Annotated in this window: 57 protein-coding genes and 3 tRNA genes (1 of these 60 running past the window's edge); 26 read left to right on the top strand and 34 right to left on the bottom strand. The window is 44.0% G+C overall.

Features of this window, described 5'->3' with window-relative positions:
* The 11 genes from PENNN9_RS01540 to PENNN9_RS01490 all read right to left on the bottom strand — a co-directional run.
* A protein-coding gene (locus tag PENNN9_RS01540) for a protein-disulfide reductase DsbD domain-containing protein (protein ID WP_058368005.1) crosses the window boundary here: on the bottom strand, positions 1-59 show its 5' end (the start). 2143 nt of this gene lie to the left of the window's left edge; 59 of the gene's 2202 nt are visible here — the first part of the coding sequence; it begins with the start codon at positions 57-59; the stop codon falls past the left edge of the window.
* Between the two features lie 48 nt (positions 60-107).
* Positions 108-677, bottom strand: coding sequence for a protein-disulfide reductase DsbD domain-containing protein (locus PENNN9_RS01535; RefSeq protein ID WP_058368004.1), 570 nt, complete (start codon positions 675-677; stop codon positions 108-110).
* Positions 678-828: 151 nt separating this feature from the next.
* Positions 829-1353 carry a type II secretion system major pseudopilin GspG gene (gene gspG, locus PENNN9_RS01530; RefSeq protein ID WP_227511682.1) on the bottom strand — a complete coding sequence of 175 codons (525 nt, stop codon included), beginning with the start codon at positions 1351-1353 and terminating at the stop codon, positions 829-831.
* A gap of 317 nt (positions 1354-1670) precedes the next feature.
* On the bottom strand, positions 1671-2873 hold the full coding sequence (gene gspF, locus PENNN9_RS01525) for a type II secretion system inner membrane protein GspF (RefSeq protein ID WP_058368003.1): 1203 nt from the start codon (positions 2871-2873) through the stop codon (positions 1671-1673).
* A gap of 53 nt (positions 2874-2926) precedes the next feature.
* Positions 2927-3916 (bottom strand): hypothetical protein, encoded by a 990-nt coding sequence (locus tag PENNN9_RS01520; protein WP_058368002.1) that lies wholly within the window; start codon positions 3914-3916, stop codon positions 2927-2929.
* Between the two features lie 220 nt (positions 3917-4136).
* Positions 4137-5057 (bottom strand): AraC family transcriptional regulator, encoded by a 921-nt coding sequence (locus tag PENNN9_RS01515; protein WP_227511681.1) that lies wholly within the window; start codon positions 5055-5057, stop codon positions 4137-4139.
* A gap of 482 nt (positions 5058-5539) precedes the next feature.
* A tRNA-His gene (locus tag PENNN9_RS01510) sits at positions 5540-5615 on the bottom strand.
* Between the two features lie 39 nt (positions 5616-5654).
* Positions 5655-5731, bottom strand: a tRNA-Arg gene (locus tag PENNN9_RS01505).
* Between the two features lie 92 nt (positions 5732-5823).
* Positions 5824-5900: transfer RNA gene (locus PENNN9_RS01500), tRNA-Pro, on the bottom strand.
* A gap of 220 nt (positions 5901-6120) precedes the next feature.
* On the bottom strand, positions 6121-7539 hold the full coding sequence (locus tag PENNN9_RS01495) for an McrC family protein (protein WP_058368000.1): 1419 nt from the start codon (positions 7537-7539) through the stop codon (positions 6121-6123).
* Positions 7540-7637: 98 nt separating this feature from the next.
* On the bottom strand, positions 7638-9107 hold the full coding sequence (locus PENNN9_RS01490; protein ID WP_058367999.1) for an McrB family protein: 1470 nt from the start codon (positions 9105-9107) through the stop codon (positions 7638-7640).
* A gap of 236 nt (positions 9108-9343) precedes the next feature.
* Between PENNN9_RS01490 and PENNN9_RS13525 the strand changes: the two genes are divergently transcribed.
* The 3 genes from PENNN9_RS13525 to PENNN9_RS01480 are packed head-to-tail and all read left to right on the top strand — an operon-like array spanning position 9344 to position 10630.
* Positions 9344-9724, top strand: coding sequence for a DUF4442 domain-containing protein (locus tag PENNN9_RS13525; protein ID WP_319822880.1), 381 nt, complete (start codon positions 9344-9346; stop codon positions 9722-9724).
* Between the two features lie 29 nt (positions 9725-9753).
* Entirely contained in the window at positions 9754-10092 is a 339-nt protein-coding gene (locus PENNN9_RS13520) for a hypothetical protein (RefSeq protein ID WP_319822879.1), read from the top strand.
* 43 nt (positions 10093-10135) lie between these two features.
* Entirely contained in the window at positions 10136-10630 is a 495-nt protein-coding gene (locus PENNN9_RS01480) for a RidA family protein (protein ID WP_058367998.1), read from the top strand.
* Positions 10631-10639: 9 nt separating this feature from the next.
* Here PENNN9_RS01480 and gspE read toward each other — a convergent pair whose 3' ends face one another.
* The gene (gene gspE / locus PENNN9_RS01475; RefSeq protein WP_058367997.1) at positions 10640-12181 is read right to left on the bottom strand and encodes a type II secretion system ATPase GspE; all 1542 of its coding nucleotides are present in this window, start codon (positions 12179-12181) and stop codon (positions 10640-10642) included.
* 331 nt (positions 12182-12512) lie between these two features.
* Here gspE and PENNN9_RS01470 point away from each other — a divergent pair, with 331 nt between their 5' ends.
* Both PENNN9_RS01470 and PENNN9_RS01465 read left to right on the top strand, forming a co-directional pair.
* Positions 12513-13340, top strand: coding sequence for a thiazole synthase (locus PENNN9_RS01470; RefSeq protein WP_058367996.1), 828 nt, complete (start codon positions 12513-12515; stop codon positions 13338-13340).
* Between the two features lie 121 nt (positions 13341-13461).
* The gene (locus PENNN9_RS01465; protein ID WP_058367995.1) at positions 13462-14856 is read left to right on the top strand and encodes a WS/DGAT/MGAT family O-acyltransferase; all 1395 of its coding nucleotides are present in this window, start codon (positions 13462-13464) and stop codon (positions 14854-14856) included.
* 122 nt (positions 14857-14978) lie between these two features.
* Here the strand turns inward: PENNN9_RS01465 and PENNN9_RS01460 are convergent, their stop codons facing one another.
* A complete protein-coding gene (locus PENNN9_RS01460) occupies positions 14979-15806 on the bottom strand; it encodes an inositol monophosphatase family protein (RefSeq protein WP_058367994.1) in 828 nt (275 codons plus the stop codon).
* Positions 15807-16084: 278 nt separating this feature from the next.
* The gene (gene dxs, locus PENNN9_RS01455) at positions 16085-18184 is read right to left on the bottom strand and encodes a 1-deoxy-D-xylulose-5-phosphate synthase (RefSeq protein WP_082637945.1); all 2100 of its coding nucleotides are present in this window, start codon (positions 18182-18184) and stop codon (positions 16085-16087) included.
* 597 nt (positions 18185-18781) lie between these two features.
* Between dxs and ribA the strand changes: the two genes are divergently transcribed.
* From ribA to PENNN9_RS01440, 3 genes are all read left to right on the top strand, one after another.
* Positions 18782-19465 (top strand): GTP cyclohydrolase II, encoded by a 684-nt coding sequence (ribA, locus tag PENNN9_RS01450; protein WP_058367993.1) that lies wholly within the window; start codon positions 18782-18784, stop codon positions 19463-19465.
* Positions 19466-19513: 48 nt separating this feature from the next.
* A complete protein-coding gene (gene hemF / locus PENNN9_RS01445; protein ID WP_058367992.1) occupies positions 19514-20527 on the top strand; it encodes an oxygen-dependent coproporphyrinogen oxidase in 1014 nt (337 codons plus the stop codon).
* Positions 20528-20818: 291 nt separating this feature from the next.
* Positions 20819-21292: a c-type cytochrome gene (locus tag PENNN9_RS01440; RefSeq protein WP_058367991.1), complete on the top strand. Its 474-nt coding sequence runs from the start codon at positions 20819-20821 to the stop codon at positions 21290-21292.
* 80 nt (positions 21293-21372) lie between these two features.
* Here PENNN9_RS01440 and PENNN9_RS01435 read toward each other — a convergent pair whose 3' ends face one another.
* From PENNN9_RS01435 to PENNN9_RS01420, 4 genes are all read right to left on the bottom strand, one after another.
* Positions 21373-22545, bottom strand: coding sequence for a hypothetical protein (locus PENNN9_RS01435; protein WP_143505708.1), 1173 nt, complete (start codon positions 22543-22545; stop codon positions 21373-21375).
* A 63-nt stretch (positions 22546-22608) separates the two neighbouring features.
* The gene (locus PENNN9_RS01430) at positions 22609-23568 is read right to left on the bottom strand and encodes a mechanosensitive ion channel family protein (RefSeq protein WP_058367989.1); all 960 of its coding nucleotides are present in this window, start codon (positions 23566-23568) and stop codon (positions 22609-22611) included.
* A 64-nt stretch (positions 23569-23632) separates the two neighbouring features.
* Entirely contained in the window at positions 23633-24211 is a 579-nt protein-coding gene (gene gloA, locus PENNN9_RS01425) for a lactoylglutathione lyase (protein WP_058367988.1), read from the bottom strand.
* 153 nt (positions 24212-24364) lie between these two features.
* Entirely contained in the window at positions 24365-25003 is a 639-nt protein-coding gene (locus PENNN9_RS01420; RefSeq protein ID WP_058367987.1) for a carbonic anhydrase, read from the bottom strand.
* Positions 25004-25501: 498 nt separating this feature from the next.
* Here PENNN9_RS01420 and potA point away from each other — a divergent pair, with 498 nt between their 5' ends.
* The 4 genes from potA (at position 25502) to PENNN9_RS01400 (ending at position 29452) form a co-directional block, all read left to right on the top strand.
* Positions 25502-26767: a spermidine/putrescine ABC transporter ATP-binding protein PotA gene (potA, locus tag PENNN9_RS01415; protein WP_058367986.1), complete on the top strand. Its 1266-nt coding sequence runs from the start codon at positions 25502-25504 to the stop codon at positions 26765-26767.
* Positions 26767-27654, top strand: a complete 888-nt coding sequence (gene potB / locus PENNN9_RS01410) for a spermidine/putrescine ABC transporter permease PotB (protein WP_058367985.1) — start codon at positions 26767-26769, stop codon at positions 27652-27654. Before potA ends, potB begins: the two co-directional genes overlap by 1 nt.
* Positions 27654-28454 carry a spermidine/putrescine ABC transporter permease PotC gene (gene potC / locus PENNN9_RS01405; protein WP_058367984.1) on the top strand — a complete coding sequence of 267 codons (801 nt, stop codon included), beginning with the start codon at positions 27654-27656 and terminating at the stop codon, positions 28452-28454. Before potB ends, potC begins: the two co-directional genes overlap by 1 nt.
* Positions 28455-28561: 107 nt before the next feature.
* Positions 28562-29452: a LysR family transcriptional regulator gene (locus tag PENNN9_RS01400; protein ID WP_058367983.1), complete on the top strand. Its 891-nt coding sequence runs from the start codon at positions 28562-28564 to the stop codon at positions 29450-29452.
* Between the two features lie 303 nt (positions 29453-29755).
* On the opposite strand, the gene PENNN9_RS01395 is transcribed toward PENNN9_RS01400, so the two are convergent.
* From PENNN9_RS01395 to PENNN9_RS01375, 5 genes are all read right to left on the bottom strand, one after another.
* On the bottom strand, positions 29756-31309 hold the full coding sequence (locus PENNN9_RS01395; RefSeq protein WP_058367982.1) for a hypothetical protein: 1554 nt from the start codon (positions 31307-31309) through the stop codon (positions 29756-29758).
* Between the two features lie 328 nt (positions 31310-31637).
* Complete coding sequence (locus tag PENNN9_RS01390; RefSeq protein ID WP_058367981.1) at positions 31638-32060, bottom strand: hypothetical protein; 423 nt, start codon at positions 32058-32060, stop codon at positions 31638-31640.
* A gap of 28 nt (positions 32061-32088) precedes the next feature.
* Positions 32089-32565 carry a hypothetical protein gene (locus tag PENNN9_RS01385; protein WP_058367980.1) on the bottom strand — a complete coding sequence of 159 codons (477 nt, stop codon included), beginning with the start codon at positions 32563-32565 and terminating at the stop codon, positions 32089-32091.
* Between the two features lie 67 nt (positions 32566-32632).
* Entirely contained in the window at positions 32633-32818 is a 186-nt protein-coding gene (locus PENNN9_RS01380; protein WP_058367979.1) for a hypothetical protein, read from the bottom strand.
* 59 nt (positions 32819-32877) lie between these two features.
* The gene (locus PENNN9_RS01375; protein WP_058367978.1) at positions 32878-33132 is read right to left on the bottom strand and encodes a hypothetical protein; all 255 of its coding nucleotides are present in this window, start codon (positions 33130-33132) and stop codon (positions 32878-32880) included.
* Positions 33133-33586: 454 nt separating this feature from the next.
* Here PENNN9_RS01375 and PENNN9_RS12645 point away from each other — a divergent pair, with 454 nt between their 5' ends.
* Positions 33587-33727: a hypothetical protein gene (locus PENNN9_RS12645; RefSeq protein WP_156410052.1), complete on the top strand. Its 141-nt coding sequence runs from the start codon at positions 33587-33589 to the stop codon at positions 33725-33727.
* Positions 33728-33954: 227 nt separating this feature from the next.
* On the opposite strand, the gene crcB is transcribed toward PENNN9_RS12645, so the two are convergent.
* From crcB to PENNN9_RS01350, 4 genes are all read right to left on the bottom strand, one after another.
* Entirely contained in the window at positions 33955-34326 is a 372-nt protein-coding gene (gene crcB / locus PENNN9_RS01365) for a fluoride efflux transporter CrcB (RefSeq protein ID WP_058367976.1), read from the bottom strand.
* Positions 34327-34376: 50 nt separating this feature from the next.
* Complete coding sequence (tsaD, locus tag PENNN9_RS01360) at positions 34377-35414, bottom strand: tRNA (adenosine(37)-N6)-threonylcarbamoyltransferase complex transferase subunit TsaD (RefSeq protein ID WP_058367975.1); 1038 nt, start codon at positions 35412-35414, stop codon at positions 34377-34379.
* 151 nt (positions 35415-35565) lie between these two features.
* Entirely contained in the window at positions 35566-36084 is a 519-nt protein-coding gene (locus PENNN9_RS01355; protein ID WP_058367974.1) for a c-type cytochrome, read from the bottom strand.
* Positions 36085-36117: 33 nt separating this feature from the next.
* Positions 36118-36519, bottom strand: coding sequence for a hypothetical protein (locus tag PENNN9_RS01350; protein WP_058367973.1), 402 nt, complete (start codon positions 36517-36519; stop codon positions 36118-36120).
* Positions 36520-36915: 396 nt separating this feature from the next.
* Here PENNN9_RS01350 and rpsU point away from each other — a divergent pair, with 396 nt between their 5' ends.
* Both rpsU and PENNN9_RS01340 read left to right on the top strand, forming a co-directional pair.
* Positions 36916-37131, top strand: a complete 216-nt coding sequence (gene rpsU / locus PENNN9_RS01345) for a 30S ribosomal protein S21 (protein ID WP_010195908.1) — start codon at positions 36916-36918, stop codon at positions 37129-37131.
* 189 nt (positions 37132-37320) lie between these two features.
* Positions 37321-37770, top strand: a complete 450-nt coding sequence (locus PENNN9_RS01340) for a GatB/YqeY domain-containing protein (RefSeq protein ID WP_058367972.1) — start codon at positions 37321-37323, stop codon at positions 37768-37770.
* Between the two features lie 39 nt (positions 37771-37809).
* Here the strand turns inward: PENNN9_RS01340 and PENNN9_RS01335 are convergent, their stop codons facing one another.
* Positions 37810-39507: a M48 family metalloprotease gene (locus tag PENNN9_RS01335; protein WP_227511680.1), complete on the bottom strand. Its 1698-nt coding sequence runs from the start codon at positions 39505-39507 to the stop codon at positions 37810-37812.
* Between the two features lie 283 nt (positions 39508-39790).
* On the opposite strand from PENNN9_RS01335, the gene PENNN9_RS01330 reads away from it, so the two are divergent.
* From PENNN9_RS01330 to thiS, 4 genes are all read left to right on the top strand, one after another.
* The gene (locus PENNN9_RS01330) at positions 39791-40261 is read left to right on the top strand and encodes a sulfurtransferase TusA family protein (protein ID WP_058367971.1); all 471 of its coding nucleotides are present in this window, start codon (positions 39791-39793) and stop codon (positions 40259-40261) included.
* A gap of 259 nt (positions 40262-40520) precedes the next feature.
* Positions 40521-41384 carry an RNA polymerase sigma factor RpoH gene (gene rpoH / locus PENNN9_RS01325; RefSeq protein ID WP_197409062.1) on the top strand — a complete coding sequence of 288 codons (864 nt, stop codon included), beginning with the start codon at positions 40521-40523 and terminating at the stop codon, positions 41382-41384.
* A gap of 48 nt (positions 41385-41432) precedes the next feature.
* The gene (locus tag PENNN9_RS01320) at positions 41433-41798 is read left to right on the top strand and encodes a DUF423 domain-containing protein (RefSeq protein ID WP_058367969.1); all 366 of its coding nucleotides are present in this window, start codon (positions 41433-41435) and stop codon (positions 41796-41798) included.
* An 84-nt stretch (positions 41799-41882) separates the two neighbouring features.
* The gene (gene thiS, locus PENNN9_RS01315) at positions 41883-42083 is read left to right on the top strand and encodes a sulfur carrier protein ThiS (RefSeq protein ID WP_058367968.1); all 201 of its coding nucleotides are present in this window, start codon (positions 41883-41885) and stop codon (positions 42081-42083) included.
* Positions 42084-42224: 141 nt separating this feature from the next.
* On the opposite strand, the gene hpf is transcribed toward thiS, so the two are convergent.
* Both hpf and rpoN read right to left on the bottom strand, forming a co-directional pair.
* Positions 42225-42605: a ribosome hibernation-promoting factor, HPF/YfiA family gene (gene hpf, locus PENNN9_RS01310; protein ID WP_058367967.1), complete on the bottom strand. Its 381-nt coding sequence runs from the start codon at positions 42603-42605 to the stop codon at positions 42225-42227.
* Positions 42606-43015: 410 nt separating this feature from the next.
* A complete protein-coding gene (gene rpoN / locus PENNN9_RS01305) occupies positions 43016-44710 on the bottom strand; it encodes an RNA polymerase factor sigma-54 (RefSeq protein ID WP_058367966.1) in 1695 nt (564 codons plus the stop codon).
* Positions 44711-45027: 317 nt separating this feature from the next.
* Between rpoN and PENNN9_RS01300 the strand changes: the two genes are divergently transcribed.
* Complete coding sequence (locus PENNN9_RS01300) at positions 45028-45918, top strand: carbon-nitrogen hydrolase family protein (protein ID WP_058367965.1); 891 nt, start codon at positions 45028-45030, stop codon at positions 45916-45918.
* A 59-nt stretch (positions 45919-45977) separates the two neighbouring features.
* Here PENNN9_RS01300 and PENNN9_RS01295 read toward each other — a convergent pair whose 3' ends face one another.
* The 4 genes from PENNN9_RS01295 to lptM form a co-directional block, all read right to left on the bottom strand.
* The gene (locus PENNN9_RS01295) at positions 45978-46964 is read right to left on the bottom strand and encodes a tyrosine recombinase XerC (protein WP_058367964.1); all 987 of its coding nucleotides are present in this window, start codon (positions 46962-46964) and stop codon (positions 45978-45980) included.
* Positions 46965-47001: 37 nt separating this feature from the next.
* Positions 47002-47898: a diaminopimelate epimerase gene (dapF, locus tag PENNN9_RS01290; protein WP_058367963.1), complete on the bottom strand. Its 897-nt coding sequence runs from the start codon at positions 47896-47898 to the stop codon at positions 47002-47004.
* Between the two features lie 251 nt (positions 47899-48149).
* Complete coding sequence (gene lysA, locus PENNN9_RS01285) at positions 48150-49505, bottom strand: diaminopimelate decarboxylase (protein WP_058367962.1); 1356 nt, start codon at positions 49503-49505, stop codon at positions 48150-48152.
* A 40-nt stretch (positions 49506-49545) separates the two neighbouring features.
* Positions 49546-49860: an LPS translocon maturation chaperone LptM gene (gene lptM, locus PENNN9_RS01280; RefSeq protein WP_058367961.1), complete on the bottom strand. Its 315-nt coding sequence runs from the start codon at positions 49858-49860 to the stop codon at positions 49546-49548.
* 462 nt (positions 49861-50322) lie between these two features.
* On the opposite strand from lptM, the gene PENNN9_RS01275 reads away from it, so the two are divergent.
* The 6 genes from PENNN9_RS01275 to PENNN9_RS01250 all read left to right on the top strand — a co-directional run.
* Positions 50323-51555 (top strand): acetate/propionate family kinase, encoded by a 1233-nt coding sequence (locus PENNN9_RS01275; protein WP_058367960.1) that lies wholly within the window; start codon positions 50323-50325, stop codon positions 51553-51555.
* Between the two features lie 97 nt (positions 51556-51652).
* A complete protein-coding gene (gene pta / locus PENNN9_RS01270) occupies positions 51653-53797 on the top strand; it encodes a phosphate acetyltransferase (protein ID WP_058367959.1) in 2145 nt (714 codons plus the stop codon).
* 132 nt (positions 53798-53929) lie between these two features.
* Positions 53930-54778, top strand: a complete 849-nt coding sequence (locus tag PENNN9_RS01265) for a nicotinate-nicotinamide nucleotide adenylyltransferase (RefSeq protein WP_058368020.1) — start codon at positions 53930-53932, stop codon at positions 54776-54778.
* Positions 54779-54931: 153 nt separating this feature from the next.
* A complete protein-coding gene (rsfS, locus tag PENNN9_RS01260) occupies positions 54932-55333 on the top strand; it encodes a ribosome silencing factor (RefSeq protein WP_058367958.1) in 402 nt (133 codons plus the stop codon).
* 217 nt (positions 55334-55550) lie between these two features.
* Positions 55551-56297, top strand: a complete 747-nt coding sequence (locus PENNN9_RS01255; RefSeq protein ID WP_058367957.1) for an MOSC domain-containing protein — start codon at positions 55551-55553, stop codon at positions 56295-56297.
* Positions 56298-56492: 195 nt separating this feature from the next.
* A partial coding sequence (locus tag PENNN9_RS01250) for an APC family permease (RefSeq protein WP_058367956.1) occupies positions 56493-57671 on the top strand: 1179 nt, incomplete at its 3' end.

The following is a 57671-nucleotide window of genomic DNA, read 5'->3' as shown; positions in this document are numbered from 1 at the left end:
TTTTTGGTAGGATGACTTGTAGAGGTGGATGGAGGTTTTTCTAGTGTCTTAATGGACATAAAGGACTGCCTATTGATTACTAATACTGACATCGACTCAATCGATATTTACTTGCGTTGTGCTGCGATATCAACCGTGGTTTTGATTTTCTCTGGCGGATAGCATAGTCCAGCTTTGGCGCAGCCCTGCCAACCGATCACGAGCGGTGCATTCTTTGCCCCTTTACCATTATTGGTCGTCAGTGTCGTCGTCGCTATCATATGCTTTTGGGTAAATACAGGAACCCTACCAAAAGTTGGATCATCGATTGAGACTGGAGATTGATTAAACGTAAACGGCGTTGCGCTTATTCCTTTAGGAAAGTTTAAAGTAAGCTGGTTTTTGTAAACGTAATGACCTGGCGTGATATCAAAGGTGATGGATAAACGCGTGCCCTTGGATGTTGCATTGGTAATGCTATCAACTTGGAAAGCTTTATCCACTGGTAAAAACTTCGACTTTGTAGCACTGTTATTACCAAACAGCTCACCTAAACTTGCCGCCTGAGCAGTCATAGCAATCATTGAAGAACCCATCATCACTGAGGTGCTCATGATAGCAAGTGCAAGCGCATTAGACTTTTTAGAATGATGTTTGTGTAACGCAACTGATTTTATTATTGGCATTTTAATTGTCATGAATAACTACCTTTATTGCTTTTAATCACTGATGGCATAAGTTTCACGTATTGATAAAAAATATCAACCAATAATGACTTATTGGTTGATAATAGTTACGATCCAGTTATCCATTGCTGGTCGTTAATACTGAGTACGCTGATACCTCTACTTATAGTTTTGCATAGATATCAGCATCTTGACCTTCGCCGCCTTGTTGTCCATCTGCACCCAACGAAAACAAATCGTAAGGACGACCTTCACTGCCAGGAGAGACATACTGTAACTCGTTTTCCCAACCATCGGTCGGATAGCCGCCTTTAATATAGCCGCCTTCAGGATAATTCTTTGCTTCGGCAGGTGGCGTGCTTAAAGCTTCTAGGCCCTGCGCGGTCGTTGGATAGCGCGAGTTATCTACTTTATACATATCAAGCGTATTGGATACAGTCGCTAGTGCGGTCTCTGTCGTTTTGACACGCGCTTTATCGCTTTGCCCTACGACTTTTGGCACGACTAATCCTGCCAAAATGGCTAGAATGACAATCACGACCATAATTTCGATAAGCGTAAAGCCTGATTGACTACGGCTCAATGCTGTCCGACTATTGACGATGTTTGTATCTCTTATATCTAAATGAGATTGTCTGCTTTTCATAAAAAACTGCTTTGTCGCATTGGTTGAGGTTTTATCAATCATAATCATCGCTTTTATCATTACCGTTATACATAAATATCAAGACGATTGTCACTATAGACTATGATTGTACATTTATCTACTAGCGCACTTTGATTTTAAATTTTGATTTTAAGTTTTGGATTATCGCTGTCCCTACTTATAAGTACATAAACCTCTATATATGTATAAACGTCACTGTTTATAAAAGTCACTATAGCCCAAAGAATCAATGAACGACAGTGTATTTGCCTATCATTGATTAATATACAACAGTAAGCAAAACTTAAGAAACCTGCTGTAAGGTTAAAGTGATACGGTCAAATAGTAAACCGCCCGAACTAACCTGCCAAGTCGTTCATATTCACAATCGGTAGCATGACTGCCATCACAATAATCATCACTACAACTCCCATCAATACTAGCATTAGCGGCTCTAATAACGATAGCAAAGTGCTAATAAAGTTAGTCGCTTCCGCCTCTTGCATATTGGCTGCGCGACTAAGCATACTTTCAAGCTCGCCCGAGTTTTCACCGCTCTTGATCATCTGTACCATCATCGGTGGAAAATAAGAGGTTTTTTCAAGCTGGCTGGACAAACTTGCGCCTTCTGTTACTCGATCGGCAGCAGTGATAATAGTTTGTTTAATGTGTAGGTTGGTTGTGACCGCAGCACCGATATGCAAAGCTTCAATCAATGGCACACCTGAGCGCACCAATATCGACAGTGTGCTTGCAAAGCGTGCAGCATTGAGTCCTTTAGAGAGACGCGCCAATATCGGCAACCGAAGGACGATGCTATCGATAGCAAGCTTGCCTGCCTGCGTTTGCGCAAACCGATAAAACAAAAAAGCGCTACTTATTAATATTAGTAGCATCAACCACCACCACTGGGTAATAGCATTGGACAGCGTAAGTACTACCTGAGTTATCAGGGGCAGTGCTTGCTCAGACTGCTCGAACACTTTGACAATCTTGGGTACAACAAAGCTCATCAGCCCCATAATCACACTGATTGCCATGACCATCAGCACAATAGGATATACCATCGCACCTTGGATTTTCTTTTGTAAGGCAAAGCGATTTTCAGTGTAATCGGCCAGCTGATTAAGAATCAGATCAAGATGACCTGACTTTTCACCAGCCGCGATAGTGGCAATATATAGAGGCGGAAAGCTTGCCGCTTGCTGTAACGCACGGGCAAAACTTAAGCCTTCTAAAACGTGCGAGCGTACTGCCAGCATAAGAGATTTGATATGGGTTTTGGGAGATTGCTTGGCGACAGCTGCTAGGGTTTCTTCGAGTGGAATACCAGCTGCTAGCAGGACTGAGAGCTGACGGGTTAATAGCGCTAACTCATAAGCAGACGGCTTTTTATAACGACTTCGCTGTCGACCTTGTTTGTCATTGACGGCATTGACTTCTACCGGTGTCCACTGCTTGTCGCGAATTTGCTGACGTATTTGCCGTGCAGAGTCGCCTTCTAATAATCCTTTTTGGATACCGCCTTGGTCATCAAGCGCTTTATAATGATAAGCAGGCATAGCAGCGAATATCCTAAGGCAGTTGATAAAAAAAGAATTGGGAAGTCATGTATTTAAAAAAGTGGCGTAGAGTCGTTACTCTCAGGCATCATTCCTTGTAATAGCAATACATCTAAATGCTGTTGCTGTAGCTTTTTATCAAAATCATTGACCTCAGCGATAAGCATCTTTTCGATACGTTTATCAGACGCATAAACGCTGAGTCGTGCGCAAATGACCGCCAATTGATAAATACGCTTTTTACAATAGCTGTCTAGGCCTTGTAATAAACGTACCATATAAGGGGTCTCGAGGCTAGCATAGTCATATCCTTCAACCACTTGCTCGCCAAGCGCCGTGACACCGTAGCTAATAGATAAATGGGCACAAAAATAACAGCTAAATAAGTAACCAACCACATGACCGATATAATATCCACGGTCATAAGTAAAACTACTCACCCCAAAATGTCCAAGCACATAGCTATTTAGGCTGGCTTGATCCTCAATAGGCTTGGGGTGTTTTAGCTTACCGACAGTCGCAAGTCTCAGCGGATTGTGACCATCTTGAGCAGTCAGCTGCCACCCTGCCGGTTGCTGTGCTGGCATATGACGTACAATATCAGCGATGATATCATCGACCACGTGCAACTGCTGCCACATGCGCTCAAGCGGAGTGACATCGAGCAGGCCACGTTTATCGAGCTGCTGCGCAAGCTTATACTGCTGGTACTCTGCAAACTGACTCTTCAATGTCTGTACCAGATAAGTTGGACGTATATCTGCAGGCGCCAAGTACAGCAAGCGTGTTCGCTCATGCTGCGTGCGATAAAGTGCTAAGCGCAGCTCAGCCACACTAGACTCTGAGGTCTCAGTCGCGTGAATAGCAGATGTCTGAGAAGATGATGGTGTAAAAAGAGCAAGCAGCGCCGCTTTATCAGTCGCCATCGGTTCTTGTAACGATGACACAGCCTCATGGCTACTTTTACCATCAGGGATGGAGGCGCTACTATCGCTACTTATAGCAGTAGATTGTAGGATGTTGTTAAAAGTCGTTTGGGTCATAATGTACCATCACCAGCAAAAAATAAATGTGGTCTTCAGTATCATAATCATATATCTAAGCTATTTATTTAAATGTCATAACTAAAGGTAATAAATAGCCAAATATCGTAGTGACTGCGTTTGGACTACTGATTATTATATAGTACCTGAACGTACTTTGGTTGTCAGTGTTACGGCCGCTCTTTATCTGACTTTTTAAAGATGGGCGCTTATAAAATACTTACGCTGTCAGTTTACGTTGATACTGCTGACGATAAGCTTTTGGTGATACACCATAAACGCGCTTAAAGGCTTGACTAAAGGTTGAGTCTGACGCATACCCTACTAGCTCACTAATACGGCTGATGCTGTTTTGCTGCAAACGTAGATAACGTGCTGCCAAGCGCAAACGGTAATCAATCAAATATGTCAGAGGCGGCATTCCAACTACATCTTTAAACCGCTGGGCAAAGCTTGAGCGCGACATTCCTGCGACCTCAGCAAGTTTATGAATCGTCCAGTTTCGATCTGGTGCATAATGCATCGCTACCAATGCTTTTGACAAAAATGGATCTTTTAGCGCTTTAAGCCAATTATCTGTCGCCTCAGGTAAACTCTCAATATAGGTACGCAGACACTCAATCATCATAATACTGGCCCAATGGTTGATGACTGCTGTCTTACCCATACGCTCATGCTCAGACTCCAAGGTCAACAGCTTAACCTCTACATCAATAACGCCGAATCGACCATCAGACATCTCAGTAAGCTCAGGCAATATCGTGGGTAGTACTGACAGTAGTGGTTGCGTCATCTCTTTTTCGTATCGACATTCGATCAAGATCAAACATGCATTGATCTCACCTTCTCCATTAAGATCTATAACATGGCTTTCAGAATCATTGAGCATCTCATCTAGAGGTTTGGTGTTATCACCATGATGATTGAGTGCATAGCTGACATGTTTATAGGCGTTTGAGATCATAATGGTATCGCCAGTCTTTGCCTCTCGTATCTCACTGCCGACATCGATACAAAAACTACCCGATAACACAAGATAAAATAAAATCGTATCTTTTCTATCAATAGAATATGACCAATTACCCCTACCATTTAAACGATAGTAATTTGTTTCAAACAAATGCACATTCTGTAATAACATACTAAGTGCGTCCATTAACAATTTCCTCAATAATGTATGGCAACTTACGGCAGCTAAGCCGGGCTCTGCAAAATAAACTACCTAAGAGACAATACACAAGAAAAATCGTTTACTGTGGACTGCTATTAAAGTTATACGCACGCTACACACATTTTATACTGATAGCAGCGAGACAATATTCTTTGTATAGACTATTAATATACATAGTATTAATCAGAAAGATACTGTTTCTTAAGTGTAGATTTAGGATACTGCTTAATAATGGGGGTTATTTCGCTAAAATTAACAATAAATGCGTAGAAGACAGTATGGGCATTTTTTTAGAAACCAGATAAAAGATAGGTACTAAGCCAAATAAAGTTATCAAGCTTACAAAAAATAGCTATAAAATGAATAAAAAGATAGGAAAGAAAAACGCAGACGAAAAAAAATGCCAACGAGGGCAATTTATGTATGTAAAAGCAGATATATCAAATAAAAATTGGGGCGACTGATGGGACTCGAACCCACGACAACCGAGATCACAACCCGGGGCTCTACCAACTGAGCTACAACCGCCATAACTATTGCCAAGGAAGGCAAGATTTGCAGGCTAAATGGCGCGCCTGGCAGGGCTCGAACCTGCGACCACCTACTTAGAAGGCAGGTGCTCTATCCAACTGAGCTACAGGCGCTCTTAAGGGCTTTTACGTATTAAGTATAATTCGTAATGCTACGAACAAAACTATTATACATAAAAAAAAGCCTGTAAGGCTCTTAAAATAGATGGTCGGAGTGATAGGATTCGAACCTACGACCCTCTGGTCCCAAACCAGATGCGCTACCAAACTGCGCCACACTCCGATATTCTCTATTATCTCGCTAGTTTTGTCACTTAACTCGTTATTGGCAGTACCGCTAACTTGTTAATGTTCCTCGCTATCGAGGTGCATATATTAAGACTTATAGTCGGTAGTGTCAACACCTATTTTTAATTATTTTCATCAATTTTGACTAAGTTCTTTATCAACGAATTGTTTGCACAGATATCTGCATAATATTTGCTTTTAATCGCCTAAATTTTTTAGGCGCTCAAAGTAGTTTTATTAAGCGTTCCAGTCGTAACATTAAAAGGCATGACCCATAGTGTCGCGTGGTTCGACTCTATAGAGTCAATAGACTGCTGAAGTGCGACTGGTTGAGTGGTGTCATCCATGACCGGATAGACCAGCCAAACTTGCTTAGCTTGGTAAGCTTGAGCATAACTGATCAGCTGATACGCATCAGTAGCGCTAATATCACGCGCATGAGTCAGTGCCTTCCATTTGATATCAATGACGTGACTACAGTGAGTGGTGTTAGCATTCGCCTTACTGGTGTGCTGCTTTTGGCTATTTGCTTCGGTAGCTGTATTATAAATCAATAAATCTGGCTGTATAGACAGACATGTCTGCCCTGTAGCATCTCGAAGCCATACATCTTTTTGCTGAGTAAATGTTTGGTAAATAGGCTGGTTGATACTGGTAGACTGCTCAAACAGCTGCGTAAGACGCAAGCTTGCCCACTGCTCAAAAGCTTGGTTCATATTAATCAGTAAACATAGGCTTAACTGTTCACCTTTGTAGTTAACACCATTACCTGTAGGCAAAGTTGAGTACTGCATTTGAAGTAGCCAATACGCCAGATCTAATAGTTTATCTACAGAGTGCCGCTGCAACCGAGACAATGGCTGTAAGGTTAGCTGCTGCTTTGCCATCTGATAAAGAGAACTCAGTCTTTGCCGCTCGTAGTGGCTAAGCACAGTAATCTGTCGCCAGCACACCAGCTTAGACAGTAACGCGGCGGACAACGACATAGACTGTGGTTGATAGGCTTGAGACGCGCCTACCAGCTGCTCAAGAAAAACCAAAGCACTTTTTATCAGACGATTGACCAGCATATCGGTGCTTAGTTGGTTTACCTCACAGACAAACTTATGAGGCTGATAGCTATTACGCTTTAGCTGCTCTTTAACGAGTAGCTTACCTTGTAGCATTGACTGGTTTTGGCTTTGTGTTTGATACTGCTTGGTTGGCTGATAATCGGACAATAGCTGCAAAAACTGTCTGATGAGCCATTGTGACAGTGGCGGCGTTTGTGTCGATAGTGGCGTGAGATGCTGACTGAGCTGGCCTAAGGTTTTGGTGTGCGGCAGCTTGTGATGTCTATTAGGTATAGTCATCAAATCAGTCAGCATCATTTGTACCCATTGACGTGTCCGCATGAGTTCATCGCTTTGGGTAAGGGTGTTTTTTTGCGTGACTGCCGCTACTTTGGGCAGTATCTCAAGCGTAATGCCGCTTGGCAGCAAAATAATACCGATATAGTGACCCACTTTGAGCTGCCATTGTCCGCGTTGGCGCTTAATGGTAAATACCGTAAATTCTTGCGCAAGCAGCCAAGTAAAATCATCGACATCAATAAAGTCCTCTGCAACCAAGCGTTGATGTTCAAACACGCTCATAGTAGCGTGACCCGCTGTATTTGAGTCAGAAGATGCCTTTGAAGCTGAGCATCCAGCGCTATAATAATGACTGTTTATTGATATATGTTTCATTAAAATTAATACAGACGTTGATAGACATAAGGTTTGGCAAACTCGCCAGTCTGCGTCAGAAGCTCTGGATTGATAGTATAGCTAGCAGATGCCATCATTGAGCCTACAAACGCATTTTGTTCAGCAAACATAGGGTTTTGATGGTCTCTAGTTGACGATTGAGACAGACTGCGTTGACTGTCATGAATAAACTGCGATGTTACTGGCCGCTGCTCATCATTAAATAGATACTGTAATAAAGACACTTGCCCGCCAACAGCTTGTGCCAGTTGTGGAATAATCTGTTCTACTAATACTGTTCGTAGCTGCGCTAAACTCCTTACCGAGTATAAAAAGGCATGACCAAGTTGCGCCTCTTGTCCCAACGTTTGCGTGATACGCTGGTTCAGCCCTCTTAATAGCTTGGCCAAATCCACCTCTGCTGATGACTCATGCTTATCTGAGCGTTGATGCGCATCTGTAGGATCTAAAACGCGAATAATGGGCAGCAATTCAGGCTGCGGTGGACAGTCGATAAAGCGAAAGCGACGTCGTAGTGCCATATCAAGCGGCGCTAACGAGTGATCCTGCGTATTCATTGTTGCATAAATATCGACATTGGCAGGCACGCTAAAGACTCGCCCAGAATAAGCCAAATTTACTTGCATCGCGTTTGGTTGCCCGCTGCGCTTGTCAGGCTCGATCAGACTAAGCAGCTCGCCAAATACTCGGGAGACATTGGCACGGTTGATTTCGTCGATGAGCATGGCATAACGATGTTCAGGATCATTAGCAGCGCGCTTACAAAGCTTTAAAAAGGCCCCGTCTTGGATGTCGTAGCGCATCTGATTGCTAGTCCCTTGTTCGCTTGTTTGGCGATTGATTTGAGCACCCTGCCCTCTTGGTTCATCACCGCTCATCACCGGGCGAATACCTTCGACAAACTCTTCATAGCCATAGGCTTGATGAAAGCTGACCATACTATAGCGCTGCTTTTGTACAGACTGATTGTCTTGTTGCGCTTGTCGAAACTCGCCTAGCTGCTGCGATAACTGAGTCAATAACGTCATACTCTCTGGCAGTAGGTGCCATGCCCCGCTTTCATCTTTATCAAAGTAAGCTTGGCTTGCGCGGTTTTTATAGGTCACTGTTTTTGAGCTGGCCGAACTGTGCATTTGTAGCACTGACCATGCTGTATTGCTTAGGTTTTTTTCACGTGCATTTTGTGCCGCCTTAGCGATAAAAAACTCATGATTGACGACTTCAGGTACTTTTACTAAATCTTTTTGCTGTGCTTTAAAGTCCAAAAATATCAGACACACCACATCGCGCCAGCTAAGCTCAAAGAGCAACTGCGACAACAGCTCATTGCCATCCGTGATGGGCAAATAATGCGTATACTCTTTGGCGATTTGTAACAAGCGATAAGTCTTGCCTGTACCTGCGACGCCCGTATAAATAATATTGGTAGGCTCGCTAATGGGTCTGTCATTCATAACTTAACTCAATATTAAAAACAATTGATAAAAACAATAGGTTTTTGGTTTGCAACTCTCCACCGGTTACGTTACTACTATTTTGTGTGCGTGGTGGTTTATGGTACTAATATTAATGAGATGCAAGTATTAGGCAGTTGCAAGATAACAGTATGACAACTCATGACGCAGCTTTACTTGTATTGCTTTATTCATTATCCAAAAATGCCCAAACAGATTAATTTGAGGAACTTTGTATGTCAGGATTGTTAAATAAGCTACCCAATAAATTATCGACCAAGATACCAGCTAAGTTGCCCGAAAAAATATCTGACGCGCTAACCTCTCAAACAAACACGCCATCGACTCCTAGTTCGCTTAAGCCAGTAAACAATCAATTTACCAAGCTTTTATCTATTACCAAGTATTTACCTGCTGGTGCACGCTCGACTATTTTATCCAAAGCCTTTGGTAAAGTCGTGCCTTATGTAGGTACCACTGGCGTCTACTACGAAACCGTAGAGCCCAATCAAGTGGTGGTCAGCTTACACAATAATAAACCTGTACAAAACCATATTGGCTCTATTCATGCGGTCGCTGTTACGCTACTTGCTGAGACTGCCAAGGCTTTATCTTAGGGTTAAACCTACCCTCAGATCGTGTGCTGTTGATCAAATCTTATTCTGTAAATTTTTATCGACCGCTTAAAAAAGGTCAAGTAGCAGCGGTCGCTACTTTAAGTGATGAACAGCGTTCAGAAATTTTAGATACACCCAAAGGCGAGATGGTCATCCCATGCGTCATCAACGATCGCGAGTCTGACAGCGTGCGTGATCCCATTACGGTTGAGATGACATGGGCATGGATACCTAAGGCTGAATTAGAAGCACGTCGCCAAGGCAAATTTTTTGATAAAGCAACTGACGCTGACAACAAAACTGAAACTGAAACTGAAACTGAAACTGAAACTGAAACTGAAAACCTATCTTCTATTAATAGTAAATAACCAGTAAACGATAACGTAAATAATCAGTAATAAGGAGTCAATAATGTCCAAACTTACCAATCAATTTGTCAGCTGCCTATCCAAGGCATTTTTTGTGGGTGCTTGCTCATTTGGACTGGCCGTTAGTGCAAATGCTGCTCCGGCAGCAACTACCAACGCAGCTACTATGACCAAGTCTAAACCTGTCTTTTTAGGTGATGGCGGTGACTATCCTTTCTCTAGTGCTGTTCGAGTTGGTGACACCTTATATATGTCAGGACAAATTGGTTTTAAAGATGGCAAACTGGTAGAAGGTGGTATCAAAGCCGAAGCCGCGCAAACGTTAGACAATATCAACGACGTATTGCTACAATATGGCTATCAAAAGTCTGACCTTATCAAATGTATGGCGATGCTGACTGATATGAACGACTTTAACGCGTTCAATGAAGTCTATAAAGCCAAACTTGCCAAACCCTACCCTGTGCGCTCAGCATTTGGTGTCAAAGACTTGGCCGCAGGTGCTAGCGTTGAAGTTGAATGTATGGCAGCAAAATAATAGCCCCAATTACACAATGATAGCGTCCTCAGTTAGGGCGCTTTCTTTGGTTACTCGTAGTACTTCTTCTAATGTCGTCTGTCCTGCTATTACTTTATGCAAACCGTCAGCACGAATCGATGGAGTCTTTTGACGAGCATAAGACTCAAGCTCATACTCCGCAGTATTACTATGAATCATACGTCTTAACGTATCATCAATTGGTACGACTTCATATATCGCTGTTCGTCCTTTAAACCCAGACTGATTGCACTTGTCACAGCCAACGGGCTTTGGTAGCTTGATTGCTGTCGTCACTGAATCTTTAGAATCGGTTTCAATACCAATCTCAGAAAACAGCTTTGCTTGCTCACTATCTGCAGTTTGCCACGTATGACAATGCGAACAAAGGGTACGTACTAAGCGCTGCGCGACTACGCCAATGAGTGAAGACGATAATAAGAACGGCTCTACCCCCATATCTTGCAAGCGAGTCACCGCACCGATAGCAGTATTGGTATGCAATGTTGATAACACCAAATGCCCTGTTAATGACGCTTGTACTGCAATCTCAGCAGTTTCAATATCTCGAATTTCACCAACCATGACCACATCTGGATCTTGACGTAACATCGCGCGCAGACTGGTGGCAAAAGTCATATCTACTTTATTATTCACTTGGGTTTGTCCAATACCATCAAGCTGAAATTCGATAGGATCTTCAGCCGTTAAGATATTACGTGTCTGATCGTTTAAGTCAGTCAATGCAGCATATAGGGTCGTCGTCTTACCTGAACCCGTAGGACCTGTCACCAAAATAATGCCATGCGGACGATGAATTAAGCGTTTAAGCTCAGTATAGTCATTGTCTGCAAGCCCAAGATAAGTCATATTGAGGCGGCCTGCTTGCTTATCTAACAAACGCATGACCACGCGTTCCCCAAAACTTGAAGGCAACGTTGATACCCGCACATCGACCTCACGCCCTGCTAGCCGTAAACTGATACGCCCATCTTGTGGCACACGTTTTTCTGCGATGTCGAGTTTGGCCATGACCTTGATCCGTGAGACCAAAAGCGGAGCCAATTGACGTTTGGGCGTAATGATTTCTTTGAGTTCCCCATCCACCCGAAAACGGACAACCAGACGCTTCTCAAAAGTCTCGATATGGATATCTGAAGCATTAAGACGAATCGCTTCTGATAATAGCGCGTTGATGAGTCGTATAATAGGCGCGTCATCTTGCTGATCCATCAAATCTTCGGTCTCAGGCACACTATCTGCTAAGCTGTCCAGATCTGGATGATCTTCAAGACCGGCGGCGATATGCTGGGATTCACCCGTATTGCCTGCGTAAGCTGCATTCAGACGTTTTTCAAACTCATCCGAGCTGATGCTGTCATAAACAGGCATACCGCGTACGCCTTGCTGCTGCAAAAATCGCACAGCTTCATTGATGGCAGAAAGCGGTGTGGCTTTGGTCAATACCAACGTCGGTGGCAGCTCAGCATCCATCGCTAAAACGATTAAGAGCTGATGGCGTTTTGCAAAACTGTACGGCAGTTGCATCATAAAAACGACCTGATAAAAATAGAGTGGGTAAGAAACAAATAATAAGTGCTTGGCCTCTTTAATAAAGGCGCTAACGTCTTTAAAAAGTAGGCAGTATCTAACATAAATGTCTTAGACTTAAATGATTAAACTAAGTAAAGTTTATCGGTAAGCGCTTATGAGTTTGTTATAATAACATTTTGTTTTATATCATTAACAAAGCTTTTACGTCGTTTTACGTCTCGATAAGCGTTTATTATTATCATCTCTCGATGCTAACTTTGTACTACTTGTATTAGTGTCGCTTACGCCTTTTGTCTTTTATAGTCCGCCCGTTATTAGGATTTCAGATATGTCTCAAGCCACGACTCAAACTACTACTGAAAATACTCCCCTTGTTCAAGATACCTTTACTGTTGGTAGTCGCACATTTTCATCACGCCTACTGGTCGGCACTGGTAAATATAAAGATATGGCTGAGACCGGAACCGCTATTGCAGCCTCAGCGGCCGAAATAGTCACCGTCGCTATTCGTCGTACCAATATTGGTCAAAACAGTGATGAGCCGAACTTGTTAGATGTGATTTCGCCCGATAAATATACCATTTTACCCAATACTGCCGGTTGCTTTGATGCTGAGACAGCGATTCGAACTTGCAAACTTGCACGTGAGCTATTGGGTGGTCATAATCTGGTCAAGCTTGAAGTATTGGGTGACGAAAACAGTTTGTACCCTAATATTATGGAGACTTTAAAAGCGGCAAAAGTGCTGATCGATGATGGTTTTGAGGTAATGGTATATACATCAGACGATCCTATTGTCGCGCAAGAATTAGAGAGTATGGGCTGTGTGGCGATTATGCCGCTTGGCAGCCTTATTGGTTCTGGTCTTGGACTCCTCAACCGTCATACGCTCAGCCTTATCATAGAAAACGCTAAGGTACCAGTATTGGTTGATGCTGGCGTTGGTACCGCTTCTGATGCGGCTATTGCCATGGAGCTTGGTTGTGACGGTGTACTCATGAACTCAGCGATTGCCAATGCTCAAAACCCAGTAATGATGGCTCATGCTATGAAACACGCTATTTGGGCAGGTCGTGAGGCGTTTTTGGCAGGACGGATGCCCATGCGTAAGATGGCACAAGCCAGCTCGCCACAAACTGGTTACTTTTTCCAATAAAATGGTTTTGATACCCAGTCGATTATATACTTAACTTAACCGCTGTTCATATCGATGTGCCGACAGGCTACTTGTCATACGCAGCTCATTGACCTTACTCATTGACCCTAAAGGACACCCCATGCGATTACTGACGGCAGTTGATCAGTTATTTTTACTTCTTGAGTCACGTAAACAGCCTATGCATGTGGGTGGACTGTTTTTGTTTGAACTGCCAGTCGATGCGCAAAATGCAGAGGGTGATTTTGTTTATCAGTTGGTCAGACAAATGCAAACCTCTCAAGTACCTCCAAGCTTTCCGTTCAATCAGGTACTTGAGCGGTTGTTATTTTGGAAGCAAGATGAAGATTTTGATGTTGAGCATCACTTTCGTCATGTCGCCCTGCCAAGACCTTCCCGCGTCCGTGAGCTACTGATGTACGTCTCAAAAGAGCATGGGCGCTTACTTGATCGTGCCATGCCATTATGGGAATGCCACGTCATTGAGGGCATCCAACCAGAAACTGACGATAGTCCTGAGCGCTTCGCTCTATACTTTAAGATTCATCACTCATTGGTCGATGGTATCGCTGCCATGCGTCTGATCCAAAAGTCGCTCTCGCAGTCACCAAACGAACCTATGACGTTGCCAGTATGGTCACTAATGGCACGCCATCGTAATCAAGTAGATGCTCTGTTACCCACTGGGCGCTCTGTGACTCGCATTATAAAAGAGCAATTATCTACCATTAAGCCCGTATTTACCGAACTATTGGATAACTTTAAGCATCATGGCAAAGACGATTATGTTGGCACTTTTGATGCTCCCATGAGCATATTAAATCAGCGTATCTCTGCCTCACGGCGTATCGCAGCGCAATCTTATGACATGCAGCGCTTTGATGACATCGCCGACAAACTCGATGTCAGTATGAACGATGTGATACTTGCCGTCTGCTCTGGAGCCATACGGCGTTATTTACTAAAGCTCGATGCGTTACCCAACAAACCCTTGATTGCTTTTGTACCGATGTCATTACGCAGCGATGATAGTGCCACTGGCAATCAAATCTCATTTGTTTTGGCAAATTTGGGCACCCATTTAGATGACCCCATACGTCGACTACAGCTGATTAATGGCAGTATGAATAGCGGAAAACGTCGGTTTCGGCGCATGAATCAAGCACAGGTAATCAACTATAGTGCCATCGCTTATGCTTGGGAAGGTATCAATTTATTAACAGGGATATTTCCCAAAAAACAAGCTTTTAACCTTATTATCTCTAACGTACCTGGTGCCAAAAAACCTTTGTACTGGAACGGCGCACCGCTCAAAGCCTTGTACCCAGCTTCCATTATATTAGATGGTCAGGCTATGAATATCACTCTTGCCAGCTATTTAGACAAAGTAGAGTTCTGTATTACCGCTTGTAGCAAGCTGTTGCCACATGTACAAGATATGCTGGGCTTGATTGAAGAAGAGCTTGCTGTACTAGAAAACGTGAGCAAAGAAAAACAGCTGGGACTACGTGAATAACAAATAACAGTAACGATTTCATCTTATAAAATTATAACGAAAAAAGCTGACTCCATCACAGAGTCAGCTTTTTCAACTTTTTAAACATAACTTTTTAAGTACAGTCTTATCTGTACAAAATCCTATATAGCGTCACGCCATGTTGGTACCACTATTTGCATCAACGGCTTTAATAGTTTGACGTTGCAAGCAAAGATAGAACCTGACTTCATAGAGTTATGTGCGCCTGTATGATCAACCACAACGCCGCGTGCCTCTGATACGATAAGCTCACCTGCTGCGATATCCCATGGCTTAATAGACATCTCAAAATAACCATCAAAGCGCCCTGCTGCCACATAGCATAAATCAAGTGCTGCCGAACCCAAACGACGCATTTGTCCACCTGCCTCAGATACTTTTTGTAAGCTTTCAAAATGCTCTTTGGCATAAGAGATGACTTCGCCATTACGATGACGCTCAAGCGGATGACCAGTCGTAAACAGCCCACCATCGATGGTCTTACGCTCGCTTACGTTGATACGGCGCTGGTTTAGGCGCGCGCCCTTACCGCGGCTAGCAGAGAACATCTCATCACGAACAGGGTCATAGACCACACCGTGCTGGGTAACGCCTTTGTGCTGCACAGCGATTGACACACAAAACTGCGGCACTCCGTGAACGAAGTTTTTGGTGCCATCTAAAGGATCAATAATCCAGCACCAATCTGCATCTTCACCGCGGCCTTCTTGCATACCAAACTCTTCACCCAAAAACGAATGGTTTGGGTAATTGCTTTTGAGGGTCTCGATAGTGAGTTCTTCACTATAGCGATCGATGCGTGTCACTAAGCCATCGATACCTTTTGACTCAGTATCAAACTCAATTTTGTGACGATTTTGATGCGCGTGTAAAATCTCTGCACCGACTTTTTCGGCAGTACGCGCTGCGATGACGACCATGGGTTCCATAAATAACCTATCTACTTGTTGAATAAATAAAATGAATGAAGACTACAGATATTACTATTACTTGCACAGGGTGGCATATCAATTGTCTGCCATCCTATACCTCTCTTATACGGTCTTAAACAGACTGACCGAAACATACTAAAAAATCAAAATCAAACACAAAAATGATAAATACTCGGCTTACCATGGCTAATGGCTACCATCAAAAATCATGCAAGCTGTAAAAAAAATTAGCACCTACGGCAAGCAGGTGTTACGCCAAACTATCATGCTTTGAGCTAAGTCAATAAACGCTGTAACTGTGTGACCACGCCATGAGCGTCTAAACCACAATCCGCCAATTGTTCTGCTTGTGAGCCATGGGCAATAAAACGATCAGGAATACCAATATTACAAATAGCTGGACGACTAATAGCAAATGCAGCAGACGCATTGAGCAAATACTCGTTGACAGCGCTACCTGCTCCGCCCATGACCATATGCTCTTCTAATGTCGCAATATGAGTCACACCTTGCTCAATCAACGTCTCAAGCAAATTGGTATCTAGTGGCTTTACCCAGCGCATATTGACGACTTGCACTTGGCAATCGCTTGTCGCACCATCAGCTGTCAACATCTTGGCCGCTTGCTTAGCAGTCGCAACCATCGTACCAAAGGCCAATAACGCAAGCTTATTAGTAGCGCTGGTATTTCCTAATACGGTCTCTACCACAGCTTGACCTATCTTATAGTTCTGTGCCGGACGGCTTACCATCGCACCAGTTCCAGTTCCACGGGGATAACGAACTGCTGTACTACCTTGATACTCATAGCATGTATTAAGTAGATGATAACACTCGTTTTCATCTTTTGGCGCCGCGATAAGCATATTGGGCACGCAGCGCAGAAAAGCCAAATCAAATACGCCGGCATGGGTTGCACCATCTTCTCCAACAAGACCGGCTCGATCGATTGCGAACGTCACATCGAGATTTTGTAGTGCAATGTCGTGAATAAGCTGATCATAACCACGCTGCAAAAAGGTGGAGTATATCGCAACAATGGGCTTGACGCCTTGCGTTGCCATGCCTCCTGCAAGTGTCACCGCATGCTGCTCAGCAATCGCCACATCAAAAAATCGCTCTGGGAACTGACGAGCAAAGTCAATCATCCCAGAACCCTCTTCCATCGCTGGAGTGATTGCTAATAACTTATTATCTTGTGCCGCCTTATCACACAAAAACTGCCCAAATACTTGCGAGTACTTTAGTTTAGCAAGCTTATCTTCGGCAGCTTTACTTTCAATAGTCGCTTTTTCTTTGACAAAGTCACAGGCGACTATGTCTTCAGCAGGTAATTTGCTAATGGCGTGATAACCGACAGGATCGGCCTCAGCGGGTGCAAAACCTTTGCCTTTAGTCGTATAAATATGGACCAATACTGGCCCTTTTACCTGTTTGGCAAGTGACAATACCCGCAATAGCTCAGGGATATTGTGGCCATCAAAGGGTCCAAAATACGTAAAACCAATGGCTTTAAATAAATTGTCTTCTAACTGCGGTACATCACGTTGTTCACTATGACGTTTACGTCGATCAAACGCTTGCATGTTTGGGCGGTGACGCAGCACTGGTGCACCTGTAGCTGAGATATCAACTTGATAACCTGACTCCCAGAGCATGGCTAAATGACGTGAAAACCCACCAATAGAGCAAGATATCGACATATCATTATCATTTAAGATGACCAATAGATCAGCATCTTGTTGCACAGCATCATTCATGGCCTCAAAAGCCATACCGCCAGTCATTGCCCCATCACCAATCACACAGGCAACCGTCTGCGGTCGCCCTTGGTAACGTAGTGCTAAGCTCATACCCAAGCCTGCGGAGATAGACGTCGATGAATGTCCCACACCAAAAGTATCGTAGACAGATTCAGCCCGCTCAGGGAACGCAGTCAGACCATCTTTAGCACGTATACTACTAATCTTATCGCGTCGGCCAGTAAGGACTTTGTGCGCATACGCTTGATGACCTACATCCCAGACAATCTGATCTTGGGGCGTATTAAGCAAGTAATGCAGAGCGATAGTCAGCTCAACCACACCCAGATTTGCACCAAAATGTCCGCCACTTTGACCCGCAGAATACAATAAAAACAAGCGCAGCTCATCGACCAACACAATTAACTGCTCAGTGCTGAGGGCTTTGATATCTGCTGGTGCATCTATCGTATCAAGCAGCGGCGTACAAGGACGCGTGCGCGGTATCTGCATAAAAGTCTGTTGCAAGCCTGATGGGTGTGCAGCAGAATCGGTAGCCAATGGCGTAGATAGCGACGTATGAGGTGACGCAGATGCTGACTGAGACTGTAAAAAATAAGGTGACTGCTGCATAAATCGTACGATACCTACCAAGCTGCTGACAAGGCGCCATCTTACTATATCGTCATACACCGCTATCATATTGATACGGTGTTATGAAACCATCTACAATAGCTAGGTAATATATACTGCTATTACTTATAGATTGCGATATGCTTAGCGCATCGTCATTGTTTATTAGTATTTACATGAAATCATTTACATGCTTTGCTTAAATGTACCGTTATCATAGCGATAAAATAACAGTAACTATGACAATAGTAAGCCAATAACCGTATATTGCATACTATGCACAAATGACGATACAGTAATGTAAGGACAAAGACTTGTCACTGTATCCGTTAAAATAGTATGGCATAATAGCATTTTTTTTAAACTGTCGCTTTAATCATCGTGCGTCGTCTGTGAACTTTGTGTGTTTTTCTCACAAACACGTTGAAGATATTGTCATCATGAACATTATACAATGATAACCAGATAGTTATAGTTATCATAAGCATGGGTTTTGCAAACATACAGCTTGCTTATCCTGCTGTTCGACACATAGTCGTTACGACTATGACCATCATACTATCTACCGCCACGATGATCGGCCTATGCAGGACATCAATGTCATATCAATTTATTACCAGCGCAAAATTACCCACTCGTCACGGTGAATTTGATCTTCATGTGTTTGAAAATGAAGACGGTCAAGAGCATGTGATGCTTAGCGTCGGTCTGCCAGTGGTAAACCCATTGTTAGAAAAAAACGCGACGCAGACACACTCTATAGAACCTCATGCAAAGTCAGCAGATCATCCAACGCCCCTAGTTCGCATCCATTCGGAATGCTTGACAGGCGACGCTTTTGGCTCGTTAAAATGCGATTGTGGACCACAGCTTAACGCTGCTATGGAAGCAATACAAGCAACTGGCTACGGTGCTATTTTATACTTGCGTCAAGAAGGTCGCGGTATTGGTTTGACCAACAAAATCCGTGCCTATGCTCTGCAAGATCAAGGCCATGATACCCTAGATGCCAATCTTATGTTAGGACTACCTGCTGACGCACGCATCTACGATATGTGTAGCCCTATGCTCGCTCATGTAGGCGTTGATGAAGTTCGTCTTATTACCAACAACCCTGACAAGGTGTCTTATTTAACGGACAACGGTATCAAGGTCGTCGAGCGGGTGCCGTTATTGGTAGGCGTCAATGAAAGCAACGCTGATTATTTGGCAACCAAACGTGACCGTATGGGTCATCTGCTTGATAAAGAGTTTTATACCAAAGCTCATCTTAATAAATAAACTTGTCATCAAAAATCTTTACCAACGGCTATAGTGATAGAAATTTTTATGAGCATTCCTAATCTAAACAATACCCCCAAACAGACCACTGACGCTAAAGGCGACCAAACCACGCCAACCTCCGATGACATCGCGCGTGTACGTGAGTTCTTGGTTGATTTGCAAGCGCGTATTTGTCAAGCATTAGAAGCGCAAGAGCGCGACGGTGGCGGCGATGCAACCTTTGTTCCTGATGATTGGGAGCGCTCAGAAGGCGGCGGCGGACGTTCGTGCGTTTTAGCAGATGGCAAGGTCATCGAAAAAGCCGGTGTTATGTTTAGTCATATCCACGTTCATAACCTGCCAGCTTCAGCAACTGCTCGTCACCCTGATATTGCTGGTCGCAAAGCGCAAGCAATGGGTGTATCTCTAGTCGTACATCCCAAAAACCCAAACGTCCCTACCAGCCATGCTAACGTGCGCTTGTTCGTTGCAGAAGCTGCAGGCGAAGACCCTATTTGGTGGTTTGGGGGCGGTTTTGATTTGACGCCGTTCTACCCTGTATTGGCCGACTGTGTTCATTGGCATCAAGTTTGTCATGATCTGTGTGCGCCCTTTGGTGACAGCGTCTATCCTGACTTTAAACAGTGGTGTGATGAGTACTTTCATTTGCGTCATCGAGATGAGCAGCGCGGTATTGGCGGTCTATTTTATGATGACGTCAATACTGAGAGTCGTGGCTGGGATTTTGAGACCTGCTTTGACTTTATGAAAGCGGTAGGTAATGGTTACCTTGAAGGTATCATGCCTATTTTTGAGCAACGTAAAGATACCCCTTATACTGATGAACAGCGTGAGTTCCAACTGTATCGTCGCGGTCGCTATGTCGAGTACAACCTTGTCTATGATCGCGGTACTTTGTTTGGACTTCAAAGTAATGGACGTATCGAGTCTATCTTGGTGAGCATGCCGCCTCTTGCCAGCTGGCATTACCGTTTTGAACCTATCGAAGGCACATCAGAGTTTGAGCTAACCAATTTTTATCTAAAACCGCGAGATTGGCTTGCATTATCGGGCACGTAAACCTACTTATAGCTTGTAGTCTTGACGACGACTGTCTCAGCGCTCTTTTTTTGAATGAGTTAGGTAGTCAAAATGTTACGCAAAGTTACAAAATTGTACGTAAGTGACCTACCTCATTCATAGTCATCACGGTTACATTTAAGACAGTAATTATCCTTTAATAATAATTACTCACAACAAATAATAAAATTTAGACAGCAGATTCTGTCAATACAACCCAAAAGCTGGCATACGATTGCAGGCTTATTTATAGTTATACATAGAGGAGTTATACATAGAGGAGTTATACATATGCTAAAAGCTCAAACGAATAAATCATTAAAATCAGTCTTTGGTATCACATTGATGGCAGCAGCCTTAGGTCTAAGCGCCTGTAGCAATTCTGTGGATCCTGATGTCAAAGCTCGTCAAGACAGCATGAAAAGCTGGGGTGATGCAATGGGCGTGATGGGTGATATGGTCAAGGCTCCTGATACCTTTGATACAGAAATATTTAAAGAACAAGCGGCATTCTTGGCAGAAGACGCGGTAAACCCTTGGGATCATTTTGAGAACCAGGAAGCCACAGGTAATGCCACTGAAGCTGTCTGGAGTAACGTCGATGGTTTTCGTGCGGAAGCCGACAACTTTCAACAAGCGACCGCTGAGTTAAGTGCTGCTGCGCAAACTGCCACTAGCGTCGATGACGTTAAGCCTGCTTTTGGACAAGTTGGGGAAAGCTGTAAATCATGTCATACAGACTTTAGAGTCAAAAAAGACGACTAAAATGGTTTCAACCATAAATAATAATGCGCTGTTGGCTATTATGATTCATTAAGTATAAGGGTCAGCAGTGCGGTCATTTCCTAGGTTTCGTCAGCGGCAAACAATACGTTGCGTACCACAGAGCGAGAATCTGCCGACCCACCAAGCGAGCCTGACAGCACTCCCACCGCTGCCAAAAAGGCGGCCAGTCGCATATGGGCGGCAAAGGTAGCGCCGTCTTTATCAGAAGTCCACGTGCTCATTAGCGTATCCGGAAATACAAAGACCACCACACCGTACATCAACACGCCAAACATAAAAAACAGACAAATCAAGGTCAGCACCAGTGCCAAATAGGTGGCTGCCGCTGTGACCACTGAACTCTCTGACGTTTGTCCCCGCCTTGTTGCAATCAGCCGAAAAGAAAAAGCTCGGTAGAGCACAAAGCTGGCTGCCAAAAAACTTGTAATTACAAAGACTGTCAGCTGTCCATAGGAAACTGAGGCTGCAAAATCCCACGTCTCTCCGCCAAATATAAGGACAATAATCACTGAGAGCGCTGTTGCGATCATGGTTGGCAGCTTGGTGGTGATGCGTAACGGTTTGGCTCTGATAGCGCCGCGATAAATTCGAGGAAGGTTGCCTAAGATGTGACGTATGATAAAGGTGAGTTTACTGCCCCTAGAGTAACGATCATTGGCTTCTTGCGGCAAATTTTTGACCATCTGCTGCTGCTGAGTCACTGTGAAATGCCGCATGGCGTCAAGATCGCCTGACATCTCCACGTGCGCCAGATAGTTGGTTGGCTCTTTTGTATAGCTTAGATTGAGCAGTCGCCCAAAGCAATGCAGCATTAGCGTGGTAAGTCGCTCGGTACGAAGCCCTTTTTGTAAAAGCTTTTCCTCTCCATGATCGACCAAGCGGCGCGTGGAGATCACAGCCACGTTCGTGAGCTGGGATGGCAGCGCAAGAAGGTAGGACATCGATGCGGCGGCAATCTCCACATCTGTAATGATAAGCAAAAAGGCCAGTTTGCGTTCAGTCTTTTCGTTGATACCGATCTGTACAAAGTCGAGGGCTTGGTAGCCTTGCTTACTAGGAGTAAGGCTATGCCCTGTAAAGGAAAACGACGACACCTCAATATCCAGCGTATTTTGGACAACTTGATTAAACTCAACCATAGCTGCTTTAGTTAAGGCATCTAAAGCACTGTGGTCTTCTTTTTGAGCCACGCTAAGTTTCATGACTCCAAGGGCAATGGTTCTTTTAGTCATAGGCAAAGACTACTCATCATAGACAAACATTGCGGCCAAAGCAGAGGCCTTGCTGTAATCAAACTATTTCGCTGCTTTATCGGTATCAACAGCTTGATGTTCATTTAATCTATTGACGATGGCTTTGACTGAAGGATCGCTTAAATCTATCGTCCTTATTGGGAAAGGAATATTGATATCTGCTGCATCCAGCGCTGTCTTGATCTCGACGATAACTTGATGAATTGAGGCGACTTTGTTTGCTTGAGTACCATCTTCGATAAACCAGCGTACCATCAGATCTATGGATGAGCCTCCAAAGCCGGTTGCAATGACGCTCGGCTTAGCCTTAGTTGATACGCTCTCTACCTTATCTAGCGCTTGTATAATCTCTGCTTTGGCCGTCTCGATATCGTCTTCATAGCCGATACCGACTGCCACTTGCAGGCGGCGCTGCTTATACGCTGTATTGACAGTCAATGCTGATGTATAAAGATCTGAGTTTGGAATGACCACTTGCCGACCGTCGTAAGTCTTAATGGTCGTTGCACGAATCTTAATATCCTCAACGGTCCCTTCATAATCGCCTGAGACAATCTGATCACCGATACGAAATGGTTCTGAGAGCAGCAGCAAGATACCAGATAGTAAGTTTTGGAAAATATCTTTAAACGCAAAACCAATCGCCACCGAGCCAATACCGAGTGCGCCAATCAGCTTGGCGGGCGTAAACCCTGGCACCGCAATCACCATCGCAATCATAAAGCCGATAAAAATAATCAGTGCCCCGCCTACCCGCTGAAACACCTTGACCAGATTTTGATGTCGACTCCGACTACCCAATAGTTTATGAACGATTTTTTTGAAGATTATCGATAAAAACCAAAAAATTAGGACAACGATAATTGACGCTACAAAATGCGGTATACGCTCAAAAAAACCGACCAGTATCTCATTTGCTGAATTAATAATACTGTGATACGTCAGCTCATCGGGCGTTGTAGATGGATCAACAGCGATAGTGTCTGCCTCAGTGCTAGGCATGTAGGGGGCACTCCTTAAGTTATTTACCTTTTTTGCTCAATCATCGAATTTTTGACGCTGCAATCTAACGCATCAAATCAGCTTGTACGATCTCAATCCAGTAACCATCGACATCTTTGATAAAAGCAATATTTTTCATACTGCCATCTTCGGGACGCTTTTTAAATTCCACATCGTTTTTATCAAACCAAGCTATCGCTTCATCTAAATTGGGTACACTAAAGCAAATATGACCAAAGCCTTGCGGCTCACTATTACCATCGTGATAGCTAAAGTCGGCCTTGCTCTCAGTTCCATAGTTGTGAGTTAGCTCTAAGATACCGCGCTGACGGAACGCGAAAATCTCCAAATCACTACCTGCTGGCAAGTTTTCACGCTCGCTTTCTGTCAGCTTGGCTAAAAAGTATAAATCAAATTCCATATCAGGAAATTTTTTGACTGCCAATAATGTCATGCCAAGTACGCCGGTATAAAACTCAAGTGACTTGGCAGGGTCTTTTACCCGTAGCATGGTGTGATTAAACGTAAAACCTGAGGTTTGAGCTGCGATGGATTGAACACCATTTGCGTTTACGCTAGTCGTAGGTTGGGCTATCGTTGCTTTGTTGTCGTCGGTTGCCGAGTTAGAAGCTAAATGAGACATAATTATCCTAGTATTTGACAGAAAATGATTGGGAAGCCAGCAAACCCCTATAGTAGCGAGCTGCTGAAACACTTCATCATAATAAAAATTTATAAGACCATTGATAGGGTTTTGTAAGAGCGTGTCCTTAATATGCTTAGCTTACAATACTAATTAACTCTCCAAAAACCGTACTTTACCTGTCTTTAAGTCATACTCTGCACCAACGATAAGCAGTTGACCACTATTGGTTAAATCCTCTAGCGCACGTGAGCCATGTTTTAGTTGACTGACCGACATACGCACGTTGGCACTGATAGAGCGCTCAAGCAACTCGTCTGCATCGACGTCTTGACCATTGGCCGTCGCAAGCTCATGCAAGTTATAGACGCTTGGACGAATACGATCGACGATAGATTGTAGGTTTGGCGTATAGTTTTGCTCAGGGTTGATAAGCGCCTCAACACAAGCCGTCACCGCCCCGCAGTGTGAGTGACCGAGCACCACTACCAGCTTGGTACCGAACTTTTCGGCAGCAAACTCAATTGAACCAATTTGCGAAGGAGCAACCACGTTACCTGCCACCCGAATGACAAACAAATCACCTAAGCCTTGATCAAAGACAATCTCAACCGGCACGCGCGCATCTGAGCAGCCCAAGATAATCGCTAAAGGGTCTTGATCACTGATAAGCTCTGGACGTCTTTGCATACAGGGATCGGTATTAGTCAAGCTATCGACGTAGCGTGCATTGCCTTGTTTTAAAAGCTCAAGTGCTTCTTGACCGGTTTTTGGGCGTGTATCGTTAGGCATAAAGTCTCCTTAATTATTAATAACTCTTAGAATGTTAAATGGCTTTAGATCTCGTTTTTAGATATCACTTAGCTCAATGGTTTGTTAGTAATTATTAAGCTATTTGGCTCATTATGTTTGTCAGCCATAAAGTAATTGTATAGGAATAGAGGCTAAAAAATGACAAAAAATTTGTGTTAAAGTCATTTTATTCAAGTAAGAACTATTGACAGTGTCGAATATTTCAGCGGTAAGCAAGCTATCAAACACTTATGTTAAATGTGGAGATCATAATGAAATATTTGAATAAATACAGAGACCTCTACCACCGCAACCTACGCAACAGATAACGAACTTACCTTAATTTATATTATCGGTTTGTTATAATACGCAGCAACTAGACCATGCTTACGCTCATGTTAGCCCTTGTCGTGTCTTATACTAAAAAAGTACTGATATTAAAAAAGGTACTGATATTAAAAAAGGTACGGACAGGCGGGAGGCTTAGGAACCAGATTTATGACCCAATCTTCAGCACACGCGCATACCAACCCTGCGTCACCAGACACTGTACTGCTACAACTGACTGGCCTAAAAAAAACCTATGATCAAACTGAGGTCTTAAAAGACATCAATCTTGATATCCAGCATGGTGAGTTTTTGACCCTGCTTGGACCATCAGGCTGCGGCAAGACCACGCTGCTACGCTTAATCGCGGGGTTTGAGCAGCCGACGGCAGGGGCGATTTATCTAGACGGCGTGCAGATGGCAGGGCTGTCCGCGGATAAGCGTCCGGTCAATACCGTGTTTCAGCAGTATGCGCTGTTTCCGCATATGAGTGTCGCGCAAAACGTCGCCTATGGCCTCAAGCTCAAAAAAGTCCCCAAAGACGAGATTCGGTCGCGGGTGCGTGAGATGCTGGCAATGGTGCAGCTAGAGCACCTTGCCAATCGCAAACCACAAGATTTATCCGGCGGTCAGCAGCAGCGCGTGGCCATTGCGCGCGCGGTCATCAATCGCCCCAAACTACTGTTACTCGATGAGCCTTTATCGGCGCTCGATCACAAGCTGCGTCTGCAGATGCAGTCAGAGCTCAAACGCTTGCAGCGCGAGCTTGGCATTACCTTTGTCTTTGTCACTCATGATCAAGAAGAAGCACTGTCGATGTCCGACCGTATCGCGGTGATGAAAGACGGCAAGTTTCAGCAAATCGGTACGCCGATCGAGATTTATGAAACCCCTGCCAATCTATTTACCGCCAAATTTATCGGTGAGACCAATCTGTTTAAGGCAGAGGTCAAAGGCGTGTACCCCGATCAGCCAGATCGTGATGGCCGCGTGACCAATGGCCGCATCGAGGTTGAAGTCTGTGAAGCGCAGGTGCAAGAAGGTAAAGCCACATTGCGTAATCTACGCCGTCCTGCTTTTGCCAACGATGTACAAGTAGGCGACATCGTCAACCTACTGCTGCGTCCTGAAGACTTACGCATTTATGATCCCAAAGACGACAGCCATGCAGGCTTGCTGGGCCGTGTCATCGAGAGTAACTATAAAGGCAGTACCTTAGACTCGATTATCGAGCTGGCCAATGGTCATATCATCAAAGCTTCTGAGTTTTTTGATGAAGACGATCCTAGCTTTGATTATAAGCTCAATGAAGCGGTCAAGGTGGCGTGGGTCGATGGCTGGGAGTGGGTATTGCCCGAAGACAATTTAACAGAACCACAAGCGCCTGAGCAAAGCGCGGCTATACAAAAAACAGCCATACAAAAGGATGTCAGCTAATGGCGCGTACTAGCCGTTTTAACTTGGGCAATAAAAGCCCGTTTCGTACAGCAACGCTATGGCTCATCTGGGGTTGGCTGCTGATATTTGCTTTGTTGCCAAATATCTTGGTCATCGCGGTCAGTTTTTTGACCCGTGATAGCAGCGCCTTTATCAGTTTGCCCGTCAATATCGACAGCTATATACGTATGGTGGATCCGCTGTATTTTGAGGTATTTGTCCACTCCCTCTGGATGGCTGGTATCACCACGGTGATTTGTTTATTACTCGGCTATCCGTTTGCTTGGCTGGTTTCCAAAGCCCAGACGCGCTGGCAGCCGCTGCTGATGATGCTTTTGATTTTGCCATTTTGGACCAACTCTTTGGTGCGGACTTACGCGCTCAAATTATTGTTTGCCAATAATGGTTTGATCAATAAGTCCCTACTGACGCTGGGTATCATCGACGCGCCTATCGATATTTTGTACACACAAGGCGCGGTGATAGCAGGCCTGACGTATTTGCTGTTTCCGTTTATGGTGCTGCCGCTGTATGCGGTCTTTACCGATCTGCGTCATGATATGCTGCTGGCCTCGCAAGACTTGGGTGCGTCGAAAACTCAGACTTTTTGGCACGTGGTGCTGCCACTGACCACGCCTGGGATTATCTCAGGGGTGCTCTTGGTGCTGCTGCCTGCGATGGGGATGTTTTATGTGGCAGACGTGCTGGGCGGCTCGCGTAACCTGCTGGTGGGTAATATCATCAAAAACCAGTTTTTGGATGCGCGTGACTGGCCCTTTGGAGCAGCGGCAAGCGTGCTGTTGACACTGGCGATGGCCGTGCTATTGCTGGCTTATCGTGCCAGTAGCCGCCGCATTGGTAAGACTGATTTTAATGAGGTGGCCTAATGTCTGATAACCAACGCCACATCAAACCACCAAGCCTCGGCAACATCGCGGCCAAAGGCTATCTGGGCCTGATTTATGCTTTGCTATATCTGCCCATCATTGTCTTGGTGGTGATGTCATTTAATAAATCAAAAATCGGCTACAACTGGGGCGGCTTTAGCCTCAAATGGTACGAATCGCTATTTAATAACCAAGCGATGCTCGATGCATTTTGGCATTCTATCGTCTTGGGTTTGGTTGCGGCCACCGTCTCAACCTTAATCGGCACGCTCACCGCCCTTGCCCTACATCGTTACGACTTTCGCGGCAAAGGCTTGTTGAACGGGCTGTTGTTTGTACTGATGATGTCGCCTGAGATTGTCCTTGCGATTTCACTGTTGGCCTTATTTTTGTTAATTGGTCTGCAGTTAGGCTTTGTCTCGCTGCTGCTTGCCCATATCACCTTTTGCTTGCCCTTTGTGGTCATCACTGTGTTTGCGCGCCTAAGCAGCTTGGATGAGCGCTTGATGGAAGCGGCACGCGACTTGGGCGCTAGTGAATCGACCATGGTACGCACCGTCCTGATTCCTGTCATCTTACCGGCGGTAATGGCAGGTTGGTTACTGGCCTTTACCTTATCACTCGATGATGTGGTGGTATCGACCTTTGTCACGGGGCCTAGCTATGAGATTTTGCCGCTGCGGATTTATTCGATGGTACGCGTCGGCCTCAAACCTGAGGTCAACGCCGTCGGTACGTTGCTACTGGTAGCCTCTTTGGTACTGGTCGTCATCTCACAGCTATTATTACGGCGACGCTAGACGTTGAAGGCTGGCTAATGGCAGGCACTTGATAAAAATATTTGAGTGGAATTCACCGATAGATTGTTTATAATGAATTTTTCTCACTCAAGTGCTTAGGTTATCTTATGTTAGAGCTTCGTCATCTCAATACATTGACGGCACTGCGCGCGCATGGCTCGCTGGCTGCGGCCGCCGATGAGCTGCATGTCACCGCCTCTGCCGTCTCGCATCAGCTAAAAGAGCTGGAAAACTATTATGATGTCAGCCTCGTCAATCGCCGCACGCGCCCGCTGAGCTTTACCCCAGCAGGCAAGATAGTGCTGGCATTGGCCGACAGCATCTTGCCGCAAGTCACCCGCACCAAATCCAATCTCAAACGCCTCGCCCATGGGCAGGCTGGTCGCCTGCGTCTGGCCTCTGAGTGCCATAGCTGCTTTGATTGGCTAATGCCAATACTCAACCAGTATCGCCGCGAGTGGTCGGATGTCGAGCTGGACTTTGCCACAGGGTTTGAGCCTGAGCCGCATCATCTATTGATGGAGGGTGATATTGACCTGCTGATCACCACCAGTGATTTGCCGATAGAGGGTATCAGCTATCAGCCGCTATTTGAGTATGAGAGCCGCTTGGTACTGTCGCCCACGCATGACTTGGCGGCGCAAGACTTTATCGCGCCTCATGACTTAATCGATGAAACCTTGATCGCTTATCCCGTCGAAGCCAAACGCCTCGATATCATCGCAGGCTTTATGACGCCAAGCGATGTGAGCTTCAAAAATGTCCGTACCACAGAGCTGACAGCGATGCTGATACAGCTGGTCGCCAGTGAGCGCGGTGTGGCTGCTCTCCCTGATTGGGTAGTGGCGGAGTATGAGAAAAAAGGCTGGGTGGTATCCCGTCCATTAGGTAGTGGTGTACATTGTCAGCTATATGCCGCGACGCGTACGTCAAGTCAAGATACCGCGTATATGCAAGGGTTTGCGAGCTTATTGGAAGGGATAGTAAAACCTTTGTAGTTTCATTACTAATTACTTTCTTATAGTTATATAATATCGACTACTTTCTTATATCTTAACAGACTTTATATTAAATGATGGTTCCCTAGTGAGGACTTGAATCTTAGGCTGTAGGCTAATGATGCCAGTGTTTTAACTCACTAAGATAGTCACAGTGTACTTCGCTGTGTACATTTAATAAGCTTTTGAATCATTATCTTTATTTACCATAAGCGCTGTTGTGAGAACAGTCAGGGTTTTAGCTTTTTTTTATGCACTACATGACCAGTTGTTAGCGGCAGACTAGGAGTATACAGATCACTATTAGCTCTCTGTTTCGAAACGTTCAATCACCTTTAGATATCGACGTATATCTTTTTCACACCTTTTCAAAATTTCGATATTGTTCTTCACTTCGCTTATCGAATCTAAAATGTTTTTATATGCTTCATCTGATTTAGATGGCTCTATCAGGTTATTCAAATCTATGTGTAACGCAGCCAGTGACTCTTCAAAGTTGATTTTAGCTTCTGGTATGGTTTTTAACTCATTTTTCATCAGTGGTAGAAGCCTTTCATTCAGCTTCTTTATCCGTGTTATATGCTCATCTACTGAGAAGAAACTATTTAATTGCATTATATTAGATATTAGATCTAAAGCGCCCGTAATCTTCTCACCTTTAACACTCATAACCACTACAGAGATAGCACTCGAATTAGATACTGTATTTTTAAGTTCTAATGACTCTAATGTATCATCAAAAAGTCTATGTTCTTTATTAAACTGCTTATCTAGTATGTTGACCTCAAATATTTTATCAAGCTCGTTAACCATACTGTCCAAACTTTTGTATATAAACTCATTAATAAACTCTTTCTCGTTCATTAAGTAAGTTTCACATATTTGTTTCGTATCATCTATAGCTTCAATCCAATTACTATTATTTATAAATCTATTAGAAACCCCTGCGCTTGACTCAAAACCCTCGTATTTTCTTGTGTAAGACTTAATTACTGAAGCACCTTTTACTTTATAGTCAATCCATTCGATAAAATTTATTAATTTTATATTTTTATAAACTATAATTAGCCGAAAATAACTGGACCTACCGTATCCAAAATTAGTAGCAATCTGTAACTCTAAATCTTTAGTGAATCTGTAGCTTGGTTGAGACCATCCCTTGTAGCTATGAGAGAAAAGGATGTACCTTTTATCGCCGCTAGCCTTATTAATTGTCTTCTCCAGTCTATAAGCATGAATCCATAATGCAATATATACACAGAGGTCTTGATTAAGAAAGTTTATAAGATCTTTTCTTAGGCTCTCTGAACTCTCTACCAAACTCTTTTCATAATCAAGGATTGCCTGACTATAGGAGTTTTCTTGTTCAAAATCCTCACGAACAGGCTTATTTACCGCATTTACGCACTGAGCATATACTCGCTTATCTCTACGATCTTGCACTAACCGCTCTATTCGTTTTTTAATATTCTCTATTGCAAATGGTATTGATACTCTAACCTCAGGTTGATTTCGATCTGAGAATTTCACACAATAATTGAAATGAGTATTATTGTAATTAGTAGATAGGTCTTGTGATACGCTCATAATCTCTTGTTTCATTATGGAGTTAATAACCTCAAACGGATTATTGTTAAAATCGTCCTTTTTATGAAAAGCTTGTACCCGACTGAGAATATCCTTAAAAAAGCTATCAATAGTTATTTTCTTAATAGAAATATCATTTTTTTCTGCTGAATAGTTCAAGGCCAACATATAATCAATGTTAATACCTTTCGCATTAAAGGTGTATTCATCCTCAAAACAATCATAGATACGCTTATAGTAGATGTGGTTTTCATTATTTTTATTATTCATAGTAGTTCTGCCTCAATATAGTTTGGTTCATAATTTATTTTGTAGGAGTAATGACAGTCTGTGCCATATTAAATTAGCTATTTTCAAGTATAGCTTGTTCCTCATCAAAAACTCTTAACCTTGATTGTGTAGCATCATTAAGATCAGCGATTTCTTTGAGACTTTAATGCAGCAAAAGTGAACCTATTACTGATATCCCCAAAGATATTATTCTCACGAATTGACATATTGTGTAGTTTACGTGAGTCCATATGAACCTCTATATAGTAAAAAATAAATTATTATGGAGCCTATAAAAACCTAACTTATAAACTATGTATAAAATGTGTTATGTATCCAAATCCGGCTTATCACCTTCTTCAGGTGATTTGGCCTTATATTCTTCAAACAACTTCATGCAAGAATCAAGATTGAAATTGATATAGTTCCCAATTTTTAAGAAATCGTTTTGCTCCAACACTTCAAGACAACTACCCTTAACCATGTCCTCAAGTTCTGCTCCATGCTTCTCAAACTCTTCATGCAGCACTTGTTTAATAAGTTCCATATTTTTAGAGTCTTCAAGCAAGTAATTTGCCAAATTCAAAGATATATCAGTGGTAAACATATTCATAACTGCTTCTTCAGTGACAGTACTGACTGTTTCTACCATTGAGGCTATTTCAATTGGCGTTCTCACTGAAATAGTTGAGTAGTGTTCATTATTACTGGCTTTTTTTACTTCGTTAAACTTCTCATAAAGAGTACTCATCAGTTTTTCCTATTTTAAGCAATAAATTTTATGGTTTTGGATTGGTTTCACTAGGATTGTCTATAGATTTTCTTAGCTTACGAACCAGAGTTACAAACTCCTTAGATATGTTCTTATGATCAACATCGTGTTGAAGATTACTTCGAGCCATCCAAAGATAATCATGATCTTGTCGAAGTGTCGCATGTGCATACCATTCATCCCACGCAAAATCCTTATTTAATTTGGTACTATTTTCACTCAAAGTTTCTGCATGCTCAGAAATATATAGTGCTTCATGTCCGGGACAGCTCAATACAAAATCTTTTAGCATACGCTCAATAAAACTGTTGATGATTTGCGAGCGCGAAGTACCATTGCGCTTAGCAACAGCATCAATGATTATCAAGTCAAGGTTGTTAAACCTCATATTAAACTTTTTGAAATCTGGTTTATCAAAAGTTGTAGTGGATTGATCTTCTGAATGAGCAAAAGCCTTCTCATCGAATGTAATCTCTAAGTGCATAAACTTCACCTGTCTATTAAATACATTGGATAGTAATCTGGATCTAATTTTATGGTTCTCTTATTTATTACGATCTTTCTAATTGCTTGATTAGCTTAAGCAGACTGCTGTATATGTCTTCTACCTCGGTTTTCCTTAAAACAATCTTATCTGAGTTTTTTATATTCACACCACAACTTAACGCTAGGGTAATTACAGGACTAGAAATATTGCGCTGTTTTTGGCGAATTTGACAATGCTGGGTAGCTTTCATAACAATATCCTTTGATGCCTAGTTAATATAACTCATTATTATAAATATTATTTTATTAGTCAATATATAACTTTACTTTTATTCATACTAACCTTTCTGTTCATAGAATTATTATGGTAGGTCGTAATAATACAGTCTCCTACTACTACTAATGTGACACCACCCATCCTTCTTAATAGCTCTACCTCTTTAAGTAGCTGCCTAAGCTTTTTCATAGCTACTTTACTCTCTTTTGAAGTTAATTGACTCAAATCTCGCTTGATACCTCTACTCTCAAGGATTTCTAGAGCATATTTTAGTTGTTTGCTGTTCATGAAAAGACCTCTCTCTAGTAATAAGTAAGAATAGAATGATTAACCGCTTTATGAACAGAGTATAGTTAAAATTTAAATAATAGTCAATATATGAATAATAAATAAATAATTAAATGAATTATTTAATAGTATTTACGTTTGATTTATAGTATATTTAGTCATATGGACAGGCGATTGCACTTTTAAAAGCAAAAAATCGTAAGTATATAAGCTGTTATTTATTACAGAACTGACTAACAATATATTAAAAAAGAGAGTATGTATGTATATACACAAGATAAACGAATGCACACGCTGCAACGGCACTGGTTATATCGGTAAGTGGAAACACATTGCGAAAGGTATGTGTTTCGCATGTGAAGGTGAGGAGAGCTATGTGGGATCTTCATACAGAAGAGCTGATCGAGTGGTTAAAAATGAAGAGAAATATCACAAACAAATCAAGGCTTCAATCATGAGTGATGGAACAGTTCTCTCTGGCCGTGTCGATCTGCTATATAACCCTAAGATGCTTGATAGCATGGCTTCTCTAGCGGAAGAAGGGTTTGATGATGAGATTCTTGCTGATTTTGCACATCAAATGTCAAAGAGATAGGGCTCTTGACTATTAAAAGAACAAAAAGCTACAGGCTACTACTTTTAACTTATATTTTGATTTATTAAATTATTGGTCAAGATGGAATGGTTGATTATTCTAAATAGGGTATACCTCAAGGGAACCAGCTATTTCATCATTCAAACCTATTAATAGACCACTTAAAATAGACTGCTGTAAAGCAACCACTTATATCAGACCATTAAACGAGTAATATATAGCAAAGCTTATAAAACCAACTTAAAAAAATAAAACCCAATCGCGGTTGCCAATAAAGTCAGTCCGACGTGCAACCCTATCAATGCCAAACCTGCCAACAGCCGTCCATCATGGATAAAGCTAAATACCTCAGCACTAAAGGTACTAAAGGTCGTCAATCCGCCCAAAAACCCAGTTATCACAAATACCCGTACATGATCAGGCAGATGGCTCCCCATACGCTCAAACCATACCAGCGCCAGACCAATTAGCAGACCGCCCAACACATTCGCGCCAAGCGTACCAAGTGGTATCCAGCTATGTACGGGATTAAAACGCGACAGCCACGCCCGCAGGCATGCGCCAAGTGCTGCTCCCAAACCGATGGCAAGCCACTGCATAGATTATCCTTCCTTTGTATGGCTTTTAAACTGTATATGGCTGCTAAACATTACACCGCAGGTAGCTCCGTCATCGGCCAACGCGGTACGCAGCTGACGGCTAGATCATCAGACTGCCCTGCTTGCAGACGCTCATAGCCTGCATAAGCAATCATCGCCCCATTATCGGTACATAACGCTGGCGGCGCGTAATGCACGGTGGCATTGATCTTGGCCAGCTCACGCTCCAAGGTCTCCCGCAAGTGCGTATTGGCGCTGACCCCGCCAGCAATCACTAGGCGACTCATCTCTACTTGTTTTAACGCTTTCACGCATTTTTTTACTAGCGTATCGACCATGGCATGTTGGAAGCTGGCGGCAATATCGGCACGCACTTGTGGGTCGCTGTCAGAGCCAGCAGTGTCTTTGATAAGATTATGCACCGCTGTTTTCATACCGCTAAAAGAAAAGTCCAGACCACGATGCAGCATCGGACGCGGCAAATCATAAGCACTGGGATCGCCATTTTCGGCTAATTTAGCAATATTAGGGCCACCAGGATACGGAAGGCCGAGCATTTTGGCCGCTTTATCAAAGCACTCACCTGCGGCATCGTCGATGGACTCACCTAGGATTTCATATTGTCCAATACCGTGTGCGGCGATCAGCTGCGTGTGCCCGCCAGATACCAGTAGCGAGACAAACGGAAACGCTGGCGGATTGGCACCCATCAGCGGCGCCAGCAGATGCCCTTCCATATGATGGACCCCAATCGCAGGGATATCCAAGCCGTATGCCAAACTGCGACCAAACAGCGCGCCCGTCATCAGCGCACCGATTAGGCCTGGGCCTTTGGTATACGCGACGGCATCGAGCTCACTTTTTTTGACATCGCACTGCTCGAGCAGCTCATTGAGCAACGGCACCAGTTTGCGAATATGATCGCGGCTGGCAAGCTCGGGTACCACGCCGCCATAAAGAGCGTGCAGCTCTATTTGTGAATACAGCACCTGCCCGACCAAACCTTGATTGTCGCTACCCATTTGCTCACTGTCAAAGATCGCCAGCCCCGTCTCATCACAAGACGTCTCTAAACCCAATACCTTCATATTTTTGCCTTTATCATACCTTGGTCTGCGTGTTGGTTTTGATCACGCTTTTATCTGCGACTCTCTATCTAAGCACTTGCACAAAAAAACCGCCATTGTCTGTCACAATGACGGCCAGTTTAGCAAATTTCAATGGCTCATATGGCCTAAATCAGCTTACGGCAGCTACCATATAATCGACCGCTGCATAGACCTCCGCTTCGCTTACTTTGTCAGTCGCCTGCGCGGGCATCTTGTTAAAGCCCTGCGCTGAGTGCATATGTAGCGTATCTATACCCTTAGCAAGGCGGGGCGCCCACGCTGCTTTATCACCGTATTTTGGTGCATCGAGCAGACCTGCTTCGTGGCAGACTTTACAGTTGGACTCGTATAGCTTCGCCCCTGCATCAGCTGCCAACACTTCAGGCTCATCTGCTGTTGATGGCTCGACTGCTTCGGCCGGTTCAGCTGTCGTCGTTGCTGGCGCTTCTACTGCGGCTGGCTCAGACGTCTGCAGTTCAGACGTTAACGGCTCAGACGCTTCAGGCGCGGTGGCAGGTGCCTCCTCTACTGCCGTGCTCGTTTCGGCAGGCGCGTCAGCGGGCGGCTCGGCAGTGTTATTATCACTACAAGCGCTCAATAACAACAATGTGCTAATACCAAAAGCATATAAAGTCAGTTTTTTTATCATCAGCACAGCTCCTTTCGTAGTTTAGGTTAGCAGCTATTCAGTCGTCGCTGGCTCAGCGTCGCTCTCTGTTGTTTCGGCATCAGTAGCTGGCATATTTGCATTATCAGCCACCGCTGCGTCTGTATTGGTATCATCAGCAGTAGCTTCTGCCGTAGCAGGCTCAGTCATGCCTTCTTCTATAGTCGTAGTAGCTCCTGCTTCCGTACCGTCTGCGGCAGCTTCGCCCTCTACAGGCATTGGCGCTGTCTCTGGAAACTCCATGTCTTCGGCCTCAGGTGCATTTTGACGAGCCAGTTCAGCGGCTTCCTCCACTCTATCTACTGCTAAGACCTCATGAGACTCGCCTTCTTTATCACCACTACAGGCGGTAACGCCAAGCCCAAGAGTAACAACCATTGTCGCACTTAACACTGTATTTAGTACTGTTTTTTTCATTCCAACACCCTTAATAAAATGGACACATCGTCTTGAATATGCCTACTGCTATATGGGAATTATCATAGCATAAACTCAAACCAAACCGTTATAAGCAGTAAGGGTTTTTTGTTCTTTCACTTATCCTCGCTTATTTAGTTTTAGTCAAGTTTACAAAGATTTATAACCTGGACAAAGACGCATATTTATCGTCCACCTTACATGACAGTACTGATAGTTAGATGTACTAAAAGCATTGACTTTGTTGCCATTTTTTATTAAAATACCTGCCCTTGTGCTATAGCGCAAAAATTATCCTAGTTTGAGCTGATGCCGGTAATCTTGAGATATTACGGCTAAATACTAATACACAGCCAAATTAATGCCTTTATATCTCATCCTAATCAAGGAGTCTTCATGCCTGCAGTTAAGGTTAAAGAAAACGAACCAGTTGATATCGCTATCCGCCGTTTCAAACGTGCTTGTGAAAAAGCTGGTGTATTATCAGACGTACGTAAGCGTGAGTTTTATGAAAAGCCAACGCAAGTACGCAAACGTAAAAAAGCTGCTGCCGTAAAGCGTTATAAGAAAAAACTACAACGCGAAACTATTCGTACCACTCGTATGTACTAATCAATAATACGATTAGTTAAGTACAAGCGCTACACTAACGCCACTGTTATCGATGAATAACAGTGGCGTTTTTTATGCTACAATTTTTTGTTATTGCTGTTGTTTACACAGGCTTTTATTGACGAGCCAAGCAAAAATTGCTTCTTTAAAAGCCTAATGAATAAAATTTAACGAATAAGGATAATAATAGTGAGCCAACTTAAACAGAACTTATCGGACAGTATCAAAGCTTCTATGAAAGCGCGCGAGCTTGAGCGCGTCAAAGTACTACGCAATGTGCAAGCGGTCATCAAACAAATCGAGATTGACCGTCAAAAAGAGCTTGATGATGCAGGCGTCTTAGAAGTGCTACAAAAGCAGCTAAAACAACGCCAAGAGTCATTGGCTATCTTTACTGAAAATAGCCGTGATGACCTAGCGACCAAAGAGCAGTTTGAGATTGATATCATCAACGAGTTTATGCCACAGCAGATGAATGATGCTGAGCTTGCAGCTTTGGTCAATGCAGAAATCAATGAGCAAGGCGCAACATCGATGCGTGATATGGGTAGTGTTATGGGCGTGCTTAAAAATAAAACCGCTGGTCGCGCTGATCCGGCACTAATCTCTAAGCTGGTAAAAGAAGCGTTACAAGGCTAACAATTACTGCCTCATAACAGCTGCTATATAAACAACCGCCTAAGGTTTAAATTCTTTGGCGGTTTTTACGTTTTTAATTTCTTGTTTAATACTTGCTAATAGTGGACGAGCACTGCTGCTCTGTGCGCCAGCGTGTAATTGCTCGGCCAACTGCTTGGCCTGCGTAAGTGAGATAAGTGCCGACTCGTAACGGCCATTCCATAGCTGATCATGACTGCGATAACGCAGCGCATTAATCGTAGCGATACGGGCAACCTGCGGTGATGTAGCGGTTTTGGCCAGTTTTTCATTGGCCAGCTGTAGGCTTTGCCAGGCATAGCGATCACTTGGCTGCTGCTGGGTCAAAGGCTTGAGTAGCGCTTGTGCTTGGGTCGACTGATTACTATTGGTTAACGCTTCTGCCAAATACAGACGCAAATCGCGGCGCTCAGGATACAGGCGCTGTTGCTCTGCCAATACGTCTGCTGCCTTTGACCAATTATTTTGTTCACTCAATACTTGGCTATGGGTGATAGATAATAGTGGCTCTAGCATTTGTTGCTCAGCTGCCGGTAATACCTGTAGCTGCTGTATTATTTTATTCGCTTCCTCAAAGCGCTGCTGCTCGCCATACCAATGCGCTAAAGCCAGCTTTGCCCCGACGCTATTTTTGGCAGCAGTCGTTAAAACTGTCTCTGAGACATGCTGACCCGTCGTCTGTACTCGCCAATAAAGCAGGTCAAATAAAGCTTGATGACGCTGCTGCTGGGTCAATGATAAGGGTGGATAACGCTGAGCTCGGCTTTGTGACTCGCTTAGACGTTCATTACTAAGCGGATGTGAGCGTACAAAGCTTGGCAAAAAGCGGTTGGCAACTTGATTTAACTGGTTTCGCTGGTTCATTGTGGCAAAGAATCTTGGCATTGCTCGTGGATCATAGCCTGCCTGCGTCATAATCTGCATGCCCACGCGGTCAGCCTCGCGCTCATTATTACGGCTAAAAGCCATGCTACTATTCATGGCAGCAGTTTGGCTGCCCATCATGACAGCGGCACCAGCATCACCGTCAGCTGCTGAGGCAGCAATAGCTGCCAACATGCCGCCTATCTGCATCAACATGGCTTTTTTGCGCTCATCTGCACCGCTTTCGTAATGACGCTGGCTAATGTGGGCCACTTCATGAGCCACAACGCTTGCCAGCTCATCCATGCTGCTGGCCGCTAGTATCGTCCCTGTATTGATACCTATAACGCCCCCTGGCGCGGCAAAAGCGTTGATACTTGGGTTATCAATGATGACCACGGCCAAAGGTGCTTGCTGCCGTACTTGGGCGTTGAGACGCCATGTCATGCCTTTTATGGTTTCTTGAACCCAAGGATCATGCTCCATCTTGGCACGACCATTGATATTTTGTAGCGACCATTCACCCAGCAGTTTATTTTGATACTGGTCAGCGAAGCTTAAGCCCTGACCTTGCAAATTTGGTAGCTGTAACTCATCAGGTTTTTCAGTTTGCCAAGTGCCATACGTTGAGCCAGTCATTAATGCTGATGGCGTTAATGGTGTTGTCGGCTGCGGGGTAACAGTAGCAGCGTAGCTCTGATGGCCAACTAGCATTGAGAACATAAGCAGGCCTGCATGTCGCAATGTAGGCTTTTTATATAGCTGGGATAACGCCCACAATCGAGTGAGCGGCTTGTCGGTTACACGTTGGTCTGTTGTAGACTCAAGGCTTAAAAAACGATTTGAATAATTCAAAGATATGTCCTGTTCTATTAGCTGCTGATGGCCATAGCGTTTTTTGGCTATACGAGGTTGACTGCTTATCGTCAATTCTTAGGGTAATTTTAATAGGTCAATCATAACGATGACTATATTCAACTGCTTTTGCTCTATTACAGTTTGTTATAATATAACCATTGTTTTAGCATAACTATGTTTCATAATTATAATGGTTTTACTTTGTAGTAGTTTACAACGACTTTAAACGTTGAGTTTTAAAGCTTAATTAATCAAGACTCAGATGCTAAGGATTTTATCTATGTCTGCAAAAGGCAATTTGAATACTACGATATACGCACCTCATCAGGTCTGCTTACAGCAATCATTATCTGATAGCGAGCAGGATAAGATTGCGTCATTACTACGTTTATTACCAACTTACTGCATCAACTATATTGAGTCAACAGAGGCCCTAGACCATACGCAGCCTGTCATTAAAGTAAAAGGTATGGTGGATGGACGCGGACTTGCTTGTCCCATGCCACTGTTAAAAACTAAAGTCGCACTACGTAGTGTCGTTAGTGGTGAGTCGTTATATGTCGTGGCAACTGATCCCAACTCTCAAGCAGATATTACGGCATTTTGTCATCAATCGCGTCAAACCAATGATGGCGAGCTGCTGCTTTTAACTGTGAATCAAACGACTACTGGGCAAGAGACGGATAGCACCTTAACGAAGACTTCCGATACAATATTTCACTTCATCATTACCAAAACCGATAGCAACTAAGCGTCGCTATCCTTTACAATTAAGACAATAAAGATTTTTATCTGAATATTTGCTCGTTTAATATTTGCTTACCTATTTAATCAAGGTCAAGAATATGACTACTCCATCTACTGAATCTTCCACAACAAAAAAGACGCAAGACAGTGCTGGTACTGAAAAAAATGCTGCACGTGAAGCGGCGCTGAATGCTGCAGCGCAGCGCCCACCCTACGATGCTAGTGCACTAGAAGACACCAGTACACGCGATTTAGTACCTGCCATGCCGACTCATCTGTCTGCACCAGGGGTGAATTTGGGTGCGTATATCAATACTGTCCATCAAATCCCTATCTTGACACCGACTCAAGAGCAAGAGCTTGCCCATCGCTACTACGATGAAGGCGATGTTGAGGCTGCACGCTTACTGGTCATGTCACACCTGCGTTTTGTCATTCATATTGCTCGTAGTTATTCAGGGTACGGTCTACCGCAAGCCGATTTGATTCAAGAAGGTAATTTAGGATTGATGAAAGCGGTCAAACGTTTTGATCCCAATAAGGGTGTACGTTTGGTGTCTTTTGCAGTGCATTGGATCAAAGCTGAAATTCATGAATTTGTGATTCGTAACTGGCGCATTGTGAAAGTTGCCACTACTAAGGCACATCGTAAGTTATTCTTTAATTTACGTAGTCTCAAAAAGACCAATAATCAGCTGACATTAGAAGAAGCAGATGCTATCGCAAAGGATTTGAATGTCACACGTAAGCAAGTGCTAGAGATGGAGTCGCGTCTGACGTCATACGACGCATCGTTTGAGACGCAATCAAGTGACGATGATGATGGACGCTATGCACCGCAGTTGTTTTTAGAAGACGGTATTGATCCTGCTGAGATGATAGAAGAGTCTGATTGGGAAGAGAGTAACTCATCAGCATTGATAGCAGCGATGGATACCTTAGATGATCGCTCGCGTGATATTGTTGAACAGCGTTGGCTGACAGAGCAGAAGTCTACTTTGCATGAGCTGGCTGCCGTCTACTCTATCTCAGCAGAACGGGTACGCCAGATCGAAAAAAATGCCATGGACAAAATTCGTGATGCGATGACTATTGAGAGTGTCATTTTACCTGATGACATTCAATAAATAGTCAGATATCAGTCTAACTGTATTACTTATAATAAGCGTGGTCGTATGTTGAATTGGATAAGTGTTGCAGCGATAAATCTCGCTATCGCTGTTGGTCTAGGCGCGTTTGGAGCACACGCTATCAAAAGTATGGTCGATGCTCAGCAGCTTGAGTGGTGGCATACGGCAACGCTGTATCTATTTATTCATGCACTTGGGTTATTGGTCGTTGGACTCTTGATTCGCCTAGGTTATGCTACTCATGTTAGTGCTTGGCTACTACAGATTGGTATTGTTATATTTGCTGGTAGCTTATTTGCGATGACTCTAGGCGCACCGCGTTGGTTTGGAGCCATAACACCTGTGGGTGGTATCTTATTAATAGCGGGATGGCTGTGGCTTGCTGTCACTGCATTTAAAATGAGTAGATAACGTTAAAATGTAAAACGTCATAGTCCTAATATGACCAATCAAATAGCTATTGAGTTGAATCATTGTTTTGAGGGAACAAATATTATGAGTACTATTCATGTTAATGGAAGAACTTTACAGACCACTCATCAAACTGTCCAGTTAGTTGTTAATGAATTGGGACTTAGCAGTGGTCGCTATGCGGTCGAAGTTGATGGTGAGCTCGTCCCCAAAAGCGAGCTTGCACAGCTACGTATCGTCGAAGGTATGAATATAGAAGTCGTACAAGCAGTCGGTGGTGGTTAGATTTTATCCGTCTTTTGTATTGAACCAATAACATATAAAAAGACCTCAACATAAGATGTGTTGAGGCCCTTTTTTATTAAGTTTTTATTGTATTTATTAGGGCTTTATTGCCTGATTTTTATTAACTGACTAATGCTGTCGTTAAGTCGCTGGAGCCGCTTCAGCTCCCAATACTTCTTCATAGCGCCCTTCACGTCCTGCACCGCGGACCTTTTTACGCTCTTGACGAGTTTTGTATTTGCGCACTTGTCTATCAAGCTTGTCTGCCATCTCGTTAATGGCTTTATACATATCATCTTCACACGCTTGGACGAACATTTCTTGACCTGAGACTCGCATGATCGCTTCAGCTTTATGGCTTTTTTTGCCTCCGTCATTTGCTCCACTATTATCTAATGATAATATCACTTGGATACTTTGAATCTGGTCAAAGTGACGCTCTACTTTTTCAAGCTTTTCACGTACAGCTGTGTTCATTGCCTCGGTTACGCTGATATGGTGACCACTGATAGAAACGTTCATATGCTGATCCTTATATTTATTACTCATAGTCAACAGATGGTTTGGCACTCCGGCCTATACCACCTTGCCTTATCAATAACAGTAGTAGAGTCATCGTATATTCATTCTGTGGTAAATCCTCTAATAACCACCTACTCATAATATAGATCAACTGCTGCAAATTTATTATTGATATGCCTCTAATTTGTCATGAAAGCACATAAGTAGCAATACGCTATATTGTAACTAAACGTAACCAGGTCTTTTGTTATTTTCACAATTCTATATAATCAGGAATTTTTATTTTTTATTTATGACGTTGTATAAAGCAATCTTTCTAATAGATGTCAGCCTCTACCAAAACGCTAAATCTTTTATTTAGTATTATCTAATTTTTATAGTTGAAGTACTTTTTACAAAATAGGCAATTTTTAATACTTTTGTTTGCGCTGCGTAGAAGAGCTGATATTCATTGCTTCTCGGTATTTGGCCACTGTACGTCGTGCGATATCTATACCGTCAGTAAGTAGCTGAGTTTGGATACGGCTATCGGATAAGGGCTTTTTGGGATTTTCATCCCTTATAAGCTGTTTGATCATGGCGCTGATGGCGGTGGACGAGATGTCCCCATCATTACTACTAACGTGGGATGAAAAGAAGTGTTTGAGAGAAAATAGACCTTGAGGGGTTAAAATTGTCTTGCTAGTGGTCAGACGCGAGACGGTAGATTCATGCAGTTCTACTTCTTCTGCTACATCTTTTAGAATCAGCGGCTGCATCGCTGTGGCACCATGTTGCAAAAACTCGTCTTGACGGCGTACGATACTAGTGGCGACCTTTAACAAGTTTTGATTGCGCTCCTCGATACTACGAATAAACAGTCGTGCATCTGTGAGGTTTTCGCGTAAATATTGATTGTCAGGACTGTCATCACCGCGCTTAACCAAACTTGCGTACTCTTGGTTAATCCGTAGTTTCGGTAATGTGGCTGGATTTAGACGCACGTGCCAGCCGCCCTCTTTTGCTTCGCTATTGGACGGTTGACGTAACGGGGTCACCAACACATCCGGAATATCGTAGCTGGCAGGTGGTTGAGTATAGTCGGGCTGCGTGTTTTGAAAGGACAATCCTGGTGCGGGGTTCAATGTACGCAATAAATTAATGGCAGGGGTAATATGCGCAGGTAACAAACCTGTAGTCTCAGTCAGTGCTTTGATATTGTTACTAACCAAATAATCACTAGCAGATAGCAGCGCCTGAGCATGCGCTAAATGTTCCGTATTAGGATCAAGCTTGTTCAATTGAATCGCAAGGCATTCACTTAGATTGCGCGCGCCTACGCCAAGCGGGTCACAAGATTGAATAATATGCAGCACCACTTCTATCTCGTCACGCTCAATCTGCTCATCCCATTGATAAAAGCTTGCCATTGTATCGAAACTTTTGAACAGCTCGTCAATATCCAACTGCACAAAGCCCATATTATCCATCGAATCTACCAGATACTCTGCTATTAGCATATCTGAATCTGAGAGATGTTTAAAATTCAGCTGCCAACGTACATAATCTTGAATACTAGCACTCGTACTTCCTTGATAATCATCAAGCTCGTCGTAATCTGTGCTCGCTGCGGCGCTACTCCCACTAAAGCTTCCGATATCATAGTTACCGTAGCTTTCATCGCTATCCGTGCTCTGATAATCGCTATTTGAGTACGTATTGTCTGCATCAGTGTTGTCCATAGCACTGCCATCAATGTTTGCCTGTTGCAGTTTGTCTAAGCTATCACTAAAAGTGTCGTCATACTCAGTAGCACCATATTCAAAATCATCATTACCATCCGATGAGTCAGACATGTCAGTCGATAGACCTACCTCGCTATTGTCATTCCACATCTCAAGTGTTAGAGAGTCATCTAACGCATCTGCTGCCGTATCACCACTGTCGTCATACTCGTACTCATCTTCCTCGATGCGCTCAAGTAATGGATTGCTATCTAGCTTCGCTTGAACCTCTTGTGCAAGCTCAAGGCTAGAGAGCTGCAACAATTTGATGGCTTGCTGCATTTGCGGGGTTAGCTTTTGGGAGGTAGATAGCGTGGTCGCCAATCCAAACGACATACTCATAGCTTATGTATTACACTCCGATATTATTACTTTAATCATATATATTTACGGCTCATGGATAACGACCAATCATAAATAACGGCTCATATTTTTAAGCGTATGCATTTTTATAAGCTTATACCATTTGCAAAAATAAAAATAGCAGGCAAAACGAGTACCAATACTTAATCGTAGCTTAAATGAGATTAGGCGTGTTAAACCATTTTCAAGCTGTTCATGTTCGGCAGTACAACTGTCCTGAACAATGACGATAGCATTATTTACCCTAATTTTGCTATGATAATTTATATCTTAAAACAATAACTGAGAATAAATACATGAATAACCACTTGCATAATCATAAACTTACGGTCGCTGCGGTACAAATGAATAGCCAACAAGACATCGATACAAACCTAGCGACTATAAAATCTGCTATTGAGGAAGCTTGTGCTCAAGGCGCGCAGCTTGTAGTGCTGCCTGAGAACTGCTGTAGTATGGGACGGCAGTTTGCAACTGCTGAGCGTTTTGAGTCTCTCTCAGCTACCCTAGCGGACTATGCCCGTACCAACCGCGTTTATTTATTGGTAGGGTCGCTACCGTGTTCTTATCGACCAGATGGAGTCGTCGTACCCGATGGGCGTCTACGCCAAGTCAGCCAGCTGTTTGGTCCTGATGGAACGCAGGTCGCACGCTATGACAAGATTCATCTATTTACTGCAACGGTGGCTGATAAACAAGGCAGCTACAACGAAGCGGCAACGTTTGAGCCTGGCATGCAGACAGTCGTGGCGCCAGTTGAAGCAAACGACTCAGTCTATCAACTTGGAATGATGGTATGTTTTGATTTGCGCTTCCCAGCCTTAGCTCAGCGTCTACGTCAAGCTGGAGCCGACTTATTAAGCGCGCCCTCTGCTTTTACTTATTTGACAGGACAAGCGCACTGGTCGCTGCTCTTGCAAGCTCGTGCCTTAGACAGTCAATGTATGGTGATTGGGGCGGCGCAAGGCGGTGATCATGCGTACAAAAATGGTAACATTCGTCAGACGTGGGGACATACCGCCATTACTGATTTTAATGGTACTGTCAAAGACTGTTATGACAACAGCCATCTAGATAATCAAACCGAAGACAAAAACTATGCGTTGGTGTTCGCTGACTTAGACAAACGTGCTCAAGAGCAGGGACGACAAAAGATGCCTATTTTTCAGTGTCATCGCTTAGCATGATTCAGCGCTGTTAAGCTCAGCATGTGTCGTCTCATTATATGGTCTGGTTTTATGTCAATCTAGTCTTTCTCGTTTTGCGTATGCGTCGCACGTGGATGAGCGCGGTCATAGACTTGGGTCAGCTTGGCAAAATCTACATGAGTATAGATCTGCGTGGTACTGATGTCACTATGTCCTAGCATCTCTTGGACAGCCCGCAAGTCGCCACTACCTGAGAGCATGTGTGAAGCAAAACAATGGCGCAGTAGATGCGGATATAGGTTTTGTGCAATACCCGCTCGCGTTGCTGCTACTTTGAGACGCTGCTGCACAGCGCGCGTTGACAATCGGGTGCCAAGCTTTTCACTGATAAATAAAGCGTTGTCCTGCTGCTCTACCCATAAATTACGATGCGGTAAATAGCGATTGATGGCAGCGGCAGCCTTCCTGCCTAATGGTACGAGACGGGTCTTATTGCCTTTACCCGTGACCCGCACCCGCAAATCGGACAAATCTACGTCAGTGACATCAAGCGCCACCAACTCCCCCACCCGCAGACCACTACTATACAGTAGCTCAAACATTGCTTTATCACGTAGCCATAAGCGGGCTTGCTCAGGTGTATCAGGTATCTCTTGATCGAGCAATTGGGTCAACAAATCCACATCAGCGATAGAAGGCAATGGTCTAGCGCTGCGTTTTAGCTGATAGCCAGTAGTGGGATTGATACGTGCCAACCCCTCTTCAATCATCCAGCCATAAAAATGGCGAATAGCTGACAGCTCTTGTTGGACACTTGCCAGTGCCAGCTTATCTTCATCCAAGCGTTGACTGATATGCTGCGCAAGTGTGCGTTTATCACAGCGCGTCCAGCTCAGCTGCTTACCACGTAAAAACAACGCGAGTTGATTGAGTCCAGCAAAATAAGACTTTAAGGTATGCACGGAGTGATTGCGCACCGCCAAAGTGTTTAGCCAGCGATGCACTGGTGACAACAGCTCACGTAGCGTCTTATCTATTTCTATAGATTCAGCAGGCATATAGATATAGTCATCTTTAATAGACATAAAGTGTCCTTAATGCCTCAAATACCAAGTAGTTGACTCAGTTTGATGAGTTGACTGGGTTGGGTTTGATTCCTGCTTGCGCCATTAAACCATCTGGGCTAAATACACCTTCATAAACAAAGGCAGTTGGGCCTGTCATCATGACTGAATAGCCTGGTTGCCACTGGATAATCATACTACCGCCATATAGCTGCGCCCGTATTTCTTCGCCTTCGTCAAGCCAGCCCTCACGCACACCAACGGCTACTGCCGCACAAGCGCCTGTACCGCACGCTTGAGTCTCACCGACGCCGCGTTCATAAACACGCAAACGTATATGACGCTGATTCATAACCTGCATAAAGCCTACATTCACATGCTCTGGGAATGCTGGGTGTGACTCAATGGCTTTACCCAACGTTTCGACTTCAGCATCAAGCACATCGTCGACTTTGATAACCGCATGCGGGTTGCCCATGTTGGCAACATAGAGCTGCACAGGCGTACCATTGACGTCTAGATGATAGGCGTTTTGAATTTTGGTCGTCGCTCTGGGCGTAAATGGTATCTCATCTGGCTCAAACTTGGGTTTGCCCATATCCACCTCAACCCAGCCATAGCGATCAGTGGTCAAAGCAATAATACCGCCTGCGGTCTCGACACGTAAGCGCTGTTTAAATGACAATTTACGCGCTTGCACAAAACGGGCAAAACAGCGGGCACCATTACCGCACTGCTCAACCTCTGTGCCATCGGTATTAAAAATACGATAACTAAAATCAACATCCGGGCGCATTGGTGGCTCGACGACGAGCAATTGATCAAAGCCAATACCTAGATGACGATCTCCTAATAACTGCACCAACTCTCTGGTCAAATCCAAGCGCTGAGTTACCAAATCAATGACCATAAAATCATTGCCCAGACCATGCATTTTGGTAAATTCTATTAGCATATCCCTTTGTCCTATTCTATTTTTATGTGTCTGTTATATTAGCATGCTGTCTGTCACAATGATAACTATCAAAGCTCCAGAGGCTGTATGAATCCATTAAAATAATAAATAACTGTGCTTATCACAATGAAACCTTTAGCGACCATAATCACCGCCATAAAAAACCCATTGTCATGATAACAATGGGTCGTTATTACATCGGCAAGAGTGGCAGTTACTAAGAGTGGCAGTTACTCTATTTATAATGCACTCTACTTTGCGTTTTGCCAAAGTATTTCATCTGCATATAATGCTTCAACAGTTTCACGTTTGCGAACTAGCTGATGATGACTTCCTGCAACCATGACTTCACTTGCACGCGGGCGTGAATTATAGTTGCTACTCATGGTAAAGCCATACGCTCCTGCACCAGTAATCGCTAAAATGTCACCCGTTGCGAGTGATAATAGACGATCTTTTGCTAAGAAATCCCCAGTCTCACAAATCGCCCCAACGATATCCCACGGCTGGGTGTCATCTGTATCGATACCTTCGCTGGGTAATGTCATAGGAATCACTGCCATTTCAGCTTGATAAAGCGCTGGACGAATCAAATCATTCATCGCAGCATCAACAATGGCAAAGTTTTTGTGCGCTGTTGGTTTTAGTACATCGACACGGGTAAGCAAAATACCTGCATTGGCAACCATGCTGCGACCTGGCTCAAAAAACACTGGTAAACCAAGCTCAGTTAGTTTCGGTAGGAGTGCTTGCGCAAAATCATGAATAGAGACGGGCGACTCATCAATATAACGCACCCCCAAGCCGCCGCCCAAATCAATATGACGCAGCTCAATACCTTTTTCACGCAAGCTATGGACCAGCTCAATGACTTTATCCAGAGCAGCAATAAAGGGTTCGACTTCTGTTAATTGTGAGCCAATATGACAGTCAATCCCAACGATATCGATATGCGATAAAGCAGCGGCCTTTTCATAGACAGCGACGGCCTCTTCATGGGCAATGCCAAACTTATTGTCTTTTAGACCGGTTGAAATATAGGGGTGGGTCTTGGCATCGACATCAGGATTGACCCGTAGCGATATCGGTGCATGCTTATCAAGCTGCTTTGCTACCTCATCAATTAGTGTCAACTCGCTAATAGACTCAACGTTAAAGCAGCCAATACCTTGAGTTAGCGCATACTCGATATCGCTTTTGGTTTTGCCCACGCCTGAAAACACGACTTTATCGGCCTGCCCACCTGCTGCCAATACGCGCATAAGCTCACCGCGCGAGACAATATCAAACCCCGCACCTGCTGCTACGAGCACACCCAACACAGCAAGATTTGAGTTGGCTTTTACTGCATAACAAATCTGATGATCAATCGCTGCAAAGCTATCGCTATAGGCTTGATACACATCAAGTATTGCCTGCTGCGAATACACATAGCACGGCGTATCGTAGCGCTCTACCAACTCATGAATACTTACCTGCTCCATCCATAGTTCACCTTGGTTATAGTGAAGTTCAGGTAGATGGTTGGTTAAGGCGGCCGGATCGACATACATTCCTTGCTCAGTATGGATAGTTACACCGTCAGCTTGTAATTTAGTCTCACTCATATCGGGTTCTCTAATCTAATCAGGTTATCAATTATTAAGGTTAGTAATCGTTGGGATCGTCACTGGCGCTAGGAAGTACCTGCTGTTGCTCCAAATAGCGGCTCTTGTCATAGCTGTCATCATCGAGAGTAGCAAAAGCAGCATCTTGGGGATGACTGGTACTATCTATTTGATCTGAGGCAGCAACCGTCTGACTACTCGGCTCTGCTAAGTAAAGATCCCCTTTTTGTCCGCAACCCGACAGTCCAAGCATAACAGCGCTACCAATCATCAATGTCCAGATAGCATGACGACCGGAGTTGGCAGATAAATTTTGAGTGCCTCTGATATCTAAAGAGCGGCGTATAGTAAACATATGACAGATAACCTTGCAACAGTGGAGATGCTATAAGAAGTGTTATAAAAGAGCATTAAAATTTAGCACGAGCCAATCATAGCATTATTCACTAAAGCTGTGCTGGTCTTGAGTTTTATTGAGGGATAATTTGCTGGTTTTTGGCTACATGAAACTAAAACCTCGCCTTGTTATCTCTCATCATCTATCTATTTGACTATTCTTAATTTATGCCATGTGAGTCTGACTGTGCTTAAATGTTTACGGATTATCAAAAAAGGCGTTTAGAATGTTGCTGACAAACTTTCTTACAATTTTGATAACAAGCAAACTTACCTTTATAGCGCTTGCTATAGCCCCTGCAAGCCAATAGCTATGTTCAGTGAACAGATGTTATGATGCCTTGACGAGCGCCAATCTTTAACCTTATAGTTATCGAGGTATAGCAACCACCCCTCATAAAACACAATCTAAGGATAGAGCATGAGCGACAGCGCCGTTAACCCCACTCTCAGCGATCAAGACACGACATCAACACTGACTAATCCTACCTTGGTACTTAACTGTGGTTCATCTTCTATCAAATACGCTCTAATCAGCGAAGATGAATCAACCCGCATCACTGGTCTCGCTGAAAACCTAGGTCTCGATACTGCCCGCATTAAACACAACACCTTAGATGGCAAAAAACTAGAGATTGCCATTGCAGGTGGCCGACATGAGCTGGCCTTAAAAAGAATCCTTGAGCTACTCGAGCAGTATCATTTCGTTGCAGTCGGTCATCGCGTGGTACATGGCGGCCGTGAATACTCAGAAGCCGTTCGCGTAAATGAACATGTGCTATCAGAAGTAAAACGCCTAAAGGTATTGGCTCCGCTACACAACCCTGCCAATGCGCTTGGTATCGAAGCTGTACAAGCTATCTATCCTGAAATCCCGCAAGTCGTCGTCTTTGATACCGCCTTTCACCAAACCATGCCACCAGTTGCCTATCGTTATCCGCTTCCAAAATCATTATATGAAGACCACAAAATCCGTCGCTATGGTTTCCACGGTACTTCGCACGCCTACGTCTCAGAACGAGCAAGCCAGATTACAGATGCCAAAGGCCCTCATGGTTGGTTGACCGCGCACTTGGGTAATGGCTGCTCTGCAACCGCTGTCTATGATGGCGAAAGCTTAGATACCAGTATGGGACTCACACCGCTTGAAGGTCTGATGATGGGTACGCGTAGTGGTGATGTCGACCCAAGCTTACATATTCATCTAAAGCGTCAGCTTGGTTTGAGCTTAGAGGAGATCGACAAGATGCTCAATAGCGAAAGCGGTCTGCTTGGCATCTCAGGGTTATCTAACGATCTGCGCACCATCGAAGAAGCGGCCAATGAAGGCCACAAAGATGCGCAGCTCGCCATTGAAATGTTCTGTTATCGCGTTGGCAAGTATCTGGCCAGCTTGAGCTGTGCGTTGCCCGAATTTACTGGTATCGTGTTCACTGGTGGTATTGGAGAGAATTCAAAGACGACTCGTGCGCGCATCTTAGATGTCATGCGTCATTTTGGTATCAAGTTTGATGCGGACAAAAACGCCAGCCTAGTCGGCGGTAGCGAAGGTAGCTTCCATAGCGACGATAGCAGCATTGAGCTATGGGTTGTGCCAACCGATGAAGAGTGCCGTATTGCGCAAGAGACCCGCCAAGCGCTAGGACTCGCTTAAAAAGGAGGCTGCTTCTACGAGAAGTAAGCGCTTTTTATGACTTCCTCGATATAATAAACTCCCTCAAGGATATAATAATTAAACAGTAGGATACGCTATGCAAACCATATTACTTGTCCCTATCAGCCGCGGTATTGGTGTGACGTCAGCTGCGCTAGGCTTGATTCGCGCATTGGATTATAACGGTATCAAAGCGGGCTTTATGAAGCCGTTTTTGCAAGATGATACGCTCGATAAACAAAACAGCTTGGACAGCTCAAGCGCATTAACCATGCACGCTTTTGGTTTAACCCCGCCCAAGTCCATCAACCGTCAGCGCGTTGAGCGTATGATTGGAGATGGCAACCTTGATGACTTGATGGAAGAAGTGGTTATTAATTACCACACCATCGAAGGTGATCAAGATGTGATCATTTGCGAAGGCTTGGTTTCGACGACTGAAGCTTCTTATGCAGCCCAGGTCAACCGCGCTATCGCTCACGCACTTGATGCAAGAGTTATCTTTGTCAGTACGGCTGATACCCAAAACCCCGCCCACCTTGCTGATAAGCTCGATATGCATGCGCGTGAGTTTGGCGGCATCGCAAGTGAGCGTACGTTAGGCTGCATCTTGATGCGAGTCGATGTGCCCAATACCTTTGAGAACCAGCCAGTTGCCCCTGGTGAAGCTGTCTTTGAGCTTGACAAGAGCTTCATTCAAGAAGTGCAACGCTTGTCACCGCATTTTGATACTGAGCAATTTCGCTTAATCGGTGTCGTACCGTTTAGCGACTCGTTATCTGTCCCTCGTACTTGGGATATCGCCGCTGAGCTCGATGCCACTTGGCTAAACGTTGGCGAAGCAAAAACGCGCCGAATCAATCATATCAGTTTAACGGCTCGCTCGATTGCACGTATCGATGAAGTGTTTAATCGTGGTACTTTGATTGTCGTACCAGGTGACCGTGATGATTTATTATTGGCCGCAGCTTTGGCTTGTATCAACGGTATTCCTTTGGCAGGCCTAGTATTAACAGGCGGCGTCATGCCAAATGAGACCGTCGCTGGGCTATGGCAATCTGCGATCAAAACTGGCATTCCTGTCATGAGTGTCGAGACCGATAGTTATGAGACCGTGCAAAACCTTATGCACATGAGTGCTGAGATTCCAAGTGATGATACCGAGCGCGCGCTAGACGTTACCCGTTATGTGGCGGCGCATTTAGACTTAAGCTGGATTAAAGAGCAGTTCAGCGGCGATCACAAACCGCGCTTATCGCCAGCCGCTTTTCGTCATCAAGTCGTCGTAAAAGCACAAAATGCCAAAAAGCGTGTGGTATTGCCAGAAGGCTCTGAACCACGTACTGTAGAGGCTGCGTGTATCTGTCAAAGCCGCGGTATTGCTAACTGTGTGCTGCTCGCTAAGCGCGAAGATGTCGAGCAAGTCGCCAAAAATCGCGATTTAATCTTGCCAGAAGGGCTTGAGATCATTGACCCTGATACGCTCGATATGAATAAATATATCGCGGCAGTCGTTGAGCGCCGTAAAGGTAAAACGACAGAAGAGTTGGCGGCTGAATATCTACAAGATACGGTTTATCTAGGCACTATCATGCTACAAATGGATGAGGTCGATGGTCTGGTCTCAGGTGCAATTCATACCACAGCCAATACTGTACGCCCTGCATTTCAGCTGATTAAGACCGCACCGCAGTACTCGTTAGTATCGTCAGTCTTTTTTATGCTACTGCCTGAGCAAGTGGTCGTATATGGTGACTGCGCTATTAACCCAGACCCAACCGCTGAGGAATTGGCTGAAATTGCTATTCAATCAGCGCAATCTGCTGCTGCGTTTGGTATTGAGCCAAAAGTGGCTATGATCAGCTATTCGACAGGTGCCTCAGGTACTGGTGCAGACGTTGAAAAAGTCACACGCGCCACCGAAATCGTTCGCGAGCGCGCACCTGAATTGGCAGTTGATGGCCCATTACAATATGACGCCGCCTCGGTCATGAGTGTCGGTAAACAAAAAGCACCTGACTCCAAGGTTGCTGGACAAGCCAATGTGTTTATTTTCCCTGATCTAAACACGGGTAACACCACTTATAAAGCGGTGCAGCGTAGCGCCAATGTCATCAGTGTCGGTCCAATGCTACAAGGTTTGAATAAACCAGTGAACGATCTATCGCGCGGCGCACTGGTTGATGATATCGTTTATACCATCGCTTTGACCGCCATTCAGGCTTATAGTGATTTGATTTAAGCATTTATTATCTGCTAGAAACCTAGAGCACTATCATATAGATAGTCGGCTCTTTTGTGGTTGTTAATGACAGCAGTGCCCTTGTCCTCTACAATGAAGCCAATCTGTTTCGCTATTGTGTATTATTTACGTATGTCAGCTCCTAATCTTCATAAAGACGATAACTTAACATCCCCTCCCGCTATCCGTGCTTATCTTGGTGGCTCGTTTGATCCTGTGCATAAAGGTCATTTGCAAATAGCCATGCGTGTCTATCAGGTTTTATTACCTATCGCTGAGCGGCAACAGCGCGAACTGCATGTGTCATTGCTACCCAATGCGCGCTCGCCCTTTAAAGACGAGAGCACCAATCCTAAGCATCGTCTGGCGATGTTAAAGCTTGTGACAACCAACACCCCCCTACAGATTAACGAGCTTGAGCTGTGGCAGACGCCACCTGTATATACCATCAATAGCGTACAGACACTGCGTGAGCGCCATCCAAACGACAGCTTAATATTTATTATGGGTATGGACAGTGCTCGCAGCTTGGATATGTGGAAAGATGGACTCAACCTCACCAATTATGTAAATTTATGGATTTTTAATCGTACAAAAAGCTCCAATTTATCAATACCAAGCTTAGTCGCTTATACAGACAATGACCCATGCTCGCTGTCTTTGCAAGATATCGATAATCTCTATAGCGAACTTCCTAAGCAGCTACAAGCACAAACCACCAGAACCGTGCAAGACTTGGTGCAGCCGTTCAATGGATCGGCTCACAATCGCTCATCCTTCTTGAAAAGTGCTAGCAGAGGACGCATTTATATTGATCAGCACCAAGTCAGTGCCATATCGAGTACTGAGATTCGCAAACAGCTACAGAAAAGGGCTGCTAGAGCGGATACCGCACCAAATACCTTAATTCAACTAATAAATCCTACTGTTTATCAATATATTATTGCCCATCAGCTATATTCTGCTGTTCAATTCCGTTAAAATCGTTTTATCATTGTCAATTTGTCCTTTTGATTGTCTAGCCCTCACCCATTACTGGGTATGTAGAATCAACTGAGTAAGACAACTTGGCTATTCACTACTTTACTTTTACTACTTCATTTTTAATATTTACGTTTCAAGAGATTAAAATTTATGATTAATACTATGAACGACAAACGCTTAAAAGAGTGCTTAACTGTCGTTGAAAACACGTTAGAAGATATGAAAGCCAAGAACATCACCGTTATCAATGTCGAAGATTTGACTGATGTCATGGAACGAATTGTCATCGCTGAAGGCACCTCTAAGCGTCATGTGCGTGCGATGGCTGATAGTGTCGGTGCTGAAGCTAAGCAAGCTGACTTTATGCCTCTTGGCCGTGAAGGCGGTACAGACTCTGACTGGACATTGATTGATTTGGGCGCAGTCGTCGTGCATATGATGACTCCGCAAGCGCGCGAGTTTTATGACCTAGAGGGCCTATGGTCATCACCAGAGAGCCTAGCTGAGCTAGTCGCGACTCCACGCGAAAAGAAAGCCGGTCGTCGCAACTAAGTTTGTCATTTAGACGGCTTATGACAGTGCATTACTAAAGATAAAGACCAGATGCCTATTCTGGTCTTTTTTTTGTTTAAATTTTTAAGCGTAAATAAGCTTTACCGTACTTAAGCCGTATAATCAGATTCGTGATTAGACTAAGATAATACTCATCATTGTTATCAGCAATGATATAACCCCTCGCCTAATAAATCCTTACAAATTGGGAAAAGCCATGAGTATCAAAGTTTCTACCCAAAAAAACGCAGCTGACTTTACCCAAACCCTGCCCGTGCATATCGCTGATCTAACCTGCGTCCGTGCAGGCAAGGCCATGCCATTCGCCCGCGAGCAGATGAGCGCCATCGATAAAGTACCGATCAAAGCCCCCGTTGCCGTCAACTTTATGGGTTTGACTACCGATGAGCAAGCCGATCGACGGCATCATGGCGGTCCACTAAAAGCGGTGCATCAACTACCGCCTGCGACTTATGAAAAGATTAATGCAGAATTTGGCTTAAAGGTACGCATCGGCACACTGGGTGAAAACCTAACCACCGAAGCGCTAGATGATTTGCCTGAGATGGATGAAACTACCGTTTGTATCGGTGACGTTTTTCAATATGGGGATATTAATGACGTCAACAGCGTACAGCTACGTATCGTCCAACCGCGCCGCCCTTGCTATAAGATTAATGACCAAATCGGGCAATTTACCAAGGTGCCCAACATCGCTGCATGGGTGAGCAAGCAAGGAATCGCTGGTTGGTACTTTGAAGTCGTACGTGATGGCATGATTGATGCGGGCTTGCCTGTTTATCTGATAGAGCGTCCCTATCCGTTCGCCACGCTTGAGAAACTATGGCAACTATCAAACTCAAAAGAAAAATATGATGCTGAGGTGATCAAGCCGTGGCTGGCGATTGAATGTTTGGAGGAAAGTTGGAAAACCGTTTTGGCTAAAAAGATCCGGAAGGACTAAAAAGATTTAATAAAAAAAACCTTTAGTATCATCTTCGAACTTAATCAAAGACAAAGTTTGATTCAGCTTTTTATACTGATAACCATTATTCAAAACCATTTACCACAAAAGTTAAAGGTGTTTTATCTGCAATATCGACTTTACGACAAGTAAGCTTTTGCAGCAAGCATCCATTTGGCTCTCAAAGAGGAACATATGCGTAAAAAAACTGAGAGCATCAGCTACCTGCAAGCAATAGCAATTAGTGTAGGCGCGATTATCGGCTGGGGTGCTTATGTGATGCCAGGCGATTTATTTTTGCCGCAGTCGCAGCTGTTAGGCTCATCTGTCGCCATCATCATTGGCACATTGGCCATCTACATGGTTGCCCAAGCCTATATTAATTTATTGACCCAAACGCCAGAGAATGAGTCAGGCGGTATCTATTGGATTGAAAAATATATCAATAGAAAACACGCCTATGTCTATGGCTGGGGCGTGGCGATAGGCTATATCTCTATCGTGGCGCTCAACATATCGGCCGTCGCATTGCTACTAAGGTATTTATTGCCCAGTAGCTTACAAATAGGCTATTTGTACACGATTGCAGGTTGGGAGGTCTACGCCAGTGAAGTGTTCTTATGCAGTGCTGCCATCATTTTGTTTAGCTATATTAATCTCAGAGGAGTACAAGTCGGGGCAAAAATTCAATTGTATATTGCCCTATTTATGATTGTGTCAGTCGGGGCAAAAATTCAATTGTATATTGCCCTATTTATGATTGTGTCAGTCACCGCACTGTTTTTTGGCTCGCTTTGGGCCACGCCAGCTACGCAGCCCTTTTTGCCCACTGATATGCAAAGCAGCTCTATCACTAGTTTGGCATGGTTACCTATTCTTGCTGTTATGCCTTGGGCATACGTCGGGTTTGAGACCACCCCGCAGATTTCCAAATCTATTAGTGACTCAAAAACCAAGACCAAAAGCATTATCCTAATCTCGCTTATCGCGGGTGTTTTATTCTATTTTTTGATCAATTATTTTACTGCTTTAAATATGAATTTTGATTACCAAGCGATCAAAGATAGCAATTGGGCCACTGGCGAAGGGATAGACAATCGTATCGGTAGCATTGGCATTTGGCTATTGTCCATCGCTATGATTGGTTCCATACTGAGCGGTATCAATGGCTTTATATTATCCTCAGTCAAACTATTAGAATCGATGGGCGACTCCTCTTTACTGCCTAGTGTGTTTACCGATAATAACCATCATTTTAGTAAGAAAAAAACCGTCATATTGATATGTTTGGTTTGCCTGTTTTCGCCATGGCTTGGTAGAAACTATCTACTTGATATTGTCAGTATGGCATCGCTGGGTATTACTGTCGGATTC

Origin of the sequence: Psychrobacter sp. ENNN9_III (genome assembly GCF_001462175.1) — a bacterium.
Lineage (GTDB): Bacteria > Pseudomonadota > Gammaproteobacteria > Pseudomonadales > Moraxellaceae > Psychrobacter.
Note: the sequence above shows the minus strand (reverse complement) of the source record. Positions and strands in the feature narration are given on the sequence as shown.

Bases quoted from the DNA above. Each gene is read 5' to 3' on its own strand.
- PENNN9_RS01535 (WP_058368004.1), bottom strand. From the start codon at position 677: ATGACAATTAAAATGCCAATAATAAAATCAGTTGCGTTACACAAACAT.
- gspG (WP_227511682.1), bottom strand. From the start codon at position 1,353: ATGATTGATAAAACCTCAACCAATGCGACAAAGCAGTTTTTTATGAAA.
- gspF (WP_058368003.1), bottom strand. From the start codon at position 2,873: ATGCCTGCTTATCATTATAAAGCGCTTGATGACCAAGGCGGTATCCAA.
- PENNN9_RS01520 (WP_058368002.1), bottom strand. From the start codon at position 3,916: ATGACCCAAACGACTTTTAACAACATCCTACAATCTACTGCTATAAGT.
- PENNN9_RS01515 (WP_227511681.1), bottom strand. From the start codon at position 5,057: ATGTTATTACAGAATGTGCATTTGTTTGAAACAAATTACTATCGTTTA.
- PENNN9_RS01495 (WP_058368000.1), bottom strand. From the start codon at position 7,539: ATGAGCGTGTTTGAACATCAACGCTTGGTTGCAGAGGACTTTATTGAT.
- PENNN9_RS01490 (WP_058367999.1), bottom strand. From the start codon at position 9,107: ATGAATGACAGACCCATTAGCGAGCCTACCAATATTATTTATACGGGC.
- PENNN9_RS13525 (WP_319822880.1), top strand. From the start codon at position 9,344: ATGTCAGGATTGTTAAATAAGCTACCCAATAAATTATCGACCAAGATA.
- PENNN9_RS01480 (WP_058367998.1), top strand. From the start codon at position 10,136: ATGTCCAAACTTACCAATCAATTTGTCAGCTGCCTATCCAAGGCATTT.
- gspE (WP_058367997.1), bottom strand. From the start codon at position 12,181: ATGATGCAACTGCCGTACAGTTTTGCAAAACGCCATCAGCTCTTAATC.
- PENNN9_RS01470 (WP_058367996.1), top strand. From the start codon at position 12,513: ATGTCTCAAGCCACGACTCAAACTACTACTGAAAATACTCCCCTTGTT.
- PENNN9_RS01465 (WP_058367995.1), top strand. From the start codon at position 13,462: ATGCGATTACTGACGGCAGTTGATCAGTTATTTTTACTTCTTGAGTCA.
- PENNN9_RS01460 (WP_058367994.1), bottom strand. From the start codon at position 15,806: ATGGAACCCATGGTCGTCATCGCAGCGCGTACTGCCGAAAAAGTCGGT.
- dxs (WP_082637945.1), bottom strand. From the start codon at position 18,184: ATGCAGCAGTCACCTTATTTTTTACAGTCTCAGTCAGCATCTGCGTCA.
- ribA (WP_058367993.1), top strand. From the start codon at position 18,782: ATGTCATATCAATTTATTACCAGCGCAAAATTACCCACTCGTCACGGT.
- hemF (WP_058367992.1), top strand. From the start codon at position 19,514: ATGAGCATTCCTAATCTAAACAATACCCCCAAACAGACCACTGACGCT.
- PENNN9_RS01440 (WP_058367991.1), top strand. From the start codon at position 20,819: ATGCTAAAAGCTCAAACGAATAAATCATTAAAATCAGTCTTTGGTATC.
- PENNN9_RS01435 (WP_143505708.1), bottom strand. From the start codon at position 22,545: ATGACTAAAAGAACCATTGCCCTTGGAGTCATGAAACTTAGCGTGGCT.
- PENNN9_RS01430 (WP_058367989.1), bottom strand. From the start codon at position 23,568: ATGCCTAGCACTGAGGCAGACACTATCGCTGTTGATCCATCTACAACG.
- gloA (WP_058367988.1), bottom strand. From the start codon at position 24,211: ATGTCTCATTTAGCTTCTAACTCGGCAACCGACGACAACAAAGCAACG.
- PENNN9_RS01420 (WP_058367987.1), bottom strand. From the start codon at position 25,003: ATGCCTAACGATACACGCCCAAAAACCGGTCAAGAAGCACTTGAGCTT.
- potA (WP_058367986.1), top strand. From the start codon at position 25,502: ATGACCCAATCTTCAGCACACGCGCATACCAACCCTGCGTCACCAGAC.
- potB (WP_058367985.1), top strand. From the start codon at position 26,767: ATGGCGCGTACTAGCCGTTTTAACTTGGGCAATAAAAGCCCGTTTCGT.
- potC (WP_058367984.1), top strand. From the start codon at position 27,654: ATGTCTGATAACCAACGCCACATCAAACCACCAAGCCTCGGCAACATC.
- PENNN9_RS01400 (WP_058367983.1), top strand. From the start codon at position 28,562: ATGTTAGAGCTTCGTCATCTCAATACATTGACGGCACTGCGCGCGCAT.
- PENNN9_RS01395 (WP_058367982.1), bottom strand. From the start codon at position 31,309: ATGAATAATAAAAATAATGAAAACCACATCTACTATAAGCGTATCTAT.
- PENNN9_RS01390 (WP_058367981.1), bottom strand. From the start codon at position 32,060: ATGAGTACTCTTTATGAGAAGTTTAACGAAGTAAAAAAAGCCAGTAAT.
- PENNN9_RS01385 (WP_058367980.1), bottom strand. From the start codon at position 32,565: ATGCACTTAGAGATTACATTCGATGAGAAGGCTTTTGCTCATTCAGAA.
- PENNN9_RS01380 (WP_058367979.1), bottom strand. From the start codon at position 32,818: ATGAAAGCTACCCAGCATTGTCAAATTCGCCAAAAACAGCGCAATATT.
- PENNN9_RS01375 (WP_058367978.1), bottom strand. From the start codon at position 33,132: ATGAACAGCAAACAACTAAAATATGCTCTAGAAATCCTTGAGAGTAGA.
- PENNN9_RS12645 (WP_156410052.1), top strand. From the start codon at position 33,587: ATGAGTGATGGAACAGTTCTCTCTGGCCGTGTCGATCTGCTATATAAC.
- crcB (WP_058367976.1), bottom strand. From the start codon at position 34,326: ATGCAGTGGCTTGCCATCGGTTTGGGAGCAGCACTTGGCGCATGCCTG.
- tsaD (WP_058367975.1), bottom strand. From the start codon at position 35,414: ATGAAGGTATTGGGTTTAGAGACGTCTTGTGATGAGACGGGGCTGGCG.
- PENNN9_RS01355 (WP_058367974.1), bottom strand. From the start codon at position 36,084: ATGATAAAAAAACTGACTTTATATGCTTTTGGTATTAGCACATTGTTG.
- PENNN9_RS01350 (WP_058367973.1), bottom strand. From the start codon at position 36,519: ATGAAAAAAACAGTACTAAATACAGTGTTAAGTGCGACAATGGTTGTT.
- rpsU (WP_010195908.1), top strand. From the start codon at position 36,916: ATGCCTGCAGTTAAGGTTAAAGAAAACGAACCAGTTGATATCGCTATC.
- PENNN9_RS01330 (WP_058367971.1), top strand. From the start codon at position 39,791: ATGTCTGCAAAAGGCAATTTGAATACTACGATATACGCACCTCATCAG.
- rpoH (WP_197409062.1), top strand. From the start codon at position 40,521: ATGCCGACTCATCTGTCTGCACCAGGGGTGAATTTGGGTGCGTATATC.
- PENNN9_RS01320 (WP_058367969.1), top strand. From the start codon at position 41,433: ATGTTGAATTGGATAAGTGTTGCAGCGATAAATCTCGCTATCGCTGTT.
- thiS (WP_058367968.1), top strand. From the start codon at position 41,883: ATGAGTACTATTCATGTTAATGGAAGAACTTTACAGACCACTCATCAA.
- hpf (WP_058367967.1), bottom strand. From the start codon at position 42,605: ATGAACGTTTCTATCAGTGGTCACCATATCAGCGTAACCGAGGCAATG.
- rpoN (WP_058367966.1), bottom strand. From the start codon at position 44,710: ATGAGTATGTCGTTTGGATTGGCGACCACGCTATCTACCTCCCAAAAG.
- PENNN9_RS01300 (WP_058367965.1), top strand. From the start codon at position 45,028: ATGAATAACCACTTGCATAATCATAAACTTACGGTCGCTGCGGTACAA.
- PENNN9_RS01295 (WP_058367964.1), bottom strand. From the start codon at position 46,964: ATGTCTATTAAAGATGACTATATCTATATGCCTGCTGAATCTATAGAA.
- dapF (WP_058367963.1), bottom strand. From the start codon at position 47,898: ATGCTAATAGAATTTACCAAAATGCATGGTCTGGGCAATGATTTTATG.
- lysA (WP_058367962.1), bottom strand. From the start codon at position 49,505: ATGAGTGAGACTAAATTACAAGCTGACGGTGTAACTATCCATACTGAG.
- lptM (WP_058367961.1), bottom strand. From the start codon at position 49,860: ATGTTTACTATACGCCGCTCTTTAGATATCAGAGGCACTCAAAATTTA.
- PENNN9_RS01275 (WP_058367960.1), top strand. From the start codon at position 50,323: ATGAGCGACAGCGCCGTTAACCCCACTCTCAGCGATCAAGACACGACA.
- pta (WP_058367959.1), top strand. From the start codon at position 51,653: ATGCAAACCATATTACTTGTCCCTATCAGCCGCGGTATTGGTGTGACG.
- PENNN9_RS01265 (WP_058368020.1), top strand. From the start codon at position 53,930: ATGTCAGCTCCTAATCTTCATAAAGACGATAACTTAACATCCCCTCCC.
- rsfS (WP_058367958.1), top strand. From the start codon at position 54,932: ATGATTAATACTATGAACGACAAACGCTTAAAAGAGTGCTTAACTGTC.
- PENNN9_RS01255 (WP_058367957.1), top strand. From the start codon at position 55,551: ATGAGTATCAAAGTTTCTACCCAAAAAAACGCAGCTGACTTTACCCAA.